Annotated in this window: 58 protein-coding genes and 1 pseudogene (1 of these 59 running past the window's edge); 33 read left to right on the top strand and 26 right to left on the bottom strand. The window is 60.2% G+C overall.

Annotation, left to right across the window (positions count from 1 at the left end):
* Window positions 1-132, bottom strand: partial view of an alkane 1-monooxygenase gene (locus ACR3EQ_RS15900; protein WP_170614224.1) — the 5' portion only. 1,005 nt of this gene lie to the left of the window's left edge; the window shows 132 of its 1,137 coding nt (coding positions 1-132); the start codon lies at window positions 130-132; its stop codon lies off the left edge, out of view.
* Window positions 133-191: 59 nt separating this feature from the next.
* Window positions 192-1,247: an A/G-specific adenine glycosylase gene (gene mutY / locus ACR3EQ_RS15905; RefSeq protein ID WP_170614225.1), complete on the bottom strand. Its 1,056-nt coding sequence runs from the start codon at window positions 1,245-1,247 to the stop codon at window positions 192-194.
* Between the two features lie 81 nt (window positions 1,248-1,328).
* Here mutY and ACR3EQ_RS15910 point away from each other — a divergent pair, with 81 nt between their 5' ends.
* The 3 genes from ACR3EQ_RS15910 to ACR3EQ_RS15920 are packed head-to-tail and all read left to right on the top strand — an operon-like array spanning window position 1,329 to window position 3,623.
* Window positions 1,329-1,835 (top strand): DciA family protein, encoded by a 507-nt coding sequence (locus ACR3EQ_RS15910; protein ID WP_170614226.1) that lies wholly within the window; start codon window positions 1,329-1,331, stop codon window positions 1,833-1,835.
* Between the two features lie 13 nt (window positions 1,836-1,848).
* Window positions 1,849-2,511, top strand: a complete 663-nt coding sequence (locus tag ACR3EQ_RS15915) for a DsbA family protein (RefSeq protein WP_170614227.1) — start codon at window positions 1,849-1,851, stop codon at window positions 2,509-2,511.
* Window positions 2,511-3,623: a CaiB/BaiF CoA transferase family protein gene (locus tag ACR3EQ_RS15920; RefSeq protein WP_170614228.1), complete on the top strand. Its 1,113-nt coding sequence runs from the start codon at window positions 2,511-2,513 to the stop codon at window positions 3,621-3,623. Before ACR3EQ_RS15915 ends, ACR3EQ_RS15920 begins: the two co-directional genes overlap by 1 nt.
* Here the strand turns inward: ACR3EQ_RS15920 and lpxK are convergent, their stop codons facing one another.
* The 5 genes from lpxK to ACR3EQ_RS15945 form a co-directional block, all read right to left on the bottom strand.
* Complete coding sequence (gene lpxK, locus ACR3EQ_RS15925) at window positions 3,624-4,622, bottom strand: tetraacyldisaccharide 4'-kinase (RefSeq protein ID WP_170614229.1); 999 nt, start codon at window positions 4,620-4,622, stop codon at window positions 3,624-3,626.
* Window positions 4,609-5,844 (bottom strand): glycosyltransferase N-terminal domain-containing protein, encoded by a 1,236-nt coding sequence (locus ACR3EQ_RS15930; RefSeq protein ID WP_170614230.1) that lies wholly within the window; start codon window positions 5,842-5,844, stop codon window positions 4,609-4,611. The genes lpxK and ACR3EQ_RS15930 overlap by 14 nt, the downstream gene beginning before the upstream one ends.
* Window positions 5,841-6,641 carry a 3'(2'),5'-bisphosphate nucleotidase CysQ gene (locus ACR3EQ_RS15935; RefSeq protein WP_170614231.1) on the bottom strand — a complete coding sequence of 267 codons (801 nt, stop codon included), beginning with the start codon at window positions 6,639-6,641 and terminating at the stop codon, window positions 5,841-5,843. The genes ACR3EQ_RS15930 and ACR3EQ_RS15935 overlap by 4 nt, the downstream gene beginning before the upstream one ends.
* Complete coding sequence (locus ACR3EQ_RS15940; RefSeq protein ID WP_480491197.1) at window positions 6,628-7,974, bottom strand: TldD/PmbA family protein; 1,347 nt, start codon at window positions 7,972-7,974, stop codon at window positions 6,628-6,630. Before ACR3EQ_RS15940 ends, ACR3EQ_RS15935 begins: the two co-directional genes overlap by 14 nt.
* A 250-nt stretch (window positions 7,975-8,224) precedes the next feature.
* On the bottom strand, window positions 8,225-9,742 hold the full coding sequence (locus ACR3EQ_RS15945; protein WP_170614233.1) for a DUF2125 domain-containing protein: 1,518 nt from the start codon (window positions 9,740-9,742) through the stop codon (window positions 8,225-8,227).
* A 134-nt stretch (window positions 9,743-9,876) separates the two neighbouring features.
* On the opposite strand from ACR3EQ_RS15945, the gene ACR3EQ_RS15950 reads away from it, so the two are divergent.
* From ACR3EQ_RS15950 to ACR3EQ_RS15960, 3 genes are read left to right on the top strand one after another with little or no spacing between them, the layout of a single operon-like run.
* A complete protein-coding gene (locus ACR3EQ_RS15950; RefSeq protein ID WP_170614448.1) occupies window positions 9,877-10,626 on the top strand; it encodes an SDR family oxidoreductase in 750 nt (249 codons plus the stop codon).
* Between the two features lie 5 nt (window positions 10,627-10,631).
* Window positions 10,632-11,231 (top strand): enoyl-CoA hydratase/isomerase family protein, encoded by a 600-nt coding sequence (locus ACR3EQ_RS15955; RefSeq protein WP_480440920.1) that lies wholly within the window; start codon window positions 10,632-10,634, stop codon window positions 11,229-11,231.
* The gene (locus ACR3EQ_RS15960; RefSeq protein WP_170614235.1) at window positions 11,228-11,965 is read left to right on the top strand and encodes a VOC family protein; all 738 of its coding nucleotides are present in this window, start codon (window positions 11,228-11,230) and stop codon (window positions 11,963-11,965) included. The genes ACR3EQ_RS15955 and ACR3EQ_RS15960 overlap by 4 nt, the downstream gene beginning before the upstream one ends.
* On the opposite strand, the gene ACR3EQ_RS15965 is transcribed toward ACR3EQ_RS15960, so the two are convergent.
* Window positions 11,966-12,262 (bottom strand): HNH endonuclease, encoded by a 297-nt coding sequence (locus ACR3EQ_RS15965; protein ID WP_170614236.1) that lies wholly within the window; start codon window positions 12,260-12,262, stop codon window positions 11,966-11,968.
* A gap of 47 nt (window positions 12,263-12,309) precedes the next feature.
* On the opposite strand from ACR3EQ_RS15965, the gene ACR3EQ_RS15970 reads away from it, so the two are divergent.
* A complete protein-coding gene (locus ACR3EQ_RS15970) occupies window positions 12,310-13,494 on the top strand; it encodes a TIGR03862 family flavoprotein (RefSeq protein ID WP_170614237.1) in 1,185 nt (394 codons plus the stop codon).
* Window position 13,495: 1 nt separating this feature from the next.
* Here ACR3EQ_RS15970 and holA read toward each other — a convergent pair whose 3' ends face one another.
* The 4 genes from holA to ACR3EQ_RS15990 form a co-directional block, all read right to left on the bottom strand.
* Entirely contained in the window at window positions 13,496-14,524 is a 1,029-nt protein-coding gene (gene holA / locus ACR3EQ_RS15975; RefSeq protein ID WP_480491199.1) for a DNA polymerase III subunit delta, read from the bottom strand.
* Window positions 14,521-15,024: an LPS assembly lipoprotein LptE gene (gene lptE, locus ACR3EQ_RS15980; RefSeq protein WP_170679423.1), complete on the bottom strand. Its 504-nt coding sequence runs from the start codon at window positions 15,022-15,024 to the stop codon at window positions 14,521-14,523. Before lptE ends, holA begins: the two co-directional genes overlap by 4 nt.
* Window positions 15,011-17,644, bottom strand: coding sequence for a leucine--tRNA ligase (gene leuS / locus ACR3EQ_RS15985; RefSeq protein ID WP_480491201.1), 2,634 nt, complete (start codon window positions 17,642-17,644; stop codon window positions 15,011-15,013). The genes lptE and leuS overlap by 14 nt, the downstream gene beginning before the upstream one ends.
* Before the next feature lie 72 nt (window positions 17,645-17,716).
* Entirely contained in the window at window positions 17,717-18,205 is a 489-nt protein-coding gene (locus ACR3EQ_RS15990; RefSeq protein WP_170614449.1) for a DUF3576 domain-containing protein, read from the bottom strand.
* Between the two features lie 282 nt (window positions 18,206-18,487).
* Here ACR3EQ_RS15990 and ACR3EQ_RS15995 point away from each other — a divergent pair, with 282 nt between their 5' ends.
* Both ACR3EQ_RS15995 and ACR3EQ_RS16000 read left to right on the top strand, forming a co-directional pair.
* Window positions 18,488-19,552 carry a porin gene (locus tag ACR3EQ_RS15995; RefSeq protein WP_170614241.1) on the top strand — a complete coding sequence of 355 codons (1,065 nt, stop codon included), beginning with the start codon at window positions 18,488-18,490 and terminating at the stop codon, window positions 19,550-19,552.
* Window positions 19,553-19,656: 104 nt separating this feature from the next.
* Window positions 19,657-20,316, top strand: a complete 660-nt coding sequence (locus tag ACR3EQ_RS16000; protein WP_170614242.1) for a YggS family pyridoxal phosphate-dependent enzyme — start codon at window positions 19,657-19,659, stop codon at window positions 20,314-20,316.
* On the opposite strand, the gene ACR3EQ_RS16005 is transcribed toward ACR3EQ_RS16000, so the two are convergent.
* Both ACR3EQ_RS16005 and ribA read right to left on the bottom strand, forming a co-directional pair.
* Window positions 20,300-20,800: a L,D-transpeptidase family protein gene (locus ACR3EQ_RS16005; RefSeq protein WP_170619279.1), complete on the bottom strand. Its 501-nt coding sequence runs from the start codon at window positions 20,798-20,800 to the stop codon at window positions 20,300-20,302. The genes ACR3EQ_RS16000 and ACR3EQ_RS16005 overlap by 17 nt on opposite strands.
* Window positions 20,797-21,891, bottom strand: a complete 1,095-nt coding sequence (gene ribA, locus ACR3EQ_RS16010; RefSeq protein ID WP_170614244.1) for a GTP cyclohydrolase II — start codon at window positions 21,889-21,891, stop codon at window positions 20,797-20,799. The genes ACR3EQ_RS16005 and ribA overlap by 4 nt, the downstream gene beginning before the upstream one ends.
* A gap of 162 nt (window positions 21,892-22,053) precedes the next feature.
* Between ribA and ACR3EQ_RS16015 the strand changes: the two genes are divergently transcribed.
* Window positions 22,054-22,740 carry a response regulator transcription factor gene (locus ACR3EQ_RS16015; protein WP_170614245.1) on the top strand — a complete coding sequence of 229 codons (687 nt, stop codon included), beginning with the start codon at window positions 22,054-22,056 and terminating at the stop codon, window positions 22,738-22,740.
* 202 nt (window positions 22,741-22,942) lie between these two features.
* Here ACR3EQ_RS16015 and ACR3EQ_RS16020 read toward each other — a convergent pair whose 3' ends face one another.
* Entirely contained in the window at window positions 22,943-23,185 is a 243-nt protein-coding gene (locus ACR3EQ_RS16020; protein ID WP_480491204.1) for a hypothetical protein, read from the bottom strand.
* Between the two features lie 210 nt (window positions 23,186-23,395).
* Here ACR3EQ_RS16020 and ACR3EQ_RS16025 point away from each other — a divergent pair, with 210 nt between their 5' ends.
* From ACR3EQ_RS16025 to ACR3EQ_RS16040, 4 genes are all read left to right on the top strand, one after another.
* Complete coding sequence (locus ACR3EQ_RS16025; protein WP_170614247.1) at window positions 23,396-24,184, top strand: exodeoxyribonuclease III; 789 nt, start codon at window positions 23,396-23,398, stop codon at window positions 24,182-24,184.
* Window positions 24,185-24,260: 76 nt separating this feature from the next.
* Window positions 24,261-25,178, top strand: coding sequence for a thioredoxin (gene trxA / locus ACR3EQ_RS16030; protein ID WP_170614248.1), 918 nt, complete (start codon window positions 24,261-24,263; stop codon window positions 25,176-25,178).
* 27 nt (window positions 25,179-25,205) lie between these two features.
* Window positions 25,206-25,847 (top strand): LON peptidase substrate-binding domain-containing protein, encoded by a 642-nt coding sequence (locus ACR3EQ_RS16035; protein WP_170619278.1) that lies wholly within the window; start codon window positions 25,206-25,208, stop codon window positions 25,845-25,847.
* Entirely contained in the window at window positions 25,844-26,029 is a 186-nt protein-coding gene (locus ACR3EQ_RS16040; protein WP_170614250.1) for a Trm112 family protein, read from the top strand. The genes ACR3EQ_RS16035 and ACR3EQ_RS16040 overlap by 4 nt, the downstream gene beginning before the upstream one ends.
* Window positions 26,030-26,054: 25 nt before the next feature.
* Here the strand turns inward: ACR3EQ_RS16040 and ACR3EQ_RS16045 are convergent, their stop codons facing one another.
* Window positions 26,055-27,317 carry an FAD-dependent monooxygenase gene (locus ACR3EQ_RS16045; protein WP_480491206.1) on the bottom strand — a complete coding sequence of 421 codons (1,263 nt, stop codon included), beginning with the start codon at window positions 27,315-27,317 and terminating at the stop codon, window positions 26,055-26,057.
* Between the two features lie 51 nt (window positions 27,318-27,368).
* Between ACR3EQ_RS16045 and ACR3EQ_RS16050 the strand changes: the two genes are divergently transcribed.
* The 4 genes from ACR3EQ_RS16050 (at window position 27,369) to ACR3EQ_RS16065 (ending at window position 33,540) form a co-directional block, all read left to right on the top strand.
* Complete coding sequence (locus ACR3EQ_RS16050; RefSeq protein ID WP_170614251.1) at window positions 27,369-28,697, top strand: amidase family protein; 1,329 nt, start codon at window positions 27,369-27,371, stop codon at window positions 28,695-28,697.
* Window positions 28,698-28,806: 109 nt separating this feature from the next.
* Window positions 28,807-29,988 (top strand): aminotransferase class I/II-fold pyridoxal phosphate-dependent enzyme, encoded by a 1,182-nt coding sequence (locus ACR3EQ_RS16055; protein WP_480491208.1) that lies wholly within the window; start codon window positions 28,807-28,809, stop codon window positions 29,986-29,988.
* A gap of 14 nt (window positions 29,989-30,002) precedes the next feature.
* Window positions 30,003-32,924, top strand: a complete 2,922-nt coding sequence (locus tag ACR3EQ_RS16060; RefSeq protein WP_170614253.1) for a DNA translocase FtsK 4TM domain-containing protein — start codon at window positions 30,003-30,005, stop codon at window positions 32,922-32,924.
* A gap of 40 nt (window positions 32,925-32,964) precedes the next feature.
* Window positions 32,965-33,540 (top strand): LolA family protein, encoded by a 576-nt coding sequence (locus ACR3EQ_RS16065; RefSeq protein ID WP_170614254.1) that lies wholly within the window; start codon window positions 32,965-32,967, stop codon window positions 33,538-33,540.
* A gap of 35 nt (window positions 33,541-33,575) precedes the next feature.
* Here ACR3EQ_RS16065 and ACR3EQ_RS16070 read toward each other — a convergent pair whose 3' ends face one another.
* Both ACR3EQ_RS16070 and ACR3EQ_RS16075 read right to left on the bottom strand, forming a co-directional pair.
* On the bottom strand, window positions 33,576-34,157 hold the full coding sequence (locus ACR3EQ_RS16070) for a transglycosylase SLT domain-containing protein (protein ID WP_170614255.1): 582 nt from the start codon (window positions 34,155-34,157) through the stop codon (window positions 33,576-33,578).
* 60 nt (window positions 34,158-34,217) lie between these two features.
* Window positions 34,218-35,099 (bottom strand): AEC family transporter, encoded by an 882-nt coding sequence (locus tag ACR3EQ_RS16075; protein WP_480491210.1) that lies wholly within the window; start codon window positions 35,097-35,099, stop codon window positions 34,218-34,220.
* A gap of 80 nt (window positions 35,100-35,179) precedes the next feature.
* Here ACR3EQ_RS16075 and hspQ point away from each other — a divergent pair, with 80 nt between their 5' ends.
* Window positions 35,180-35,506 carry a heat shock protein HspQ gene (gene hspQ, locus ACR3EQ_RS16080; protein WP_170614257.1) on the top strand — a complete coding sequence of 109 codons (327 nt, stop codon included), beginning with the start codon at window positions 35,180-35,182 and terminating at the stop codon, window positions 35,504-35,506.
* Window positions 35,507-35,541: 35 nt separating this feature from the next.
* Here hspQ and ACR3EQ_RS16085 read toward each other — a convergent pair whose 3' ends face one another.
* The 4 genes and pseudogenes from ACR3EQ_RS16085 to ACR3EQ_RS16100 form a co-directional block, all read right to left on the bottom strand.
* On the bottom strand, window positions 35,542-37,119 hold the full coding sequence (locus ACR3EQ_RS16085) for a gamma-glutamyltransferase family protein (RefSeq protein ID WP_170614258.1): 1,578 nt from the start codon (window positions 37,117-37,119) through the stop codon (window positions 35,542-35,544).
* A 208-nt stretch (window positions 37,120-37,327) separates the two neighbouring features.
* Complete coding sequence (locus tag ACR3EQ_RS16090; RefSeq protein WP_480491212.1) at window positions 37,328-37,510, bottom strand: hypothetical protein; 183 nt, start codon at window positions 37,508-37,510, stop codon at window positions 37,328-37,330.
* Window positions 37,511-37,626: 116 nt separating this feature from the next.
* A pseudogene (locus ACR3EQ_RS16095) lies at window positions 37,627-37,713 on the bottom strand (ATP-binding protein); the annotation flags it as partial.
* An 88-nt stretch (window positions 37,714-37,801) separates the two neighbouring features.
* On the bottom strand, window positions 37,802-38,140 hold the full coding sequence (locus ACR3EQ_RS16100) for an STAS domain-containing protein (RefSeq protein ID WP_170614259.1): 339 nt from the start codon (window positions 38,138-38,140) through the stop codon (window positions 37,802-37,804).
* A gap of 102 nt (window positions 38,141-38,242) precedes the next feature.
* Here ACR3EQ_RS16100 and ACR3EQ_RS16105 point away from each other — a divergent pair, with 102 nt between their 5' ends.
* The 3 genes from ACR3EQ_RS16105 (at window position 38,243) to ACR3EQ_RS16115 (ending at window position 40,587) form a co-directional block, all read left to right on the top strand.
* Window positions 38,243-39,415: an acetyl-CoA C-acyltransferase gene (locus ACR3EQ_RS16105; protein ID WP_170614260.1), complete on the top strand. Its 1,173-nt coding sequence runs from the start codon at window positions 38,243-38,245 to the stop codon at window positions 39,413-39,415.
* A gap of 96 nt (window positions 39,416-39,511) precedes the next feature.
* On the top strand, window positions 39,512-39,967 hold the full coding sequence (locus ACR3EQ_RS16110) for a GAF domain-containing protein (protein ID WP_170614261.1): 456 nt from the start codon (window positions 39,512-39,514) through the stop codon (window positions 39,965-39,967).
* 101 nt (window positions 39,968-40,068) lie between these two features.
* Entirely contained in the window at window positions 40,069-40,587 is a 519-nt protein-coding gene (locus tag ACR3EQ_RS16115) for a GNAT family N-acetyltransferase (protein WP_480491214.1), read from the top strand.
* 22 nt (window positions 40,588-40,609) lie between these two features.
* On the opposite strand, the gene ACR3EQ_RS16120 is transcribed toward ACR3EQ_RS16115, so the two are convergent.
* On the bottom strand, window positions 40,610-40,954 hold the full coding sequence (locus ACR3EQ_RS16120; protein ID WP_480440844.1) for a DUF1294 domain-containing protein: 345 nt from the start codon (window positions 40,952-40,954) through the stop codon (window positions 40,610-40,612).
* A gap of 58 nt (window positions 40,955-41,012) precedes the next feature.
* On the opposite strand from ACR3EQ_RS16120, the gene ACR3EQ_RS16125 reads away from it, so the two are divergent.
* The 9 genes from ACR3EQ_RS16125 to rarD all read left to right on the top strand — a co-directional run bounded on the left by ACR3EQ_RS16125 (window position 41,013) and on the right by rarD (window position 51,829).
* Window positions 41,013-41,582, top strand: coding sequence for an XRE family transcriptional regulator (locus tag ACR3EQ_RS16125; RefSeq protein ID WP_170614263.1), 570 nt, complete (start codon window positions 41,013-41,015; stop codon window positions 41,580-41,582).
* Window positions 41,582-42,205 (top strand): LysE family translocator, encoded by a 624-nt coding sequence (locus ACR3EQ_RS16130; protein ID WP_170614264.1) that lies wholly within the window; start codon window positions 41,582-41,584, stop codon window positions 42,203-42,205. Before ACR3EQ_RS16125 ends, ACR3EQ_RS16130 begins: the two co-directional genes overlap by 1 nt.
* A 4-nt stretch (window positions 42,206-42,209) precedes the next feature.
* Window positions 42,210-42,590 carry a GFA family protein gene (locus ACR3EQ_RS16135; RefSeq protein ID WP_170614265.1) on the top strand — a complete coding sequence of 127 codons (381 nt, stop codon included), beginning with the start codon at window positions 42,210-42,212 and terminating at the stop codon, window positions 42,588-42,590.
* A 15-nt stretch (window positions 42,591-42,605) separates the two neighbouring features.
* On the top strand, window positions 42,606-45,056 hold the full coding sequence (locus ACR3EQ_RS16140) for a GcvT family protein (protein ID WP_170614266.1): 2,451 nt from the start codon (window positions 42,606-42,608) through the stop codon (window positions 45,054-45,056).
* A 111-nt stretch (window positions 45,057-45,167) separates the two neighbouring features.
* The gene (locus ACR3EQ_RS16145; RefSeq protein ID WP_170614267.1) at window positions 45,168-46,220 is read left to right on the top strand and encodes a zinc-binding dehydrogenase; all 1,053 of its coding nucleotides are present in this window, start codon (window positions 45,168-45,170) and stop codon (window positions 46,218-46,220) included.
* Window positions 46,221-46,231: 11 nt separating this feature from the next.
* The gene (locus ACR3EQ_RS16150; protein ID WP_170614268.1) at window positions 46,232-47,125 is read left to right on the top strand and encodes a homocysteine S-methyltransferase family protein; all 894 of its coding nucleotides are present in this window, start codon (window positions 46,232-46,234) and stop codon (window positions 47,123-47,125) included.
* A 10-nt stretch (window positions 47,126-47,135) separates the two neighbouring features.
* Complete coding sequence (locus ACR3EQ_RS16155; RefSeq protein WP_170614269.1) at window positions 47,136-48,116, top strand: helix-turn-helix domain-containing protein; 981 nt, start codon at window positions 47,136-47,138, stop codon at window positions 48,114-48,116.
* Between the two features lie 89 nt (window positions 48,117-48,205).
* Complete coding sequence (locus ACR3EQ_RS16160; RefSeq protein WP_170614270.1) at window positions 48,206-50,659, top strand: FAD-dependent oxidoreductase; 2,454 nt, start codon at window positions 48,206-48,208, stop codon at window positions 50,657-50,659.
* Window positions 50,660-50,923: 264 nt separating this feature from the next.
* Window positions 50,924-51,829 (top strand): EamA family transporter RarD, encoded by a 906-nt coding sequence (gene rarD, locus ACR3EQ_RS16165; protein WP_170614271.1) that lies wholly within the window; start codon window positions 50,924-50,926, stop codon window positions 51,827-51,829.
* On the opposite strand, the gene ACR3EQ_RS16170 is transcribed toward rarD, so the two are convergent.
* Entirely contained in the window at window positions 51,820-52,530 is a 711-nt protein-coding gene (locus ACR3EQ_RS16170; RefSeq protein ID WP_170614272.1) for an SGNH/GDSL hydrolase family protein, read from the bottom strand. The genes rarD and ACR3EQ_RS16170 overlap by 10 nt on opposite strands.
* A gap of 2 nt (window positions 52,531-52,532) precedes the next feature.
* Window positions 52,533-52,943, bottom strand: a complete 411-nt coding sequence (locus ACR3EQ_RS16175; protein WP_170614273.1) for a nuclear transport factor 2 family protein — start codon at window positions 52,941-52,943, stop codon at window positions 52,533-52,535.
* Window positions 52,944-53,041: 98 nt separating this feature from the next.
* On the opposite strand from ACR3EQ_RS16175, the gene ACR3EQ_RS16180 reads away from it, so the two are divergent.
* Window positions 53,042-53,689: an RluA family pseudouridine synthase gene (locus tag ACR3EQ_RS16180; protein ID WP_170614274.1), complete on the top strand. Its 648-nt coding sequence runs from the start codon at window positions 53,042-53,044 to the stop codon at window positions 53,687-53,689.
* Between the two features lie 2 nt (window positions 53,690-53,691).
* Here ACR3EQ_RS16180 and ACR3EQ_RS16185 read toward each other — a convergent pair whose 3' ends face one another.
* On the bottom strand, window positions 53,692-53,883 hold the full coding sequence (locus ACR3EQ_RS16185; RefSeq protein WP_170614275.1) for a hypothetical protein: 192 nt from the start codon (window positions 53,881-53,883) through the stop codon (window positions 53,692-53,694).
* A 106-nt stretch (window positions 53,884-53,989) separates the two neighbouring features.
* Here ACR3EQ_RS16185 and ACR3EQ_RS16190 point away from each other — a divergent pair, with 106 nt between their 5' ends.
* Window positions 53,990-54,682, top strand: a complete 693-nt coding sequence (locus tag ACR3EQ_RS16190; RefSeq protein WP_480491218.1) for a helix-turn-helix transcriptional regulator — start codon at window positions 53,990-53,992, stop codon at window positions 54,680-54,682.
* Window positions 54,683-54,696: the final 14 nt, after the last annotated feature.

The following is a 54,696-nucleotide window of genomic DNA, read 5'->3' on the forward strand; positions in this document are numbered from 1 at the left end:
TGTCGACAACGGAACCAGCAGAACCCATGCGCCGCCCAGAACGGCCGTTACCCAGATCACGGGGATCAGAAGGATAGAAAGCCAAAAGGGCAGGGCCGATTGCCAGCGTGACAGGGTGTCTTGTGCGATCATGGTCGGGCTCCGCAAGTGTGGCCCGACACTAGCCGGGCATTGAGCTGTGATTCAACGGCTCAATGGTCGCGCCACAGATCGTAAGCCTTGCGCATGACGGTCGGCAGGTCACCGGGTCGGAACGCGTGTTTTTCAATGATGGTCAAGCCCGCCGGGGCCGAGTTTTCAGGCAGGGGCGCCGCCCAGATGCGCAGCACCAGATGGAAATGGGTGAACGTGTGGCGCACTTCCGCTGGCAGGACCTGCCAGTTTCCCGCAAAAGGTGGCGATTCGATCGGCGTGTCGGACCAGTCCGAACCTGGCCAGCCCAGCATCCCCCCCAGCAATCCCTTGTCCGGTCGGCGTTCCAGCAGCATCGCACCATCCCCGCGCTGGGCAATATAGACATGCCCGTATCGTGTGGGTTTCGGCATTTTGGCCGTCTTCCGGGGCAATTCCGCCTGCGTGCCCGCTAGGCGGGACTGGCAGGGCGCGCGCAGGGGGCAAATGCCACAGGCCGGAGATTTCGGGGTGCAGATAGTCGCGCCAAGATCCATGACCGCCTGAGCATGATCGCCGGGCCGTTCCACCGGGGTCAGGCCCGCCGCCTTGTCCTTCAACTGTGGCTTCGAACCGGGCAGGGGATCGTGAATGTCGTAAAGCCGGGACATGACCCGTTCGACGTTGCCGTCCAGAACCGTTTCAGGGCGGTCGAAGGCGATGGAAGAAATGGCGGCAGCGGTATAGGGACCGATACCCGGCAGTTTCAACAGGTCGTCATATGTGTTGGGGAACTGGCCTGCATGCACATCAGTCACGATGCGCGCGCATTTCAGCAGGTTGCGGGCGCGGGCATAGTAACCCAGACCGGCCCATTCCCCCATGACCTGATCGTCAGGCGCCGCTGCCAAGGCGTCAACGGTCGGCCAGCGCGCGGTGAAGCGCAGGAAATAGTCCCGCACGGCGGCAACGGTGGTCTGCTGCAACATCACCTCGGACAGCCAGACATGGTATGGGTCGGGGCGGACCCCGGCAGCCCGCTCCGCGGGGCCGACACGCCACGGCATTTTACGTGCATGACGGTCGTACCAGTCCAGCAACGCCGTGCTGACGTTAAATTCAGTGATGTCACGCAACTTTTATGCCTCTCCGCGTCGGGTTTCGCTGGCGCCCGTTGTTCTGCCCATTACAATAGCCGCGCAGGAGTTGGAAACCAGATGCGACCGAGACGTTCGACCACCCGCGGGTTCAAACGGACCGCAACATTGCTGAACAATCAGATCCGTCAGGCCGGTGAAAGCCGGGGGTTTGCCGTATCGCGTCTACTGACCCACTGGGCCGAGATCGTGGGGCAGGACATTGCGGCCATCGCGCGGCCAGTCAAGGTTGGGTATGGCAAAGGGGGGATAGGGGCGACGCTGACCCTGCTGACCACCGGCCCGCAGGCACCGATGCTGGAAATGCAGAAAGAACAGCTGCGCGGCAAGGTGAATGCGGTTTATGGCTATAACGCGATCAGTCGCGTGCACATCACGCAGACCGCTCCGACAGGATTTGCCGAGGGGCAGGCCAGTTTCGACCACAAGCCGAAGCCGGCGAAACCCGAAATCAAACCCGAAATCGCTGCCGAGGCAGACAAAGTGTCGCGTGACGTAAACGATGGTGATTTGCGCGCGGCTCTTGAACGCCTGGGCCGCAACGTTTTATCCAGACAAAAACGCTGAGAAAGGGCTGAGAATGAGCCGTATTGCAACCGTAATCTGCGCGGCGGTCGCCGTTGCCGCTGGCGGCTATTGGCTGTCGCTGTCAAATTCCACCCCCGCCAACCCGCTGATCAGCAGCGCCGAGGCGCAGGAAGCCGACCTGGACACCTCGACCATTAAAGAAATGGTGCAGGGGGCCGCAGATGCTCCGGTCGAGATCATCGAATATGCATCCTACACCTGTCCGCATTGCGCGAATTTTCACACCGGGCCGTACAAGCAGCTCAAAAAGGAATTCATCGACACAGGCAAGGTGAAGTTCATCTACCGCGAGGTTTATTTTGATCGCTACGGTCTGTGGGCGTCGCTGGTGTCCCGTTGCGGCGGACCGGAAAAGTTCTTTGGCATCACGGATCTGATCTATGAAGGCCAGTCCGAGTGGTCCCGCGCGGGTGGTCCCGCCGAAATCGTTGACGAGCTGCGCAAGATCGGTCGTCTGGCCGGTATCGGCAACGATGAGCTTGAGGCCTGCCTGCAGGACGGAACGCGCGCCCAGACGCTGGTGGCCTGGTATCAGGAAAACGCCGAGCGCGACGGCATCACCGCGACACCGTCATTTGTCGTTAACGGCAAAAAGGTCTCGAACCAGTCTTACGAAGAGTTCAAACAACTGATCGAAGACGAGTTGGGCAACTGATGGCGGCCCCGCTGGCCGGTCTGAAGGTTGTCGAACTGGCACGAGTTCTGGCTGGCCCCTGGGCCGGTCAGACCTTTGCGGACCTTGGGGCCGAGGTCATCAAGGTCGAATCTCCGGACGGGGATGATACCCGCGCCTGGGGACCACCCTTTGTAACGCGGGATGACGATGTATCGGCGGCGTATTTTCACGCGACCAATCGGGGCAAGGCGTCTGTCACGGCGGATTTCAGAACCCCCGAGGGTCAGGAAAAGGTGCGCGCGCTGATAGCGGATGCAGACGTCCTGATCGAAAACTTCAAAGTCGGCGGCCTGAAGAAATACGGGCTGGACTATGACAGCGTGAAACAGATCAATCCGCGTCTGGTCTATTGCTCGATCACCGGGTTCGGTCAAACCGGTCCCTACGCCAAGCGGGCCGGGTATGATTTCATCATTCAGGGCATGTCCGGACTGATGTCCATTACCGGTGAGGCGGACGGGCAGCCGCAAAAGGCGGGCGTTGCGACAACGGACGTGTTCACAGGGGTATATGCAGTCGCGGGCGTACTGGCCGCTCTGTATCAGCGCCAGACAACAGGCCGTGGGCAACATGTGGACATGGCGCTGCTGGATGTCGCCGTGGCTGTCACCGCCAATCAGGCGCTGAACTACCTGACAACCGGTGTTGCGCCTTTGCGGATGGGCAACGCGCACCCCAACCTGGTTCCGTACCAGGTGTTCGACTGTGCCGACGGCCATATTGTCATCGCCACCGGCAATGACCGTCAGTACCAAAGCCTGTGCCAAATCCTGGGGCTGGCAGAACTGGCCACCGCGCCGGATTTTCTGCACAACAAGGACAGGCTGGCCAACCGCCGGGTGCTGATCGCCCGTCTGAATGGCGAAACGGCGCAGCGCAACAAGGCTGAACTGCTGGCAGCCTGCGAGGCCGGGGGCGTTCCCGCCGGTCCAATCAATACGATGGACGAGGTGATGGCGGACCCACAGGTCATTGCGCGTGGAATGCAGATTGAACTGGACGGTGTGCCCGGTGTGCGCACGCCGTTTGTGTTTTCCGATGCCGAGCTTGCCCTGACCCGCCCTTCGCCGAAGTTGGGCGAGGATAACTGATCAGGGCGGCGGAACCGCTTTCAGCACCATGTCCCGGACCAGATCGGATTGGTCCACCTGGAGACGAACAGGCAGGGTGATCACCTTGCTGCGGAACGCGGGCGGCAGGCGCACGGCGTCTTTTTCGGTTGTGACCATCTGTGCGCCCAGCAGGCGGGCTTCGTTTTCCAGACGGGTCATCAGGGCGGGTGTCAGAGGCTGGTGATCATCCAGCGCCTCGGCCCGAAGCAGGCGCGCGCCCTGCTGGCGCAGGGTCCGAAAAAACTTCTCCGGATGCCCGATGCCTGCGAATGCCAGAACCGGGGCGTTGTCCCACTCCATGCCAGTTTGCAGCCGTTCCACCGCGCCGGTGGCATGCGGCACGTTCAGACGTTTGCCCCACTGCGCGGTAAATGTGTTCTGTGCGTCGGAATCGCCAAGTGACAGAACCAGGTTCGCACGCTGCAGACCGGCGTCGACGGGTTCGCGCAGGGGGCCGGCAGGCAGGCACAAACCGTTTCCGAACCCGCGTGCAGCATCCACCACGATGACCGAGAAATCCTTGGCAACGGACGGATTCTGAAAACCATCATCCAGAATGATCGCGGTGGCGCCTGCATCGGCCGCCGCTTGTGCACCTGCTGCCCGGTCCTTGGCCACCCAAACTTCGGCAAAGGCCGCCAGCAACAAAGGCTCGTCTCCGACCTGTGCGGCAGTGTGTTTGCCCGGATCAACGCGCACGGGCCCGTCCAGCGAGCCGCCATGGCCGCGCGAAACCACATGCGCTTCGTGCCAGGCGTTGCGCAGTTGTTCGATCATCCAGATCACGGTGGGTGTCTTGCCGGTGCCGCCCGCATTCAGGTTGCCGATACAGATGACCGGAACGCCCGGCCTGATCCCCGGTTCCGAGGCGACTCGCCGGGCAGTCGCCGCCGCATAGAGCCACCCCAGCGGCGCCAGCAACCGGGCACGCAATGCGGGACGGTCGGGCGGGGAATTCCAGAACTCAGGTGCCCGCATGCTGTGTCCTCCGGAGGTCCAGCAGGTCCTGAACCATGTCGATCAGCCGATCTGCCTGTGGGGCGCCCTCGGTCACGATCTGCCATCCGGCCAGGGCCATATCGGCCGCGCGGTCCGGTGCCAGCAATTCCTCGACCGCGTCGCCAAGTTCGGTTGCGGTTCTGACCGTGCGGGCGGCATCCACCATGTCCAGACGGTCATAGAGCTCCTGATGGCGGTGGACGAACGGTCCATGGATAACCGCCGATCCAAGTGCCACCGCTTCAAGCGGATCATGACCGCCCATGCCACTCTCCAGCGAACTGCCTGCGAATGTCACTGCGGAAACCCGTTGCCACAGGCCCAGATCCTCGCGCTCGGCGGACAGGATCACCTGTGTTGTGTCTTCGATCGGTTCGCCGTTGTCCCAGTTGACACAGCGCAGGTCCATGGCCGCAAGCCGCCGGTGCAGGGGGGCCGCTTCGGACGCGTCCGCCACATGCAAAACCAGCGCGAGCCTGGGCAGCATCCGCAACGCCTGCCGGTGCGCGCTGAGCACCGAGATGAACTCCTTGTCCTGCACGCATGAGGCAAGCCAGACAGGACGACCGGCCAGCACGTGATTGGTCTCGATCAACTCGTCTTCGGGCCATGGGCGCGGGTTGGGGCTGATATGCAGCGGCGGAGATTCCGTGACCTTGGCCGAATGTATGCCCAGCCGCCGGATCTGACGGGCGGCTTCAGGCGTGGTCGTGAGAATCGTGTGAAAACAGTCGAACGTGTATCGGGCAAGGTCGGGCAGCCATCTGGCCCCCCGCGGAATCACGACATCGACCTGAGCTTCGACCAGGATCAGCGGAATGCCGTTTTCTTCCGCCTCGGTGATCAGGTTGGGAACAAGCCCGCCGCCAACCCAAACACCAATGTCCGGTCGCCAGTGCTCCAGAAAACCGCGAACCGCGCCGGTTTGCTCGGCCGGAAGGGAAACAACCGGAAAGGTGCTATCCGCCCAAAGCGCTAGGTCGGCGCCGTAAGGGGCGGTAATCAGCACCGACAGGTCAGGACGGGACCGCGTCAGCCTGTGGCAAAACTCATCAACGACGCGCAAGCGCAGGTGGCTGTTGACGTGAACCCAAAGCAATTCGCCGTCCGGGCGCGCCTGCTGCTTTTGCCCTCCGGTTTTGGGCACGCCCCAGGATAGTACCCGATAGGCCGCAAGGCTGAAGGACCTGGGCTTGCTCATACCGGCAGCCCGTGCCCGTCCGGGTCAAGCTGTTCACACAGCAACCTATAGGTTTCGGCACCCGCCGCGATCACACCGTTAAGGCGCGGTTGGGGGTTGTTGAAGCGCAACGGCTGTCCTTGCCGGTTCGAGCAGATGCCACCGGCTTCGCGGATGATCAGATCACCGGCTGCAATATCCCATTCCCAACTGGGCCTTAAGGTCAGCATCCCGTCAAACCGCCCTTGCGCCACTGCGGCCATGCGATAGGCCAGGGATGGGCGGTAGTTGCGTTTGAAATCGGGCACCTGCCCATGCTTCCAGTGAACGGGCTTCAGGTTAGGTTTGGCAGCCAGAATTTCGGCGTCATGCAGGCGGTTTGTCTGCGTGGTACGAATCCGCTCACCGTTCAGTGTTGCGCCCTGTTCAGCCGCTGCCGCATACAGGAGGTTTCGCATCGGCAGATAGATCACCGCCGCCGTCACCTTGCCCTGATCCGCGACCGCCAGGGAATGTGCCCAGGTTCGCGACCCTTCGGCAAAGCTGCGGGTTCCGTCGATCGGATCGATGATGAATGTCCTGCGGCGTGACAGCCGGTCGGGTGAATCTTCGGTCTCTTCGCTCAGCCAGCCATAACCGGGGCGTGCCGAAGGCAACATCTGTTCGAGCATCGCGTTGACGGCCAGATCTGCCTCGGTCACGGGGCCGGTGCCATCGGGTTTGTCCCAGCGCTGCGCATCTGCCCCCGAGTATCGGGTGGCGATCTTGCCAGCCTCCCGGGCGGCCTCGATCAGCAGGGGCAGGTCAGTTGCCGGCAAGTGTCATTCCCTCAATCAGCAGCGATGGGACAACCCGTGACAGATAGAGGCGCGCGTCATTTGCCGGGACGATCCGTTTCAGCATGTCGCGCAGATTGCCCGCAATCGTGCATTCGTTGACCGGGTGGGTAATCTGCCCGTTCTCGACCCAGAACCCGGATGCGCCACGGGAATAGTCGCCGGTGTTGGGGTTGATGGTCGACCCGATCATTGATGTCACAAGCAGCCCGGTGCCCATGTCGCGCAACAGGTCCTCGCGGCTTTGGTCGCCCTGCGTCAGGCTCAGGTTCCAGTTGCTGGGCGAGGGTGGTCCGGACACGCCGCGTGCAGCGTTGCCGGTGGACAGCATTTCTAGTTTTCGGGCACTGGACAGATCGAGGGTCCAGCCGGTCAGAACACCGTTTTCGACTATCGCCCGGCGGCTGGTCGGCAGACCCTCGGCGTCAAACGGGCGGGAACTCGAAATGCGCGGGCGATGCGGGTCTTCAATCAGCGACAGATGATCGGGCAGGACCTGCTGGCCCAAACAATCGGTCAACCATGACGCCCCGCGCGCGATTGCAGACCCGTTGGCGGCCGCCAGAAGATGGCCGATCAGCGAAGATGAGATGCGCTCGTCAAACAGGACCGGGAAACTGCCGGTTGCCGGTTTGCGGGCTCCAACCTGCTGGACGGCGCGTTCACCCGCAGTGCACCCGATCTCTTCCGGGCTGCGAAGATCGCTTTGGAAGGTGCGGCTGTCGCCGTCGTAGTCACGTTCCATCCCGGTGCCTTCGCCCGATATTGCGACACAGGATGTCGATCGGCTGCTGCGCAGATACCCCCCGGAAAATCCGTTCGTGGCCGCAAGATGCACCCTGTGTGTGCCATACGCAGCAGCGGCGTCTGACACTTGTGAGACGCCGGTCACGGCCAGTGCAGCAGCTTCGGCCGCCAGTGCGTCCTGCAGCAGGTCTTCGGCCGCGGGCTCGGGGGTTGGGTCGAACATTTCAAGCGAAGGCATGTCCCGTTCGGTGGCCAGCTGGCCGGGATCGGCCAGACCGGTGAACGGGTCTTCGGGGGCTTCACGCGCCATCGCCACGGCGCGTTCGGCCATCGCGCTCAGCGTCTCAGGGCGGCTGTCAGAGCTTGAGACAATCGCCTGACGTTTGCCAAGAAATACGCGCAGACCCAGATCGGTTCCTTCCGAGCGTTCGGCATGTTCCAGAGCACCCTCACGCACTTCGACCGACACCGAGGAGCCGTCAATCACGATCGCATCTGCGGATTCTGCCCCGGCCTTGCGCGCAGCATCAAGCAGGTGATGGCTGATTCCTTCGGGTGTTCGGGTCATGACGCCTCCGCTCTGATTATTACTGGACCTAGCCTTGGACTGCGCGCCCCGCAAGTCCTGCGGCCGGATTGAGCGTGACGAAGCACCGGATCAGTCTGAGTTTGGGGTATTGGTGGGATGTGTGTCCGGTTCGGCAGGGTGGGACGGCACTGTTGTGTTCGCTTTACCCGAGCTGCCGGGGGTCACGGTATTTGCTGAAGTGCGAGGCTGGCACCACAGGCCGTTCAGACTCGTGGTGCCAGTGGCTGGCTTATTTGATGCGCTGGCCGTTCGCCAGAATCTGACCGTCTTCGGTGAACTTGATGGTCGAGTTCAGCGTGTCCGGCGCGTCACCCGGTACGGCCATCAGCCCCATCATCATCCGGGCACCCAGCGCGTCGTTGTCCGAAATCACTCCCATGCCGATCAGCTTGTCGATCAGGGCGTTCGCCCCGACAAGCTGCAGATTCGCTTCGCCGGCGGGAACCGGCATGCCGCCAGGTTGCTGGGTGTTGGTATTGTCGAACGTGAAGTCACCGTCACCGGTCAGGCGGGCACCCACCAGTGAAACCAGAAGCTCGGTGATTTTCAGCGAGTGCAACTCGCCCGGTGCTTCGCCGGTCAGATCTTCTGCCACTTCGGGATCGAAGATATTCATCAGCACCTTGGCCGTTCCGGTGCTATTCAGCGCGATGGTCGCCGGGTCGCGGGGCAGCGCGCCTGCAGGGTCGAAGATTCCCCACAAAACATCGGACATGGTGAAATCGGTCAGGTTCAACCCAAAGGCAAAGGGCTGGATCTCTTCCGATTGCTGAACTGGCAGCTCGAATTTCAGCCCGGCATTGGTCATCGCGATTTCGATCGGGAACGGCAAATCCGCAGTCGTGACGGCCAGCCTGGTACTGTTTTGGTTGATGTCGTAGGCAATGCGCTGTGCGTCGAGGCTGGCGCCGAACTGGCCGCCTTCGGACTGGCTGCTCATGGAAAAGGCTTCGCCCTTGCTCGTGCCGGCGATATTGGTCTGGCCAGATGCATAGGTGAACCTGCCCGAAAAGGCGAAACCGGCCTCGTACAGCGCCGCCGGGTCCGACATGTTGAAGTCGGCCGGTATCACGCTGTCGCTGTCCATGACAAGCTGGTCCAGCTTTCCGTCGATTTTGCCGGTTTCACCGCTTTCGGGATCGTCAAAGGCAAGCCCGTACGTCAGGGCGGTCACCGCAAAAGACTGTTTGATGTCGCGCCCGTCGCGGATTCGCATCTGCGAACTGCCGGTCAGGCCGGTCATCGTCATGCTGGCGTCCAGAATTTCCCGGGGCACGGGCTGGCCGTCAACCTGAATGTTGTCCAGCGAGACCGCCATCGAATTGGCCGTATAGGTATAGGTCATGTCGTCCGGCGTGCCGGAAACAACCATGTCCAACCCATCCAGGGCGTAGACAACATCGGCAGAGAATTCCTCGCCTTCGGCATTGCCGGTGACGCTCATGGGAAAGGAGTCGGGAAAGCCAATGCTGACGGTCCCATCGCCGTTGTCGCCCAGCGTCATTTCCGGGACCTTGATCACGAACTGCCCTTCTTCTTCGGGCAAGGCCATTGCAAGGGTCATGTCCGAGATGGTGGTTACGGCACCGGACACCGACTGTTCGCCGTTTACGGTATAACCCATTTGCGTGAAGTAAGCCTGCCAGTCGGCCCAGACGTCGCTGGCTGTTACGTCGGCCAGCGCCCCTTGGCTGACAACGGCATAAGCCAGAACAGCGCCGCAACTGCGGCGAAGGAAATGCGACATAGGATTACCCTTCTCGATGAATTTTTGCGCATATCGTCGTGCCTGCGGCGGCGGGCGTCAAGGGGGCAGGGCTGGACCAATTCCCCTTGCGCGCGTTACAGAGTCCCCAGACATGATTTCAATGGGGGCAGAGTATTCCGATGCAAGGGAAAACTGTACTGATAACCGGCGCCAGCCGGGGTATCGGCGCCGAAGCGGGGCGCGTATTTGCCGCAGCCGGCGCCAATGTTGCATTGGTGGCGCGCAGTCGCGACCAGATCGAGGCTTTGGCCTCGGCGCTGGGTGACAACGCCATCGCGCTTAGCTGCGATGTCAGCGACTTTGCGCAGGTGGAACAGGTCGTGGCCGATTGCGTGGACCGGTTTGGCGGCCTGGATGTTCTGATCGGCAATGCCGGTGTCATTGAGCCGATCTTTCATCTGTCCAATGCCGATCCCGAGGCCTGGAGCCAGGCGATCGATATCAACCTCAAGGGTGTGTTCTACGGGATGCGTGCGGCGCTGCCCGTCATGCGTGCGGCGGGCGGTGGTACGGTTCTGACAATATCCTCGGGCGCGGCCTCCAACCCGGTCGAAGCCTGGAGCCATTACTGCGCGTCCAAGGCCGGAGCCAAGATGATGACCGAGTGCCTGCATCTGGAAGAGGCCCATCACGGTATTCGCGCGATGGGGCTGTCGCCGGGAACGGTTGCGACGGACATGCAGCGGGTGATCAAGGCCAGTGGTATCAACGCCGTCAGTCAGCTGGACTGGAGCGACCATATTCCGGCCGACTGGCCTGCACGGGCCCTGTTGTGGATGTGCACGCCGGACGCGGATGAGTTTCTTGGGACGGAAATCTCGCTCAGGCAGGAAGACATCCGCAAAAGGGTCGGGCTGACGTGATTGAAATGGATAAGGCCGACGGGTTGTGGACCGTCACCATCAACAACCCCGGAAAGGCCAACGCGCTGACCGGGGACATGCTGGCGCGTATGGCCGAGATCGCCGAAAGTGCAACACAGGCCCGCGCGTTGATCCTGACCGGTGCCGGCAAGGTGTTCAGCGCGGGCGCGGATCTGGACGAGGCCCGGGCCGGCCTGGCAATTTCGGACGTGTGGGAACGCCTTTCGGGCGCCATTGCCGCATTGCCCTGCCTGACCATCGCCGCGCTGAACGGAACTCTGGCAGGGGGCGCGAACGGCATGGCCCTGGCTTGCGATATCCGCATTGCAGTGCCGACGGCGAAGGTCTTTTATCCGGTCATGAAGCTGGGCTTTCTGCCACAGCCATCCGATGCCAAACGCATGACGGCGTTGATCGGACCTGCGCGGACAAGGCTGATCCTGATGTGTGGTCAGAAAATTTCCGCGCAAGAGGCTTATGCTTTTGGTCTGGTCGACAGGATCGTCGAGCCGGATCATCTGATGACCACTGCCCGTGATCTGGCAGCCGACAGCCTTGCGGCCAATCCCGAAATCGCGGCCGGGATCGCAAGGATGTGCCGATGAGATTGTCCGCCCTGCGCCTGCGTGTTGACGACCCGCATGCTCTTGCGGGGTTCTACCGCGATGCGTTTGGAATGTCCGTGCGGCGGGAAGGTCCGAACCAGCGGGTCGGTTATGCAGGTCAGGATGCGGATCTGTTGCTTATGCCTGGCGGTGGTGGCTATCGGCACGACCGGGGTCAGCGATACTGGAAGATCGGGATCACCCTGCCCGACGTTGATCTGGCCGCCGCCCATCTGCTTCGAATGGGTGTCGATGTCAGTGTGGCAAGGCAGTTCCTGGATATCGGATATATGGCACATCTGAGCGATTCGGACGGCTTTGTCATCGAATTGCTGCAGCATGATTTTGACGGCAACCGCCCGGACGGGGCCGCAGATCCAGAGGACCCCTTTGCGCGGGCCCGTATCGGACAGGTAACGCTGCGAACGGGTGATATTGCGTCCGAAGACCAGTTCTGCCGGGGTCAGGGCATGCGGTTGTTGTCGATGCAGGATGTCGCGCTTTATGGATTTGATCTGCACTTTTACGCCTTTACGAAAGACGTGCCGCCAAGTGGTGATCTTTGGGCCGTCCAGAACCGCGAATGGCTTTGGAAACGCCCCTATACCACGTTGGAGTTTCAGCATGTCCCGGATGCGCAATTCTCGCCGGTTCCGGATTATCGGGGGCTGGAAATAGAAGGGCTGAGTGCTGCGGTCAGCGATGCCGCCGGGGATCGATGGTTGCCTGCATAGTCAGCGCCCGCGCCGCTTGCTCGGAACCCTGGAACGGAAGCCGGGCGGTCGCTTTCGCACCCAGATCAGAAACTTCTCAAGCCGGGGATGTGCGCGCAGGGCTTCGACCGTACTGTAACTGCGCGCGAGTTCGGCTTCGGTCAGCGTGGCGTGAACTTCTTTGTGGCAGATCTGGTGCAGCAAAACGGTGGGTCCGCCCTTGCCACCTTTGAGTTTTGGGATCAGATGGTGCACGCTGCCGCTCCCTTCCGGGATCGGGCGGTCGCAAAGCGGGCAGATCGGATCGGTTGTCAACATGGTATGGCAGAGTCGCGCCGTCTGATGCACATGACAAGAGGGCAATGATGGCGCAGGCTGTGGTGATCGGAGCAGGTCCGGCGGGTCTGATGGCGGCAGAGCAACTGGCCCGTGCCGGCCATGACGTGCTGGTGCTTGAGGCCAAACCATCCGTTGCGCGCAAATTCCTGATGGCAGGCAAGTCCGGATTGAACCTGACCAAGGATGAGCCCTTTGATACACTGATCCGGTCTTATGGCAGCGCGGCAGACTGGTTGCGCCCGATGATCGCGGAGTTCGATGCGCACGCCGCGCAGGAATGGGCGCGCGATCTTGGGCAAGAAGTGTTTACCGGCTCGACTGGTCGCGTGTTTCCGAAGGCGATGAAAGCATCGCCCTTGTTGCGGTCCTGGCTAAGGCGACTGGATAAATCCGGGGTGCAGATCAGAACGCGCTGGCGCTGGCTAGGCTGGGAAGGACAGAAACTGCTGTTTGAGACACCCGATGGTCGTCAAAGCCTGTCCAGTGACGCCACGGTGCTGGCACTGGGCGGGGCCAGTTGGGCGCGACTGGGATCGGACGGTGCCTGGGCGACGCATCTTGCGCAGAAAGGTGTGCCTCTGGCCCCGTTCGCCCCATCGAACTCGGCCCTTTTTGTTTCCTGGAGCCCGCATATGCAGGCCCATTTCGGCGCGCCGCTCAAATCAGTTGAATGGCGCGCCGGTAAGCTGCGCTCTCGTGGGGAGGCGACCCTTTCGGCGACGGGGCTGGAAGGGGGCGGGTTGTATGCCTTGACCCCGGCGTTGCGCGACGGCGCGGAATTGCAGGTCGATCTCTTGCCCGATCTGGCAGAGGATGTGCTGCACCGCCGGTTCTCGGACAAAAAAACCAAGACGACGCTGTCTCAGTGGTTGAAAAAGAGTTTGCGATTGCCGCCGCAGAAAGTCGCATTGTTTCACGAAATGACGGCGGGGCAGTCACTTACGCCAAAACAGACGATCAAAATGCTCAAGGCTTTGCCCGTGCGTAGCGCGGAATTGCGCCCGATGGACGAGGCGATCTCGACCGCAGGTGGTGTTGTCCGCGCGGCTTTGGACGACGGGTTGATGCTCAGTGTCATGCCCGGCGTGTTCTGTGCGGGCGAGATGCTGGACTGGGAGGCTCCGACCGGCGGGTATCTGTTGACTGCATGTCTGGCGACCGGGCGATGGGCAGGCAGATCGGCGGCGGAATGGCTGGAACGGGCAAGGTGAACTAGCGCGACCGTGCCAGCATTGCCAGACGGATCATTGCCCGTTCGACCAGTGCCAGCGCGGGTGCGGTCTGACCGGCTGATCGCAGGGAAAGGTCCGTATCGGTCAGCACCGTCAGCGCGGTTTGCAGTTTTTGCGCACCCCAACCCTGTGCCTGCCGCAAAATCCGGTCGCGGCGCTTGCCGTAAACAGGCGGACGCAGCTTGCCGATACCCTGCGCTGCACCGCCCGGATCTGAAGCGCAGGCATAAAGCGTGCGAAAATGCCGGGTTGCCCCGATGCACAAGGTGACTGCGTTTGTGCCCTGCGCCTGCAAACGGCGAAGCAATGGCCCGATTTCGGCCGTTCGTCCTTCGGCAACCACATTCAGGACATCGTCCAACGCCGCTTCGGTCGAGCGCGGCGCGCAAGATTCGACATCTTCGATGGTCAGCTCAGAAGGGTCGCCGCGCTTGTATAATGAAATCTTTTCAACGGTCTGGGTGAAATCCCCAGGGCTGAGCGCAACCGCCAGTTCGGCCAGCGCCGACATGGTGTCGCGGGAAATGTTCTGAAGACCTGCTTCGGACAGAATCCGTTCGACCTCGGCCCGGGAAGGCGGATCGTCGTAGATACCCACGGCATAAGCCGCCGGATGGGTTTCGAACGCCTTGCGGATTTTCGAACTTGGTTTGAGCTGGCCGGCGGTCACAACGATTTGCGCGTCGCCAAGCGCCCAGTCTTCCAGCGCTGCCAGAATCGCAGGCGCTGCGGTCTCCGTCGCATCCTCGACAAAGGCGGCCCGGGGGCCGGGAAAAAACCCAACCGCCTTGATGGCATCCAGCAGCAACGCCGGATCGCCGCGCAATTCCGATCCCGGGATCCGGGTCAGCCGCATCTCTTCCTCGGCGGCGGGGCCCAGAAGGGCCGCCAGAACCTGCTGCCGTTTCAGCGCAACACGCATCGCATCCGCGCCATAGATCAGCAGCCCGGCCTTGTCCGCGTCGGGCCTGGTAAAATACCCCTCGGCCTCGCGCGGGCTGAGCTTCATGTGGCCGGACCTGTGGTGGCGTACAGGCGATTGACGATCTGATCCGAAAGCATCACCATCAGACGTTCCTTTGCCGCGCGTTCCCCGGCCAGGGTCGAGACGGTTGAACCGGCAGCCGAATAGGCCACGAAATTGGTCTCTGAACCTGATGCAACCACCTGCCCTGTGGCTTTCGACACAAGCGTAAAGTTGGCCCGGCCATTGATGGTCAGGCGGTTGATTTCGTTGGTCGTTGTGATGGCCGCAGCCAGAGTCGTGGTCGCGACCTGAACATTCAGGTCGTAATCCTCAACCTGTTCCGCGCTGCGCCCCAGACGCTGTTCTAGGTTCTGAACCAACAGATAGCTGTCGACGTCATTCGGGGCAGACACGACAACCTTCCCGTACAGCGCTTCGCCTGTACCGCCGGGGGCATAAACCGGCTGGAAGCCGCAAGCGGCAACAATCAGAGAAGCTGCAAGCGGCAGCATCCGCCACGATTTGCGATCAAACAACGACATTCACGATCCGGCCCGGCACTACGATCACTTTCTTCGGCGCTGCACCGTTCAGCGCCTTTTGCACAGCTTCGGTGCTGAGCGCGACTTTTTCAACCTCGTCCTTCGCCAAATCCTTGGACACGCTGATTTCCGCGCGGCGCTTGCCGTTGATCTGAATCGGCAACGTGACCGTGTCGTCGATCAGCATCGTCTCATCTGCGACGGGCCATGGGGCGACCGCCACCAGACCTTCTCCGCCCAGAAGCTGCCACAGCTCTTCGGACAGGTGCGGTGTCATCGGTGACATCAGTTGCGCCAGCGTCTTGGCTGCTTCGCGTTTCGCGGCGGTGCCCGCCTTGGATTTCGCCAGAGTGTTGGTGAACGCATAAAGCTTGGCGATGGACGCGTTGAAGCCAAAGGATTCGACACCACCCGACACATCGTGGATCGCTTTGTGCATCTCGCGCAGCAGGGTTTCGTCTTCGGCATTGGCCGGAACGTCCGCCTCGGCGATCTCGGAGGCGATGCGATGTACGCGGCTGAGGTGCTTGAACGCGGCCTCGGCGCCGGATGCAGTCCATTCGACGTCACGCTCGGGCGGCGAATCGGACAGCACGAACCAGCGGGCCGTGTCAGCGCCAAAGGCCGAGATTATATAGAGCGGGTCCACTACATTGTTCTTGGACTTTGACATTTTTGCAGAGGGCACAACGTCAATTGGCGTAAAGTCATTGGCACCTAAGAATGCGTCAGTCAACGCCATCGGGTCATGTTGAAGTGGCCCTACCTCTTCTCGAAGGAACGCTTGGGGTTTTCCGTTGACTTGAAACTCAACAACGTCGCTCGGGTAGAAGTAAACGTCCCTGAGCATGTTGTTCTTGTCTAATTTCTTTGACTTGTAGATCGCGTGCGTGACCATGCCTTGGGTGAACAGCGCATCAAACGGCTCGATGGCCTTTTTCGGCAGATGACCGGTGATCTGCATCGCTCGCGCGAAGAATCGGGAATAGAGCAGGTGCAGAATCGCATGCTCGATCCCGCCGATATACTGGTCCACATTCATCCAGTACTCGGCCTCAGTCAGATCGGTTGGCGTTTCAGCACGCGGGGCAGTGAAACGGGCGAAATACCACGACGAATCGACGAAGGTGTCCATCGTGTCGGTCTCGCGCTTTGCCGGGGCTCCGCATTTCGGGCAGGCGCAGTCACGCCAGGTCGGGTGACGATCCAGCGGGTTGCCGGGTTTGTCGAACGTGACATCGTCGGGCAGGCGGACCGGCAGGTTTTCCTTTTTCTCGGGCACCACGCCGCAGCTGTCACAATGAACAACGGGAATCGGGCAGCCCCAATAGCGCTGGCGGCTCAAACCCCAGTCGCGCAGGCGGTATTTGGTGACGCCTTCGCCCCAGCCGGCCTTTTCGGCAAAGTCGACGGTGGCGTCGATCGCCTCGTCACCCGTCGCCTCGGTCAGGCCAGCGAAGTGATTCACCCAGCGAACCTTTTCGGATTTGGGCGGGACAAAAGCGATCTTGTCGACCGGCGTGTCGTCATCCAGCGCAAAGAAGGTGTCCACCACGGGCAGGCCATATTTGCGGCAGAAATCGAGGTCGCGCTGGTCATGCGCCGGGCAGGCAAAGATCGCGCCAGTGCCGTAATCCATCAGGATGAAGTTGGCGATCCAGACAGGGAGTTCCCAATTCGGGTCCAGCGGGTGTTTTACGCGGATACCGGTATCATAGCCCAGTTTCTCAGCGGTCTCGATCGCCTCTTCCGTGGTGCCACCCTTGCGGCATTCGGCAACAAATTCAGCAACTTCGGGACTTTCTGCCTCAAGCTCCTTGGCAATCGGGTGGTCTGGTGAGATGCCGACAAAGGACGCGCCCAGCAGCGTATCGGGGCGAGTCGTATATACGGTGATCGGCTCTTCGCCATCGGTACGTTCGAACCCAAACTGAAGGCCGCGTGACTTGCCGATCCAGTTTTCTTGCATCAGGCGTACCTTGGCGGGCCAGTTATCCAGAGTGTCCAGCGCGTCGAGCAGTTCCTCGGAATAGTCCGATATCTTGAAGAACCACTGGGTCAGTTCGCGACGTTCCACCAGCGCTCCGGATCGCCAACCGCGCCCGTTTTCCACCTGTTCGTTGGCCAGCACGGTCATGTCGACCGGATCCCAGTTCACCACGGCGTTTTTGCGATACACCAGCCCGGCTTCGAGCATGTCCAGGAACAAGGCCTGCTGCTGGCCGTAATATTCGGGGTCACAGGTTGCGAACTCACGAGACCAGTCGATCGACAGGCCCAAAGGCTTCATCTGCCCGCGCATGTCTGCAATGTTGCCGTAGGTCCAGTCCTTCGGGTGGCCACCAATCGCCATCGCGGCGTTTTCCGCCGGCATCCCGAACGCATCCCAGCCCATCGGGTGCAGCACGTTGTGGCCGGTCGCCAGTTTATGCCGCGCGATCACGTCGCCCATCGTGTAGTTGCGCACATGCCCCATATGGATTCGGCCGGACGGGTAGGGGAACATCTCAAGCACGTAATATTTCGGCTTGTCCGCCTTGTGGTCGGCGGTGAAGATCCCGGCCCTGTCCCAGGCCTCCTGCCATTTTGCTTCGATTTCGTTGGCCGAGTAGCGCGACATGGTGCGGTCCTTCGTGAATGAAAACGCCGGGCATGAACCCGGCGTGGTAATATTGCGATTTGCGGCGGGTGGCTAGAACTTGTTGTCCGCAATGCGTAGCTGGCGTGCGCGGGACAGGATCGCATCCTCGACCGCGCGGGTGGTTGCGGCACTGACCGGAGCACCGCCACTGGTTTGCAGCGAGACAGTCAACGAGCGCGCCGCCAGCGCCGGGTCACTGATATGGACCGTCGCCCGGTACGAGCGCCCGCCACCCGGCGGCTTGCCATAGCCGGTCACAATCACACCGGTAAACGGGTCAACTTCCTGTACTGGAAGGAAATTCAGCACATCCAGCGAAGCGCGCCACAAGTAGCGGTTCACATTTGTGACCTGCTCGGAGTTGTTCGGTCCGAAGACATCCCAGATCGTTGTACGGCCCGGATCGCTGAGTTCGCGTTCGTCTGTCGAAGAGCCATCGACAGTCAACGAGCGTGCATCCCCCGGCAATGGCTGGCTGCGCCCGCAGGCGGCGACAGCGGCGGTCAGTATTATCAAACCCAGAATCGTTTTCAGGCGCATCGTCGACAGGTCCTGCTTCATTGGTTTTGCGTTGTTGGTTGATACTCCTAGACAAGGCGCAGTGCAGCAACAAGCCTATTCTTTTCTTATATTGGCGCAGAATGCGGGTTCCGGGGGTGGAAATCGACTGTGGCATCCTTGCACCAATCCGGGGCCAATGCAGGCGACGCAATTAAGGTAAGCTTGCGCGAAGGGGGCAAAAAGAGCGAAACGGTGTCCGTGCTGAGACATGTGCTGAGGCATATGTCGAGTAGAAAAACTTTTGAAACCGAGGGAAACAAGATGAAAAAAGTTCTCTTCGCATCGACCGCTCTGATTGCAACCGCAAGCGTTGCAGCGGCTGATGTTCGCTTCAGCGGTTACGGCCGTTTTGGTATCGGCTACCAGGAAGACCGTAGCTTCTCGACCTCCGCCGTTGTCCGCTCCGTGACAGCCGGTGGTGCTGTCACCACCACAACCCTGACTGCATCGGTTCAGGGCTCGGACACCATCCTGGTATCGCGCTTCCGTCTGAACATCGACGCAAACGTTGAAACCGACGGTGGCGTAGAGTTCTCGGGTCGTGTTCGTCTGCAGGCTGACGAAAACGCGGCAACCGGCGAAGCCAACTCGGCTGGCCTGAACGGCGCACGTTTCTCGGTCATCTACGGTGGTCTGCGTGTTGACGCCGGCAACGTATCGGGTTCGTTCGACAACTTGGCAAACTACTACGGTAACGAGCCTGGCCTGGAATCGTTCATCGGTCAGTACTCGGGCGTTGACTACAGCTTCCTGTCGTACTCCTCGACCGGTTCGGGCGCAAACGCTGTGTTCTTCCAGTACGCAGTTGGTGATTTCGCCTTCGGTGCGTCGTACGACCAGGTTGACACTGTGACCACCACAATCGGTACCGTCGCAGGTGGCCCGGCTCTGACAACTGTCACCGGTTCCGGCGACCGTTGGGACGTCAGCGCGACCTACAGCTTCGGCAACATCACTGCCGCTGTTGCTTACGGTCAGACCGACGTTTCGGGCGGTGGCAGCAAGCCTAGCCTGGCTGTTCTGACCCTGGGTGGCGAATGGGGCGACTTCTCGGGCACCCTGTTTGTTGCTGACGATAAAACCCGCGTAAGCGGCACCGACGGCACCGCATACGGTCTGTCGCTGGCCTATAACGTTGGCGCAGCAACCACCATCACCGCAGCATACGGTGACGGTTCGGCAAGCAACGACACCCGTCAGTATGGTATCGGCGCTATCTACGACCTGGGCGGCGGTGCATCGCTGCGCGGTGGTGTAGGCAGCTCGAAGCCGGGCGGCGGAAGCAGCACCATCCGTGCTGACTTCGGTGCTCAGTTCAACTTCTAAGTTGATCTGAAACCGCAAGGTTTGAGGGCAGGTCGAAAGACCTGCCCTTTTCTTTTGTGCCGACTTGGTGTTTGTCTGCGCAGGTAGGCAGATTGAGGAACCCCATGTCGCTGCAGGAAATCACCGACCGTATCGCCAAGGCGGAAATTGCCAATGGACGGCCCGCCGGCGCGGTAAAGCTGATCGCCGTTTCCAAGGTTCAGCCCGATGAACGGGTTCAGGCGGTGCTGGATCAGGGCCATCGGTGTTTCGGTGAAAACCGGGTGCAGGAAGCAGCAGGAAAATGGCCCGCCTTCAAAGAGCGGTACGATGGCATTGACCTGCATCTGATCGGCCCGCTGCAAACCAACAAAGCACGTCAGGCGATGGAACTGTGCAACGCGATCCACTCGGTTGACCGCCCCAAACTTGCCAAGACACTGGCGCGTCTGGCGCAGGAACTGGGCCACTGCCCTGACCTTTTCATTCAGGTGAATACCGGGGAAGAGGAGCAGAAGGCCGGAATCATGCCGTCAGATGCGGATGCGTTTGTTGCCGAATGCCGTGACCTCGACCTGCCAATTCAGGGATTGATGTGCATTCCTCCGATAGAGGAGGAGCCTTCGCTGCACTTCGCCCTGCTGGCAAAGATCGCAGCACAAAACGGCTTGTCCGGACTTTCCATGGGCATGAGCGGGGATTTCGAGAAAGCCATCGCGCTGGGTGCAACGCATGTTCGCGTCGGTTCGGCAATTTTTGGCGAGCGCGTCAGGCCGCAGGGATAATCAATCGCGTGCCTTGGGCGACACGCCTGGCAATCCATTTCAGATGGTCCCGGCGAAAGGCCACGCAGCCTTCGGTGGGAAACCCCTGTCGCCGCCATTGATGAATAAAGATGGCCGAGCCGCGCCCTGGAATCGCGTCGGGCCAGTTCCAGTCAACGACGAGCACAAGATCGTACAAAGGGTCTGATCTGCGCAGTTTCTCGTGGCTGTGGGCGTAGGGCGCCCGTACCAGATGGTTATAACCCGCATCCTGCATGTCGTCAGACCAAAGATCCCCCGGACCGATCGGACGCGCCCATGGCACGGGCCGACAGATGCGGTCCGGCCGGTACAGCATGGCCACAATCCGGTGCGTTCCAACCGGTGTTGCGCCGTCGCCTTCGCGCTTGTCCGCGCTGATCCCGCCTTTCCCGATGGTGCAGGGGAAGACCCGGCCCAGAAACCGGACACCGCGCGGCGTCAGCACAAGATCAATTGGTGTCACAGCAGATGGCCTGACTTTGCCGCCTTGGTCGCCAGATATCCCCGATTATGCGCCGTTTCACCAACCTGCAGCGGTACCCGTTCGGTTACGGCGATTCCTGTTTTCTCCATCATCGCAATCTTTGCCGGGTTGTTGGTCAGCAGGCGGACTGCATTGAAACCAAGGGATTTCAGGATATCCGACCCCAGGCGAAAATCCCTCTCGTCATCTTCAAACCCGAGGCGGTGATTGGCCTCGACCGTGTCAAACCCTTGATCCTGCAGGAAATATGCGCGCATCTTGTTGGCCAGCCCGATGCCGCGACCCTCCTGATTGAGATACAGCAGGACGCCGGCACCTTCCGTGCCCATCTGGGCCAGGGCCCCGCGAAGCTGCGGGCCGCAGTCGCATTTCAGGCTGCCCAACAGATCGCCTGTAAAACAGGCCGAGTGCAATCTGGCCAGAACCGGCTTGCTCCGATCCGGGCGTCCGATCTCGATGGCATAATGCTCTTCTCCGCCGTCTTCGGGGCGAAAAATGTGCAACCGGCCTGCCTCGGACACTTCCATTGGCAGGCGCGCTGCAACGACTTCGTGCAAGGCGCTGCGGTCGGCCAGATGAGGTGCCGCGCGCGTATGATCAATGCAGGTCAGTCCATGCGCTGCCGCAAAGGCGCGGCCGTCTTCGATTGCGGTGACAACAGCGGAAGGCAACAGGCGGGCGGATTTCGTCAGCGCAATCGCGATCCGATGCAGATTGGCATGTCCCTGACGCTCGGACATCAGGGGGCCTTTCATCGGTGCGTTCAGATCGTCTGACGGATCGGCGACGGCCTGCACCCATCCAATATCCGCATCCGCCGGAAGGATCACGCGCGCCAGATCGCCGTCATAGGCCCGGGCCTTGAGCGTTTCCGCCCGCCGTCCGGTGATCGTGACAACCGGGTCGCTGCCAAGACCCCTGAGATCGGCAAGCCTTTGCGCGCTGAGTGTTTCCGACGCCACGGCCAACACGCCAAGTCCGCCGTCATCTGTCAGGACCACAGGCAGGCCCATGCGCAGATCTGCCCGCGCCCGTGCCAGCAATTCCGAGATGTCTGGAATGAGACTCATCCGTGTTATCCTATAACGTTTCGTCCATGAGGTAGCCTGATCTGCGGAAAATGTGAAACATTTCCTATACGTCAGACACGAGGTCGTGAGACAGTTGCAGCAAATCTTGTTGATTGCATATTCCACACGCAAGTGATGCAAAAGGCATAGGAGGACGGGAACATGGCTCAGCTCAAGAAAATTCTGCTTGTGGATGATGACGAGGATCTGCGCGAAGCTCTGAGTGAGCAGCTTGTGATGACCGAGGATTTTGATGTCTTCGAAGCATCCGACGGGTCGTCAGCCATGGAGCGCGCCCGCGAGGCGATCTACGATCTGGTGATTCTTGATGTTGGCCTTCCTGACACCGACGGGCGCGAACTATGCCGCCTGATGCGTAAACAAGGTGTAAAAAGCCCGATTCTGATGCTGACTGGCCATGACAGCGACGCCGACACCATCCTGGGTCTGGACGCCGGCGCAAATGATTACGTCTCGAAACCGTTCAAATTTCCGGTTCTTCTGGCTCGCATCCGTGCCCAGCTGCGCCAGCACGAGCAATCTGAAGATGCGGTGTTCGTCCTGGGCCCTTACACTTTCAAACCGGCGATGAAGGTGCTGATCACCGAAGAGGATCGCAAAATTCGCCTGACCGAGAAAGAAACCAATATTCTCAAGTTCCTGTACCGGTCCACCGACGGCGTTGTTGCCCGCGATGTCCTGCTGCACGAGGTCTGGGGCTACAATGCAGGTGTCACAACCCACACGCTGGAAACTCATATCTATCGCCTGCGCCAGAAGATCGAGCCCGACCCGTCCAATGCGCGCCTTTTGGTCACAGAATCGGGTGGCTATAGACTCGTTTCGTAACTGGGTGTGGATTGAGGTGGATCAAAGTGATACTCTGTAAACATATTTAAGGTGATCGTATCCCGCGCATGTCCGGGTCATGACATGTACCTCCCTGTTGGACTGCCGGGCCTCCGGGCCCGGCTTTTTTTATTGCAACCGAAGGTTTACGTGTGAATTTCGGCGCTCCGGCCGTGTGGTTGCGCGCTGGCGTTATGTTAAGTCAGTTGTCTTTCCAGCGGTCTTCATACTCTCCGAGCAATCTGGACATTGTCAGCAGTGATGCGAAAAGCCGGGCGTAAACGTCCCGTGACAACATCGGTTTGTTGTCGTCCAGCAACTGCACGAGATCGCTCACACCTTCGGCAAAAGTATCGCACACCTGGTGGTCCGCGATCGTGGGGTCCAGCGTCCAGATGCCGTTCTTATCGTAGTACGCTGCAGGCTGCGGTTCGTGTTCAATCATGGTGTGGCCTCATTCATCCGATGCACACCTGTGACCGCGACATACAGCGGGCAAGCCTGTTGGCAGGAAGTCACAAGAAATTGGCAAACTCGATAAAGCGATGAAGAAAACGAGCGCCTCACATCAAATTACATGCGGGTTTTTTTTCTCATGGCACCCTGACCACCGGGGCGTTAGGTTGCACCAACCGCGATACAGGAGACCTTCCACATGCCCTTCACAATTGCCACATGGAACATCAACTCGGTCCGGCTGCGCGAACCTATCGTGTTGAAATTGCTGCGGGAAGAGGCCCCCGACGTTCTGTGTCTGCAAGAGTGCAAGTCACCGGTTGAAAAAATCCCGACCGAAGGGTTTGCCGAGTTGGGCTATACCCATCTGATCGCGCGGGGTCAGAAAGGGTATAACGGCGTAGCCATCCTGTCGCGTCTTCCGCTGGAGGAGGTGGGCGACAAGGATTTCGCCGGGCTGGGTCATGCCCGCCATATCGCCGGGCGGCTGGAAAACGGCGTGGTGATTCATAACTTCTATGTCCCGGCAGGCGGCGATGTGCCGGACCGTGAGGTGAACGAGAAATTCGGTCAGAAACTGGATTACCTGACGGATATGCGGGACTGGTTCCATTCGGAGAAACCCGAAAAATCCATCCTGGTCGGTGATCTGAACATCGCCCCGCGCGAAGATGATGTCTGGTCGCACAAACAACTGCTCAAGGTGGTGTCGCACACACCCATCGAGGTCGAGCAACTGGCCGAAACGCAGGATGCGGGCGGTTGGGTCGATGTCACACGCAATGACATCCCCGAAGGCCAGCTTTTCAGTTGGTGGTCCTATCGGGCACGGGATTGGGATGCTGCGGACAAGGGGCGGCGGCTGGATCATGTCTGGGCGACGCCTGATATTTCGAACGCGGGTCATTCCAGCCGCGTTCTGCGCGAAGCGCGCGGTTGGGAGAAACCCAGCGACCATGCGCCCGTCTTTGCGACTTTCGACCTTTGAGCCCGCAACTCTACTATTGGTTTCTGCCCTTTGTGGTTGCATATAGAGGCCAAGTTCGAACGAGAGAGTGTAAGCCATGGAACTTCTGAACGCCGCAGCCGGCGCTGATGTCACCGATCTGATCAAGGACGGAACCGAGGCCACGTTCATGGCCGATGTTGTTGAAGCGTCGCAGGAAACTCCGGTCATCGTCGATTTCTGGGCACCGTGGTGCGGGCCGTGCAAGACGCTAGGACCCCAGTTGGAAGAGGCCGTGACCGCCGCCAAGGGCGCGGTGAAGATGGTTAAGATCAATGTGGATGAGGCCCAGATGATCGCCTCGCAGATGCGCGTTCAGTCGATTCCGACCGTCTATGCGTTTTTCCAGGGCCAGCCCGTTGACGGGTTTCAGGGCGCGGTGCCGGGTTCCGAGGTCAAGGCGTTTGTGGACCGCGTGATCGAAGCGGCCGGCGGCCAAAGCCCGGGCGGACAGTTGGATGATGCCGTTCAGGCCGCCGAAGAAATGCTGGCCGAAGGGGCTGCCGTCGATGCGGCGCAGACCTTTGCCGCCATTCTGGGCGAAGATCCGAACCATGCCGGAGCCTATGGTGGTTTGGTGCGTGCGCATATCGCGTCTGGCGATCTGGAACAGGCCGAAGCCATCCTGAACGGGGCACCGGTCGAAATCTCCGGCACAGCCGAGCTTGAGGCCGCGCATGCCCAGCTGGAACTGGCCAAACAGGCAGCCGATGCAGGCCCGGTGGCCGAGCTGAGCGCCGCCGTCGAAGCCGAACCCGGCAACCATCAGGCCCGGTTCGATCTGGCGCAGGCGCTGCATGCCAATGGTGATGTCGAGGACGCGGTGGCGCAATTGCTGGAACTGTTCCGCCGGGACCGCGAATGGAACGACGGAGCCGCCAAAACCCAGCTGTTCACGATTTTCGACGCGCTCAAGCCAAACGACCCTGTGGTTCTGAACGGGCGGCGCAAGCTCAGCTCGATGATATTTGCCTAATTCCGGATCAGGGCTACACTCGGATACATGATGCATCCCGCCGATCTTCCGGAAACGGTATCCGTTTTTCCATTGCCCGGGGCGCTGCTGTTGCCCCGTTCTCGCCTGCCGCTGCACATTTTTGAGCCGCGTTATCTTCAGATGCTGGACGACGCGCTCAAGACTCAGGAACGGCTGATAGCCATGGTTCAGCCGAATCCGTGCCAAAGCGACGAAAGCAAGCTGCACCAGATCGGATGTGCCGGGCGGGTGACACAGTTTTCCGAAACGGAAGATGGCCGATATCTGATCACACTGACCGGGATTTCGCGGTTTCGGGTCAAATCCGAACTGGATGCATTTACGCCCTATCGACGGTGCTCGGTCTCGTGGGATGGGTTTGACCGCGATCTGGGCAAGGCGGAACAGGATGACGGGTTCAATCGCACAAGGTTTCTGAATCTTCTGGAGCGATTCTTTTCCTCACGCCATCTGTCGACGGATTGGGACACGTTGAAGGACGCAGATGATGAGTTGCTGGTCAACTCTCTGTCGATGCTGCTGGATTTCGACCCCGAGGACAAACAGGCTCTGCTCGAGGCGCCCTGTCTGCGCACCCGGCGTGAAACGCTTGTGACGCTGATCGAATTCGCCCTGCGCGGCGGCTCTAACGAGGAAAAACTGCAATGAGCGAACCCGACACCACTTTTGATCGCCGCATGCTCGAGGCGCTGATCTGCCCGCAAACCCATACGACGCTGCATTTTGATGCCGAAAAGCAGGAGCTTGTGTCGAAAGCCGCAAATCTCGCCTTTCCGATCCGCAACGGCATCCCGGTGATGCTCGTGGATGAAGCACGAGAACTCGACTGATCGTCTCAGGGTGCCCGGCGGCGTTTTAGATCGCGCGCCCCTGCAGCAGTTTTGGCAGGTCTCCGGTCAGCCCGGCGGCCTCGCGCACAAAGCCCCGGCGCAACCCGGGCATAGAGCCGACGATGCCCATGCCGATGTCGCGACCGATCCGCAGCAGCGGGTTGTCGTTGGAAAACAGCTTGTTGAACACATCCGTCGCCATGGCCAATGCGGCTGTATCGAACCGCCGCCACTCCTGATAGCGTTCCAGCACCAGAACCGAGCTGAAATCCTCGCCCCGCCGTCCGGCCAGCGTCAGCACCTCGGCCAGCGCGCCGACATCACGCAATCCGGCGTTTAATCCTTGCCCCGCAATCGGGTGCATGCCGTGCGCGGCATCCCCAACGAGTGCCAACCGCTCGCCGATGAAGGAATTGGCGATGGTCAGGTTCAGCGGGTAGGTGAACCGGTCGCCCTGCAAACGGATGTCGCCCAGGAAATCCCCGAACCGGGGGCGCAGGACCTGCAGATAGTCGGCTTCTGACAGGGCGTTGATGCGCCGGGCCGTGTCGGTCCGTTCACTCCAGACAATGGAGCTGCGATTGCCGGTCAGCGGCAGAATAGCCAGTGGACCTGGCGGCATGAAGAACTGGTGGGCAATGCCGTGATGGGGCAGGTCATGTTCGATTGCGCAGACCAGCGCCGTCTGCCCATAGTCCCAGCCGGTGCGCCTGATGCCTGCCCGCGCGGCAGTGCCGCTTCGGCGCCCGTCGCATCCGACAAGCAGGCCGCCGGTCAGAACAGAGCCGTCGTCAAGCGTCAGAGACACGCCCGTTGTATCGCATTCCTGCGCAACGACTGTTTTCCCGCTCAGCTGCGTGATGCCCTTTTCCTCGGCCATTGCCTCAAGAAAGGCGCGACGCAGATGGCGGTCTTCGACCATGTAGCCCATCGGGCCTTCTTCGATCTCGGCATGGTCGAAATGCATGAAGAAGGGCGACGGGCCGGCCCCGGCATGCCCGTCGGTGACCTTGATCTCGAGCATCGGTTGCGCGTGCCCGGCAACCCTGCTCCAGACGCCGGTCGCCGCCAGCAATCTTTGCGAAGCAAGAGCAAGTGCGTAGGCCCGGCCGTCAAATGCGGCGTCCTTGCGCACGGTCTCGGCCAGCGCGTCGATTACCGTTACAGAATGCCCGGTCTGCGCCAGTGCCAGTGCCAGTGCGGGGCCGTTCAGGCCGCCGCCAACGATCAGGATATCCGAAGCCTTAGTCATGCCCCGCAATATGCGCGCCCTTTCGGGATTGTCCATGTGCGGTCGTGTCGCTACCGTCCCCTCATCGTAGATAAATGGAGGTGAGGGATGCAGGAGTGGCTGACCATGACCGCGTGCGATCTGGGGCGCGGCATCGGAATGGGGCAGATCGACCCTGTGGATCTGACCGAAACCTATCTGGCGGCCATCGACGCGCATCCGCATCGTGATCGTATTTATGCCCGCGTTACCCATGACCGCGCCCGGGCCGAAGCGAAGGCCGCAAAGGAACGAGCTGGCTTGGGGCTGCGCCGATCCCTGCTGGACGGTGTGCCAATCAGCTGGAAAGACCTGTTTGACACGGCAGGCATCGCAACCGAGGCAGGCACGGCCCTGCTGAAAGGTCGCGTTCCGGATGCCGATGCCGTGGTCGTGCGCAACGCCACCGCCATGGGAACGGTGTGTCTGGGCAAGACACATATGAGCGAGCTGGCCTTTTCCGGCCTAGGACTGAATCCCATCACCGGTACGCCGCCCTGTATTGACGATGAAGAGGCGGTGCCCGGCGGCTCATCCTCGGGCGCGGCGGCTTCGGTAGCATGGGGGCTGGCGGCTTGCGGGATCGGATCGGATACCGGCGGGTCGGTACGCATCCCGTCGGCCTGGAACAATCTGGTGGGCCTGAAAACAACAGCCGGACGCGTCAGTCTTGAGGGCACTGTGCCATTGTGCCTGCGGTTTGACACGGTTGGGCCGCTGGCCCGTTCGGTCGAGGATGCTGCGCACGTGCTGGCGTTGTTGGAAGGTGGCACTCCCGCCGACTTGCGGGGGGCCAGCCTGAAAGGGCGGCGGTTTGCCGATCTGCAGAATGTTGCCAGGGATGATTTGCGGGACGGCCCGCGCAAGGCGCTTGAGGAAGCCCTGAACCGACTGCGAGAGGCCGGCGCGCAAATCGTACCGCTGGATGTTCCTGAACTGAACGACGCCATGGGTCTGACTAGTGTAGTCTATACGACAGAAGCGTATGGGCTGTGGCGTGACGTGATCGAAGCGAACCCCGATGCCATGTATCCGGAAATTCTGGAACGATTCCGCATCGGCAAGGCGCATTCCGGCCCGGACTACGTAGCGGCCTGGTCCAGGCTCAAGGCCTGCCGCAGCGCATGGGACGCCGCAACCGCCGGGTTTGACGCGGTTCTGGCCCCGACGGCACCCATTCTGCCGCCGAATCTGGACCGTCTGATGACCGACCATGACTACTACGTCACCGAAAATCTGCTGGCCCTGCGCAACACGCGCATCGGCAATCTGATGGGTTTGGCTTCTCTGACTTTGCCCACCGGAACACCCGGTTGCGGATTGATGATGCTAGGCTATCCCGGTTCGGAAGAAGCGCTGTTACGGCTGGGATCTGCGGCCGAATCCGCGTTGGCCTGAATGCCACAATCCCCTGATTCGGCACCTCTTTGTCTGGACGAGGCGGGGTGCGCCCTGTAATCTGCCAAAAAATCGGGACAAAAACGATCCCGGCATTGAGGCAGTTGTTATGAATTTCCCCGAGCGGTTTTCGGACCTACCGGCATATGCATTCCCGCGTCTGCGCGCCCTGTTGGATCACCATCAGCCGGGCGGTGAGGTCATTCATATGACTATCGGCACGCCCATGCATAATTTCCCGGCGTGGGTGACGGATATCATCGCCGAAAACGCTGCTGATTTTCAGGGATATCCGCCGAACGAAGGTTCGCCCGCGCTGCGGGGCGCGATCACCGATTGGATCGAACGTCGTTATGGTGTTTCGCTTGATCCCGATACCAACGTGATGGCCCTGAATGGCACGCGCGAAGGTCTGTATAACGCAGCTATGGCGCTGTGCCCGGAGCAGAAGAACGGCCAGCAGCCGATCGTGCTGTGCCCGAACCCGTTTTATCAGGTCTACATGGTCGCCGCGATCTCGGTCGGGGCGCAGCCGGTTTTTGTCCCGGCCACGGCCGCCACTGGTCACTTGCCGGACTATGCCGGTCTGCCCGAGGACGTGCTGAACCGAACTGCGGTGGCCTATATCTGCTCACCCGCCAACCCGCAGGGCGCGGTTGCGTCGCGGGACTATTGGGCTGAACTGATCCGTCTGGCCGAGAGATACGATTTCCGCATCTTCGCCGACGAATGTTATTCCGAGATTTACCGCGACGAAGCTCCGACAGGTATTCTGACCGTGGCGCAGGAACTGGGAGCGGACCCTGAGCGGATCGTCCTGTTCAATTCGCTGTCCAAGCGATCCAATCTGGCCGGACTGCGTTCGGGTCTGATTGCTGGTGGACCCGAGACGATCAAAAGGGTCAAACAGCTGCGGGCCTATTCCGGCGCGCCTCTGCCAGCGCCTTTGCAGGCCGCTGCCGCCAAGGTCTGGGCGGATGAGGCGCATGTAAGGGAAAACCGCGCGCTTTATCAGGATAAATACGCCATTGCGGATGAGGTGTTCGCTGGCGTGCAGGGCTATATGCCGCCTGAGGCCGGGTTCTTCCTGTGGCTACCGGTCGAAAACGGCGAGGAAACAGCGTTGAAGCTGTGGCAGGAGACCGGGGTGCGTGTCCTGCCAGGCGCATATCTTTCTCAAGGCGATCCGGGACATAACCCGGGCGAGCAATTTATCCGGGTCGCCATGGTGGCCCCAAAAACAGAGTTGCAGCGCGGGCTGATCACGCTTCGCGACTGCATCTATTCGTGAGGTACGAGGGCAAAATGGCATCATTGAACGCGCGCAACCGCGATCCTTTACTGGACAGCACAACGCAGGCCGCGATTGAGCGGCGCAGCAAGGAATTGATCGGGATCGCCCTGATCCTGCTTGGTTTTGCGGCAGCGGCAATGATCTGGTCCTACACGCCGGATGATCCGAACTGGATGGTATCGACAGACGCGCCGGTGCAGAACTGGATGGGCCGTATCGGGGCCTCGATCGCTGCGCCTCTGTTCATGATCGTGGGCTGGGGAAGCTGGAGCATCGCTTTGGTGTTGATTGGCTGGGGCATCCGCTTTGCCGGTCACTTCGGCGAAGATCGCGCCGTTGCGCGCCTGATCTTTGCGCCGATCTGGATCGCGGTTGTATCGGTTTATGCAGCGACTTTGGTGCCGGGCGACGCATGGCGCGCCACCCACAGCTATGGTCTGGGCGGTTTGTTTGGCGATACCGTGATGGGTGCGTTGCTGACATTGTTGCCGATTTCCTCGCATTTCATGGTCAAGCTGATGTCGCTGGCGATGGCGGTGGGGATGCTGGCGCTGGGCGTTTTTGTGCTTGGGTTTACCAAAGACGACGTCCGGCGCGGGTTCCGGGCTTTCCTGCTTGGTCTTGTTCTGTCCTACGACATGCTGATGAAGGGTCTTGGCCGCAGCGCATCTGCCACGGCCCAGGCCGCGCGTGACCGCCGCGCGCGGTGGGAAGATCGCAAGGCCGCCCGGATCGAGGCTGATGACCTCGTGTTCCAGGACGATATGGATTTTGCCGATCCTGTATTCGAAGAGCCTGAATTCGGGCCCGGGCCGCAGAAAACCGGGCTGCTGGCGCGGATGCCCGCGTTGATCCGGCGACCGGAACCGATGCCGGAACCCGAGCTTGTCGACCCTGAACCGGTTGCAGGTTTCGACGAAATGCCGGGAGAGGATCGTATCCGTTCGAAAATTTCGGCAGCCGTCCGCAGCCGCCGGGTCGCCACCGGTGAGATGACGCCCGAACCCGATCCGAACCTTCCGCTGACCAAGGGCCGCGGCAGAGGGCCCGACCCACTGATCCTGAACACAGCGCGGGCCGGAGAATTGCCGCCCGAGCCACCCATTACTGCGGCCGGGTTGCCACCCGAACCGCCGTTGACTTCAGGGGCGGCGCCCGAATGGCAGGCGCCTGAGCCGAACGCGTACGTGCCTGAACCCGATCACATGCAGGGCTTTCAGCCGGAACCCGATTTTGACGACGACGACGTTTTTGAGGACGCGCCCGAACCCGCGCCAGAGCCGCGCACTGCAATGAAAATCCCGGTGGCCGAGCCTCGCAAACCGGTCGTGGCACAGCCTGTGCGCCGCAGCCCGCCTCCGTCGCGTCGTGCTCAGGCCGAAGCGCAGCCGACCTTGTCGTTCGAGGAACGGCATTCGGATTTCGAATTGCCGCCGCTGGGTCTGCTGTCCAATCCGGCCAGCATTCAGCGCCATCATCTGAGCGATGAGGCGCTGGAGGAAAACGCGCGGATGTTGGAAAACGTTCTGGACGATTATGGCGTCAAGGGTGAGATCGTCAGCGTCCGCCCTGGCCCTGTAGTGACCATGTACGAACTTGAACCGGCTCCGGGCCTGAAAGCCAGCCGTGTGATCGGTCTGGCGGACGATATCGCGCGGTCCATGTCCGCCTTGTCGGCGCGGGTTTCGACATTGCCGGGGCGTTCCGTGATCGGTATCGAACTGCCCAACGAAAATCGCGAGATGGTGGTGCTGCGCGAAATCCTCGCCAGCCGGGACTTTGGCGATGGCAACCACGCGCTGCCTCTGGCATTGGGCAAGGATATTGGCGGGGAATCCGTCGTGGCGAACCTGGCCAAGATGCCTCACCTGCTGATCGCGGGTACCACGGGCTCCGGTAAGTCGGTGGCGATCAACACCATGATCCTGTCGCTGCTGTATAAGCTGACGCCGGATGAATGCCGCCTTATTATGATCGACCCAAAGATGCTGGAGCTGTCCGTTTATGACGGCATCCCGCATCTGCTGTCCCCGGTTGTGACCGACCCGAAAAAGGCGGTTGTGGCTCTGAAATGGGTCGTGGGCGAGATGGAGGACCGCTATCGCAAGATGTCCAAAATGGGCGTGCGCAATATCGCGGGCTACAACGGCCGCGTGAAGGACGCGCTGGCCAAGGGCGAACTGTTCAGCCGCACGGTCCAGACCGGGTTTGACGATGACACCGGCGAACCCACATTCGAGACCGAAGAATTCGCGCCCGAGGCGATGCCCTACATCGTCGTCATCGTCGACGAGATGGCCGACCTGATGATGGTCGCGGGCAAGGAAATCGAAGCCTGCATTCAGCGACTTGCACAGATGGCGCGGGCTTCGGGTATTCACCTGATCATGGCCACGCAACGTCCGTCGGTCGACGTGATCACCGGTACGATCAAGGCGAACTTCCCGACGCGGATTTCGTTCCAGGTGACCTCGAAAGTCGACAGCCGTACCATCCTTGGTGAAATGGGGGCTGAGCAACTGTTGGGGCAGGGCGACATGCTCTACATGGCGGGTGGGGCCAAGATCACCCGCTGCCATGGGCCATTCGTTTCGGACGAAGAAGTCGAGGAAATCGTCAACCACCTGAAACAGTTCGGCCCACCGGACTACATGAGTGGGGTGGTCGATGGCCCGGCAGAGGAAACGGCTGACAATATCGACGCTGTTCTGGGCCTGAATACCGGTGGAAACACCAACGGTGAGGATGCCCTGTACGATCAGGCAGTCGGGATTGTAATCAAGGATCGCAAATGCTCGACCTCGTACATTCAGCGGAAACTTGCCATTGGCTACAACAAGGCCGCGCGGCTTGTTGAGCAGATGGAAGACGAAGGCGTTGTTTCGTCAGCAAATCACGTCGGCAAACGCGAAATCCTCGTCCCCGAGCAGTAGGATATTTAATAACAAGGGCAAAGCGCTTATCTGGTGTCTCATGAAACAGATAGCCTTTGCCCTTGCTTTGACACTGGCCGCGCCTGCGGCCTGGGCGGCAGACAAACTGCCATTGTCGCAGATTTCAAAATACCTGAACGATATGAAAACCGTTCAGACGTCGTTCACTCAGGTCAACGATGACGGATCGCTAAGTACCGGAAAGCTTTGGATTCAACGCCCCGGCAAGATGCGGTTCGAATATGACCCCCCCAATGATGCCGTCGTTCTGGCGCGCTCCGGATCCGTGATGATCTTTGATCCGAAATCAAACCAGCCGCCCGAGCAATACCCGCTGAACCGGACACCGTTGTCACTGGTGCTGAAGCGAAATGTAAATCTGGGTGAGGCGAATATGGTGGTTGGGCACGAGTTTGACGGGACCGCCACAATCGTTACGGCGCAGGACCCCAAAAACCCCGACGCAGGCCGGATCGAGCTGATGTTTACAGGCGATCCCATTGAGCTGCGTAAATGGGTGATTCACGACAATGCCGGGGGGCAGACCACGGTCCTGCTGGGCGCATTGGAAACAGACGGACGCTTGAACCAGAGCCTGTTCTCACGCCCGAATTAGGACAGGCCGGGTAACTGCCGGCCTGCGCAATGGTGTCAGACTCGGCAGGACGCCAGCTGGGCCTGATAAAGACGCGCACGCGCATCGACATCATCCGCCACGTTCAGCAACCAGGATTTACCGTTGTAGGTGCCACGCGCAAAGCCGGCGTGACCTTCGTGATAGGCCAGGTACTGGTTGCGGGTGTCGCTGGGGTGGATGCCGTTGCGTTCGTAGCTTTTGTTCATGTACCAGCCGATGAAGTCCGACGCGTCGCGAATGCGATCCCGCTTGGCGCGCCGTTTTCCGGTTTCGCGCTGATATTGCTCCCACGTGCCATCAAGGGCCTGGCTGAAGCCGTAGGCGCTGCTCTGACGGCCTAGCGGGATCACTCCCAGTGCGTATTTGTGCGGGGTTCGTGCATCGTGGCGATAGCGGCTTTCCTGATAGATTGTCGCCATCTGAACGTGAATGGGCACCCCCCATTTCCGTTCGGTGGATTTGAACGCCTTGATATAGTCCGGCCTTTCGCGCGCAATACTGCACGCGTCATTCAATCTGCTGGGCGGTTGCTTGGAACCACCCCCACAGGATGCCAAAAGCAGCACCCCAAGGAGTACAACTAGAATTCTGCTCATGTGCCTCGTGCCTTTTTTGTTCATTCTAGCGCAGATTGTAGTTTGAGGAAATCACTTTCGTTACAGAACAATAGCCAGAATGACAGGTAATGCCCCCACGGAAAGAAGAGTCGAGACCATGACCATTCCGGCAACCGCGTCTGAATCGGCCTTGAACCGCTCGGCCAGAAGGTACGATGTGACTGCCACCGGGGTGCACATCTGTAAGACCAGCACACCGAATGCCACGGCCCCAAGATCGAACGTCACTGCAACGGTCCAGCCCAAAACAATGCAAACGCCAAGCTTCAAAACTGACAGCCAGATTGCCTGCCCCAGCCTGTCGGTGGTCAGCCGTGCAATCGCGACGCCGAGCGTGATCAGCATCATGGGCACCGCCATCTGCCCCAGCAGCTCAAGCGTATTGGTCAGAAACAAGGGCGTTTCCCAGCCTTGCCACAAAAACAGGGCGCCAAACAGCGTTGCCCAGACCATCGGCTCGCGTATGACTTTGCCAAACGCGCCTTTTCCGGCCACCAGATAGATTCCGTAAGTGAATGAAAACAGGGCCGTGACCGCAAGAAAGATCACCGCATAGCCCAGTCCGGCCTGCCCGAATGCAAAAATACACAGAGGCAGCCCAAGATTTCCGGTATTCCCGAAAATGAGCGGCGACAGATACGTGCGCTGCTCCAGTTTCAAAAGATGAACGGTCACTTTGAAGACCACGGCAAGTGCCAGATTCCCGGCAATGGTGGCCAGCGTGAACCGTGACAGATCCCCGCCCGGAATTTCGGTCTGCATCAGGGCGACGAAGATCAGACTTGGCACGGCCAGTGTCATCGCAAACCGTGTCACGAACTGCAAACGGTACTCGAATCCCAGCCTGACCCAGGTAAACCCAATCCCTGAAAGCAAAAATACCGGAGCGACAATTTCGAACACTGTCAGTAGTAGGTTCACAGACTGTTTCCCTGAATTTCAGATCAATGATTGGCATTTTGGCCCGGAAAGAGGTAGTAAGACCTCCGGGGGCTGAAACAATGCTGAAGACAAATGCCAAATACGGCTTGGGCCAGGTGGTCCGCCATAAGAAACATCCCTTTCGAGGGGTGATTTTTGACGTGGATCCGGAGTTCTCGAATACGGAAGAATGGTATCAGGCGATTCCTGAAGACAGTCGGCCGATAAAGGATCAGCCGTTTTATCACCTGCTGGCTGAAAACGACCAATCCTTCTATGTTGCTTATGTTTCAGAACAAAATCTGGTTGCCGACCAGTCCGGAGAGCCGGTTGAGCACCCCGACATTCCCAACATGTTCGGCCCGTTCGAGGATGGCGCGTATCCGCTGCACTTTCATCTGAACTGATAACCGCATAGCTGCCGCCTTCCGGTCGCCGAAACTCAATACCCAAGCGCACATCCGTCTTTTCTGGGGTCACTAGCCCCCTCAAGAACACCGCTTTCACAGATTCGGATCGCCTGTGCACCGCCGAGGGGTGTGTCAGGAATTGAAACAGTGTGGCCAATGTCAGACAATTGTTGCGCTACTGCTTGCGGATATCCGCGTTCCAGTTTCAGTACCCCACCATCGGCAAAGGCGCGCGGCGCATCGATGCAGCCCTGAAGACTCAAATCAAAATCGACAAGATTGGACAGGAATCTGGCGTGTCCGGTCGGCTGGTAGGCCCCGCCCATGACACCGAATGGCATCACTACCCGGCCGTCCTGTTTCAGCATCCCGGGAATGATCGTGTGCATCGGGCGTTTTCCACCGCCCAGCTCATTGGGGTGCCCGCCTTGCAGCGTAAAGCCCGCCCCGCGGTTCTGCAGCAGAATGCCATATTTTTCAGACGCGATCCCTGATCCGAAGCTGTGGAAGATCGAGTAGATGAGAGATACGGACATCCGGTCCCGGTCGACCACCGTGATATAGACGGTATCCTTGTGAACGGACTCGGTCAGCCGTGCGGCGGCCGCCATTGCGCTTTTGGGATCGATAAGCGCTGCCAGCCTGTCTGCAATATCCTGATCGGTGAAACGTTCGGCCCTGGCCGTATGATCGGGGTCCGCAATGAATCGGTTGCGGGCATCGTAGGCCAATTTGGTGGCCTCGGCCTCGATATGAACCCTTTGCGCACCAAAAGGGTCCATCCCGGCCAGATCAAAGTTCTTCAGAATATTGAGCAACAGGATCGCAGTCGCCCCTTGCCCATTGGGCGGGTGTTCGACAAGGTCCGTGCCTTTGTAGTGCCCGCTCATTGGGTTGGTTTGCGTCCATCTGGTGGCTTGAAAGTCGTCTGATGTGTGGACCCCACCCAGTGTGTTCAAGGCGGAAATCATGTCTTGCGCGATGTCACCGGTGTAGAATGCTTCGCGCCCGTGACGAGCAATTTGGCGCAGAATCTCCGCCTGACCCGGAGCGCGAAAGACCTGACCTGTTTCCGGGGCCTTGCCATCGATCAGATAGTGGTCGCGGGCCGCACCCTGCAATACAGCCGCGCCGGATTTCCAGTCGAAGGCCACTCGTGCGGCCACCGGAACACCGGTCTCCGCGTAGTCGATGGACGGTTGCAAAATCGCCTCAAGCCCCAGCCGTCCTTCCGTTTCCGCCAGGTGGCAAAACGCATCAACAGCACCCGGAACTGTCACCGCATCCGGAGTGTTCAGGGGCACGGTCTTCAGGTCCTTTGCGCGCAACGCCTCTGCATCTGCTGCTTGGGGCGCGCGGCCTGAACCGTTCAGCGCGCGAATTTCGTTCTCGCCTGCGCGATTGAACAGGACAAAACAATCGCCACCCAGACCGGTCATTTGTGGTTCGCAAATACCCAGCAAAACCGCACCGGCGATGGCGGCGTCCATCGCGTTTCCGCCCTGCGCCAGTATGTCCAGCGCCACCTTGGCCGCCAAAGGGTGTGACGTCGCACACATGCCTTCGGTCGCCAGTACTTCGGAACGTCCGGGTTTGTGCAAATCGCGCATGACGGGGCTCTCCTCATTGAACGCGCAGACCGTATCGCGCGGCAGAGGAATGTCCAGTCAACTTGAGGGGAGGTTCCTCGGCGCCGGTCACTGGGTGGGGGCTGTGATGCTAGGCGCCGAGGGAAGCTATCTGAGCTACAAGACCCTTTTGCCAATTATTTGCGGCGCGACAATGTTTCGATCTGGGCCTTATTGTGGCCATTTTGGGTCAATTCGCCTCATCCGGGAAATCGAAGCGCAAAGACAACCTATTGCACCCTTCGCGCCGTTCATAATGGATGGCGCTGGTCAATTGGTGAATCAGGAGCCATCCGAATCCCCCTTCGGGCAGACTCTGTCTGGTTGCGTTGACGTCCGCCGGAATAACATCGGGCACTCGACGCCCCGGCAAAGGGTTGCCGGTATCCGTAATGATAATAACAAGCCGATCCCTGTGCCGGCGGCACCTGACAAGAACACGGGCTGGGCGATGCCTGCATAGGCATGTTCAACCAGGTTGTTTATCGCCTCGGCCAGCGCGATTTTGACGTCGCTTTCCTTTGGCGCGGGCAATCCGCGCTCGGCGAGGCCGGCGCTAAGACGGGCGATACCCATGCTCGCCTCAGCTTCGGTTGCGGCAAAGCTCAGTTCCAGAAAGTCATGATCATGAACAGAAGCCACGCGAATGGTTTCCTTTGCAACTTTAATCCGCAGTCGGCGTCAGGGCGTCTTCCAGCGTCGCAAATAATCGAAAAACTGTATCCATGCGGGTCAGCCGAAATACTTTCTCGACAAACGGATGCAGACCCGCCAGATCCAGGCTGCGGTCATCGCCAAGCTGTTTCATGGATGCGACGATGGCACCCAGTCCGCTGGAATCGATGAATTCGACATCCGACAGGTCCAGCACCACCCGGCCCGCGCAGCCGTCGGTCTGATTGCGCATATCTTCCTTGAACTGTATCGCAATGGCGGCGTCGATCCGGTCTGCCTGAACCTTGATCACCTGCGTCTCACCGGTTGCCGTACTGATCAGACCCATGTCCAATTGCCCTCCAGAATGAAAAATCCTCGTAGAAATACGCTAGACGGCAATTCTTACCATTCGGTATTCAGAACCCGGAAAACGAGAAGGAGAATCCGGATGAAGCAGGTCGTGATCGCGGGTGCAGCCCGCACACCAATGGGCGGGTTTCAGGGCATGTTCGATGGGGTTGCGGCGGCCGATCTGGGTGGCACGGCCATTCGAGCGGCCATGAAGGGGGCCGGAGTACAGACCGTGGACGAGGTTCTGATGGGCTGCGTTCTGCCCGCCGGTCAGGGACAGGCTCCGGCGCGGCAGGCCGGTTTCGCCGCCGGTTTGGGCGAAGACGTGCCCGCAACGACCCTGAACAAGATGTGCGGGTCCGGGATGAAGGCGGCGATGATGGCGTTTGACCAGATTGCGCTGGGTCATGCCGACACCATGGTCGCGGGCGGTATGGAAAGCATGACAAACGCCCCCTACTTGCTGCCCAAAATGCGCCGCGGGGCGCGAATCGGTCACGGTCAGGTGGTGGACCACATGTTTCTGGACGGGCTTGAGGACGCGTATGACAAGGGCCGCCTGATGGGCACCTTCGCCGAAGACTGCGCCGAGGCCTATCAATTCACGCGTGAGGCACAGGACGAATACGCGCTGCAGTCTCTGTCCAACGCGCTGGCCGCTCAGGAAAACGGGGCGTTTGACGGCGAAATTGCGCCGCACGTCGTGCGGACCCGCAAAGGTGAATTCACACAAGATATTGACGAACAGCCAAAATCGGCGCGGCCGGAAAAGATTCCGACCCTGAAACCCGCGTTTCGCAAGGACGGGACCGTAACAGCCGCCAACTCCTCATCGATCTCCGATGGTGCGGCGGCGCTGGTTCTTGCCTCCGCCGAAGTGGCCGAGGCGCAGAGCCTGAACGTTCGGGCGCGCATCCTCGGGCATGCCAGCCACGCGCAGGCTCCGGGCCTCTTTACGACCGCTCCGGTTCCGGCGGCGCAAAAGCTGCTGTCCCGCATCGGATGGAGCAAGGATGACGTCGATCTGTGGGAGGTGAACGAAGCCTTCGCCGTCGTTCCCATGGCGTTCATGCGCGAAATGGGTTTGCCGCGTGAAAAAGTGAATGTGAATGGTGGCGCCTGCGCCCTGGGTCATCCGATCGGCGCATCAGGTGCCCGAATCATGGTGACGCTGCTCAATGCTCTGGAAAAACGAAACCTCAAGCGGGGTGTGGCAGCCATCTGCATCGGCGGCGGCGAAGGCACCGCAATAGCAATCGAACGGGTTTGACCCTTCATCTTTTTCCAAATACTCCGGGGGTGAATTGAGCCAACGGCTCAAGAGGGGGCAGCGCCCCCTTTACCCACCACAGACGGGACTTCCACCATGACGGCAGACTACACCATGCTGGCCAGAACCATTGCCGCTCTGACCGAAGGCGAAAGTGACGAGGTTGCACTGATGGCCACCGTCGCCTGCGAGGTGCATCATTCCGACGACCGGTTCAACTGGACCGGGTTTTATCGGGTGACCGAACCGGGGTTGCTGAAAATCGGCCCTTACCAGGGGGGGCATGGATGTCTGGTCATTCCCTTCGACCGGGGTGTTTGTGGTGCGGCTGCGCGCACAGGGCAGGTGCAGCTTGTTCCGGATGTCGACGCGTTCCCGGGGCATATCGCCTGCGCGTCCTCAACCCGATCCGAACTGGTCCTGCCTGTTCACAATGCCGCAGGTGAGGTAATCGCGGTTTTCGACATCGACAGCGATCTGCCCGATGCGTTTTCGGAGGATGACGCCGAATACCTGACGGAGATATTGTCCAAAACTTTCGCGCGAGCCTGATGGAAACGCAGGGGGCGAAAGGCCCACTCTCGGACTTCGACATTTTGCTTCACGCAAAGACCCGCTAAACTCCGAAGGCCTCGAAACCTGGCGGGTCCGGCATGATTCCACACCAATTCTCTACTCAACGGCTTTCGGTCAGCCACTGGAAAGACCATCTTGCCGAACCGCACTTGCGGCGCAAGCTAGCTGACGATCTTGCCGCGCTACTGACCCCTGCGGTCTTGAAAAACCTGCCGCCGCCCATGCAGTTGCGGGACCGGGACATCTCAGCCTGGATCGAGGCTCGTCACGCCGAAAGCGACATTCTGCTGGTGCGTCAAAGCAGCGACAATAAGCTGATCGGACTGATGGTGCTGGCCGTGGATTTGGACGGTGATGCGCCTCCGAGTGTCCATATCGGCTATCTGATTGCAGAAATTGCCTGGGGAAACGGCTATGCCTCCGAACTGTTAAAGGGGCTTCAGACCGCAGTGCTGTCAGGCCCTGCCATGCGACTCGTTGCCGGTGTCGGTCGCGAAAATCCAGCCTCTGCCCGCGTGCTTCGGAAAGCAGGCTTTGAACTTTTGACGGAACGCTGTTCCGCCACCACCGAGATTTATGTCCGCAACATCGGCTGACTGACGGTGCAGTCAGGTCTTGTCACTGCATAAGGGTCGGCAGGCCGTTGGCCATGGCAAGATACAGGGCCAAGACCTGCAACGTGGCAACTCCGAACAGCCAGGCCGAGAATCCGCGTTTTCGGGATTTGTGCCGAAACAGCCATCGTCCAAGCAACGCGCCGGGGCTGCCGCCGAGGGCTGCAAGCCACAACAACCTGCGTTCTGGGATTCTGCGCTTGCGCCGCTGCGCCCGGACCTTGTCCCAGCCGAAACACAGCAGGGTCAGACCGTTAACCGCCCAAAGATAGATCACTGCAATCCACATGAGTGGGACATAGCCAATCGGACAGGTCGACCCAAGTGAAAAAATGCTTGGAATTTTCACGGAATCGCGCCATCGTGAAAAACGAGGAAAAAATTTCACGAGAATCGGAGTGGCCCCCGTGAACAGCCAGGCCCCGCAAAGCGCGACACTCGGAGCGGACATCCGCGCCCTGCGCAAGGCGCGCGGGCTGACGCTGACCGATATCGCGACTCGTCTGGACCGGTCCGTCGGCTGGCTCAGCCAGGTTGAGCGCGACAAGTCCGAACCATCGATCTCGGATCTGCGCCAGATTGCCCAGTGTCTTGGTGTTCCGATGTCGATGCTGTTTGCGCATTCCGCGGCGCCTGCCGCCGAACAGGGCTATGTCGTCCGGGCCGGATCCCGGCGTCCGATGGGGTCCGGCGAAGAAGGGCTGATCGAAGAACTGCTGTCTCCTGATCTGACCGACGATTTCGAGATGGTGCATTCTACCTTTCAACCCCAGTCCCGCATGCAAACCCCTGCAAATCGCCCGACGCAAGAGGTCGGTTACATGGTCTCCGGGCGGCTTGATCTCAAAATCGGCGATCGTGAATACACGGTCGGTCCGGGTGACAGTTTTCGGATCAAGCACGAGCCCTATCAATGGTCCAACCCCTATGACGAGCCCGCGGTTGCGGTCTGGGTCATCGCCCCGCCGGTATACTGATGAGCTTTGAGGCCTGGACCATATTCGCGCTGTTCTGGGTGGTATTCGTTACCACACCGGGGCCGAACGCGGTCAATTGCATCTCGAACGGGATGAACCTGCCATTTGCCAAGGCGATGCTGGGTGTTCTGGCCATTGTGACTCAGGCCAGCGCGTTTTTGATCCTGTCGGCACTGGGCGTGACCGCATTGATCGCGGCGTCCCCAACCGGGTTTTTCATCGCCAAACTGATCGGGGCAGGGTTCCTGATCTGGATGGGCGTGCGCGGCTGGATGAACGCGGCAAAGCCGGTACCTGCCACGGAACGTCCAGCGCGGCACGTCTATCTGCATGCACTGGCCATCGCCACGATCAATCCCAAAAGTGTCGCAGGATACCTGGCCGCGTTTTCGCAATTCGTGCAGCCCGATGTGCCGATCTGGCAGCAAATGTCGGTCATCATGCCAACAGCGCTGGTCATTACGACACTCAGCTATACCGGCTTCACACTTCTGGGCGCGCTCATGGGCAAGGCGGCGCTGGGCGCGGTGTTCAACATCTGGGTGCGCCGGATCATGGCTGCATGTTTCATCATTTACGGTGTGCTGCTGGGAACCAGCACCACGCCTACAGCAAGGGGGTAATAGAATGCAGACAGGATCATGTTTGTGCGGCTCGGTTGCCTTCGCGGTCGACGGTGAGCTTTCACCGCCCTCGGCCTGCCATTGCGGTCAATGCCGCAGGCAGTCGGGTCATATCTGGGCGTCCGCCTCGACGCATCAGGACAATCTCAGTTTTTCCGCCAGTGACACGCTCAGCTGGTTTCGTGCCTCGAATATCGCCCGACGCGGTTTCTGCAGCGCCTGCGGCTCGTTCCTTTTCTGGCAACACAATGACGAGGACACGATTTCGATTTCCATGGGGGCGCTTGACGAACCCACGGGCCTCACGCTCGCCCGCCACATCTTCGTGGCCGACAAGGGCGATTACTACGACATCACGGACGATCTGCCTCAAGAGGCACAGTAACAGGGATCAAACAACATGAATGATTTTCCGACAAAAGCCCGAGTGGTTGTTATCGGTGGCGGTGTGGTGGGGGCTTCCTCGCTGTACCATCTGGCCAAGAAGGGCTGGACCGACTGCGTTCTTCTGGAAAAGAACGAGCTGACCGCAGGTTCGACCTGGCACGCGGCGGGTAACGTGCCGACGTTTTCGACCTCGTGGGCGATCATGAACATGCAGCGCTACTCGACCGAGCTGTATGCGCGGCTGGGCGAAGAAGTCGACTATCCGATGAACTACCACCAGTCCGGCTCGATCCGTCTGGCGCACAGCAAGGAGCGGATGCAGGAATTTGAGCGGGCGATGTCGATGGGCCGTTACCAGGGCATCCCGATGGAGATGTGGACCCCGGAAGAGGCCAAGGAACGCTATCCCTTCCTTGAAACGCATGATCTTGAGGGGGTTCTGTATGATCCGACCGATGGCGACATCGACCCCGCGCAGCTGACGCAAGCGCTGGCCAAGGGGGCCCGCGACATGGGCCAGAAGATCATCCGTTTCTGCCCGGCAACCGGCGTGACCCAGCATGACGACGGCACCTGGACCGTACACACGGACAAGGGCGATATCGCCTGTGATTATGTGGTCAACGCCGCCGGTTACTACGCGCAGCGTGTGGGAGAGTGGTTCAAACCTTATGGCGGCCGAACCGTTCCCGCGATGGTCATGAGCCACCAGTATCTGCTGACCGACGAAATCCCCGAAGTCCAAGCGTGGTCCAAGGAAAACGGGGGCAAGAAGCTGCCGCTGCTGCGCGACGTGGATGTCTCGTACTACCTGCGTCAGGAGAAGAACGGCTTCAACCTTGGCCCGTATGAGCCCAATTGTAAGGGCCACTGGATGACAGAAGATGACCCGATGCCCGAGGACTTCAGCTTCCAGCTGTGGAATGATGATCTGGACCGGATTGAGGACATCGTGACCGACGCGATGGAACGGGTGCCGCTGATGGCAACCTCGGGCGTGGGCCGCGTGATCAATGGCCCGATCCCTTATGCACCGGACGGTCTGCCGCTGATCGGTCCAATGCCGGGTGTGAAAAACGCGTTCGAGGCGCACACATTCACCTTTGGCATCGCGCAAGGCGGTGGCGCGGGCAAGGTGCTGGCCGAATGGATCGTCGATGGCGCGACCGAGTGGGATATGTGGGCTGTCGATCCGCGCCGTTACACCGATTACACCGATCAGGACTATTGCAACCAGAAGGGTCTGGAAGTTTATGGCAACGAGTACGCCATGCACTTCCCCCAGCACGAATGGCCCGCCGCGCGCGACAAGAAACTGTCGCCGGTTCATGCCAAGGTGAAAGAGCTGGGCGGTGTCATGGGCGCCTATAACGGCTGGGAACGGGCCAACTGGTTTGCGCAGCCCGGCGACGACACGTCGCTTGAAGCCACCCACACATGGGGCCGCTCGGGCCCGTGGGAGCAGCGCGTAAAGGAGGAATGCGAGGCCGTGCGCGACCATTGTGGTGTACTGGATCTGCCGGGGTTCTCGCGCTTCATGGTCAAGGGCGAAGGTGCTGCCGAGGCGCTGCGTGGTCTGGTCACGGGTGGCCTGCCCAAGACGGGTCGCATGAACCTTGTCTATATCTCTGATGATCGTGGTCGCATCCTGACCGAGATGTCCTGTATCCGGATGGGCGAGGACGAGTTCGTCATGATCACGGCCGCAACTGCCCAGTGGCATGACCGCGACATTCTGCTGAACGCTATGCCCGAAGGCGTTTCGGTCGAGGATGTGACCACCACCCGCGATACACTGATCGTCACGGGGCCGAAGTCGCGAGAGATCCTGTCGGGCATGACCGATGCGGACCTGTCGACCGGATGGCTGACCCACCAGTCGGCAACCGTCGCCGGGCAACCCGCTTACCTGATCCGTGTTTCCTTCGCAGGTGAGCTGGGTTGGGAGGTTCATGCCCTGAACGAACACATGCCAGCGATCTATGGCGCCATCATTGACGCGGGTGCCAAGCCCTTCGGGATGTATGCGCTCAATTCCCTGCGTGTCGAAAAGGGTTATCGTGCGTGGAAAGGCGACCTGTCGACCGACTACTCGCTTCTGGAAGGCGGTTTGGAGCGGTTCGTGAAACTGGACAAACCACAGGACTTCCCCGGCAAGGCTGCGATCCAGAATGAAAAGCAGCAGGGCGTGAAAAAGCAGTTCGTCACCATGCTGGTCGAGGCCGGAGATTGCGACGCACCGTACATGTCATGCCTCTGGCATGAAGGTCAGATCGTGGGTGAAACCACATCCGGTGCATGGGGGTATCGCATAAATGCGTCGGTCGCACTGGGCATGGTGCGTCCTGATCTGGCTGCTCCGGGCACCGAACTGGAGGTCGAAATCTACGGTCGGAAATGCCGAGCCGTCGTGCAGCAGGACCAGCCGCTCTGGGATCCGGAAAACGCGCGGTTGCGTGCCTGATCCATCAGGGAAAACTGCGGGTCGGCCAAAAGTCAGGCGGACCCGCAATTTGATGCAACACCGCTGTCGGGCATAATGCATCCGCAAAACCTGTAACGGGGAGAGATGGCAATGACCCATCCGGAGACAATGTCCGGTGTTTACCTGACACGCCATGGCGGGCCGGAGGCACTGGAATGGCGTCAGGATATTCCCCTACCCACCCCCGGACACGGGCAGGTTCTGGTCCGGGTGGCTGCGGCAGGCGTCAACAATACCGACATCAACACGCGTGTTGGCTGGTATTCACCGGATGTCACGGGTGCAACGGACGCGGTCGATCAGGATGTCGATGCCGGCGGTTGGGGCGGCGCTCTGCAGTTTCCCAGAATACAGGGCGGTGATTTGTGCGGCATCGTTGAGCGGACAGGGTCCGGCACCGGATTCCAGCCAGGTCAACGTGTCACCTGTCCGATCAACTTGCCGCGCCCGCGCCCCGGTCAACCCAGCGGTTTCATTGCATTGGGTTCTGAGATTGACGGCGCCTTCGCGCAATACTGCCTGGTCGAGGCAAGCGACCTCTACGACGTGTCAGTGTCACCCCTGTCGGACACCGAGATTGCGGCAATACCCTGCGCTTTCGGCACGGCCGAAAACCTGCTGACCCGCGCAGGTGTAACGGCCGGACAAAAGGTTCTGATAACCGGGGCATCCGGTGGGGTCGGGCTGGCTGCCGTCCAACTTGCAACATTGCGGGGGGCTTCGGTCTGGGGTGTAACCAGCGCCTCCAAAGCAGACGTGGTCAAGGGACAGGGTGCGATAGATACCTTTGATCGCGACGCGGCCTTGCCGCCAGACATGTTCGATGTGGTGGTCGACGTCGTCGGCGGACCGGCATTTCCGGGGTTGATTCTGGCGCTGAAGCCGGGCGGGCAATACGCCGTTTCCGGCGCCATAGCAGGCCCGATTGTACAAGCGGATCTGCGCGATATCTATTTGAGGGACATCACCATTCATGGCTGTACACACCAGGCATTCGACGTTTTCGGACGGCTTGTCGAACTTATCAATGCAGGGCGGATCAGGCCGCTTGTTTCGAAGACGTATCCTCTGAAAGACATTGCCCGGGCGCAGGAAGATTTCCAATCCAAAGCGTTTCCGGGGAAACTGGTCCTGATTCCGTAACGAGGTAAGACATGGCAGACATCACCCTTCTGGACGGCTCCATCGGGCAGGAACTGGTCAAACGCAGTGGCGACCGGGCAACGCCGCTTTGGTCAACGCGGGTGATGATGGATCACCCGGAACTGGTGGGCGACGTTCACGCAGATTATTTTCGCCGCGGCGCTACGATCGCGACCACCAATACCTATGCCGTTCACCGTTCGCGCCTGGAACGTGTGGGGTTGGAAGACCAGATCGGAGCGCTGACGGACACCGCCCTGTCTCAGGCAGAACGCGCACGCGCGGGAACCAAAGGGCGCATTGCAGGGTCGCTGGGTCCGCTGCTGGCCACCTACAGGCCCGACCTGCGGCCCGATCCTGAGGACGCCGCTTCGAAATACGCCGAACTTGTCGAACTGATGGCTGACAGGGTCGACCTGTTCCTGATTGAAACCGTTTCGTCGGTACAGGAAGCAGAAGGTGCGTTGCGCGGCACAGTCGATGGCGGGCGTCCCGTCTGGCTGGCCCTGACCGTCGATGACACAGACGGCACACGTTTGCGGTCGGGTGAACACCTGTCGGAAATCTCACCTCTGGTCGACCGCTTTGCTCCAGAGGCCGTGCTCGTCAATTGCTCGCCACCCGAGGCCATGCCTGCGGCTTTGCAAATCATCGCGAACATGGGAAGACCGTTTGGCGCCTATGCGAATGGATTCACCGAAATTTCCGAGGGATTTCTGAAGGACGCCCCGACCGTCGACGCGCTTGAACAGCGCAGCGATCTGGGGCCTCAGGTCTACGCCGAACACGCCATGCGCTGGGTGGAACAGGGGGCCACGATCGTAGGCGGTTGTTGCGAGGTCGGTCCGGACCATATCGAGGCACTGGCCGAACAGTTGCGCGCAGCCGGGCACAGGATTGTCTGAGGGCACAAGAATGCAAAAGCGGACAGGACCCGAACCGCAGGGATCCGGCAAACAGCATCAGTTCGATATCATGGTTGCGCCGGGATACGTTTTGCTGGAGCTCGCGTCATTGGTCGATGTCCTGCGGATTGCCAACCGCGTTTGCCCGAATCCTCCGTTCCGGTACACCTATCGGTCGTTGAAAGGCGGCCCTGTCGAAAGCAGCAGCGGCGCAACCGTTTCAACCGAACCGGTTTCTGCACAACCTGATGCCGACTATCTGTTCGTGATCGGCAATTCCGACCCGGACCTGCCGGACCTGTCACTTGGGCGGGTGGTGTCGGACTATACCTACCGCGGCGCGCAGGTGTTTTTGCTGGCCGAGGCCGCCAGCCGCTATATTGACGAGCAGGGCACGGATGACATGGCCACCCACTGGGAAAACGCATCTTTCCTGCGCGAAAGGGGCGCCCGGTTCGAAGCCAAGATGTCCATCGCAACCCAGCAGGGTTCGGTCGTCACCTGCGCCGGAATGGAGGCGACCACCGATGTCGCCCTGGCCGTTATCGGGCGCCATGTTTCGGGCCCTGCCAGGATGACGGTTGCTGACATCATGCTGCACGAAAACATCCGGGACTTTTCCTCGCAGCAGCCGTTTTCCGGGGTTCGGACCACGGCGACCGGGGATGCAAAACTGGACCAGTGCATCAAGCTGATGCAGGCCAATATCGAAGACCCTTTGCCGATCCAGGACATCGTCAATCTGCTGGGGCTGTCGAATCGGTCGCTCGAACGCAAGTTCCGGTCGATCTTCGGAACCACACCAAACGGATTTTACCGCGAAATGCGGCTGGCGCGCGCGAACAATCTGCTTCTGAACACCACCATGAGCGTGCGCGAGATCGGCCTGGCATGCGGATTTCCCAACGGATTCTCGTCGATTTACAAGAGCTTTTATGGAATCACGCCGTTTGTTCTGCGGCGGGAAAAGCGGGCATCTTCGCAAAGGTGATTTTTGCAGAGGACCTGACGATTTTGATGCATTTGTTGTCGCACATCCGTGGCATTTTATCCCAAACCTGACACAGCGGAGACATCAGGATGGTTGATCTTCCCACCAAGGCCCGAGTGGTCATCATCGGCGGCGGCGTTATCGGATGCTCGGTCGCGTATCATCTGACCAAGAAGGGTTGGACAGATGTCGTGCTGCTGGAACGCAAGCAACTGACCAGCGGCACCACCTGGCACGCCGCGGGTCTGATCGCGCAGCTGCGCGCGACCGCCAACATGACCAAACTGGCGAAGTACAGTCAGGAACTCTATGGCTCGCTTGAGGAGGAAACCGGCGTCGCGACCGGGTTCAAGCGCTGCGGATCGATCACCGTGGCCCTGACCGAAGAGCGCAAGGAAGAAATTTATCGCCAGGCCGCCATGGCGCGGGCATTCGGGGTCGAGGTCGAAGAAATCACGAACGAGCGCGTGGCGGAGCTTTATCCGCATCTGAACCTCGAAGACGTCAAGGGTGCGGTTTACCTGCCGCTGGACGGACAGGGCGATCCTGCCAATATCGCGCTGGCGCTTGCCAAGGGCGCACGGCAGCGCGGCGGCATTGTCAAAGAACGCGTGAAAGTCACCGAGATCGTCAAACAGGGCCGCAAGGTGACAGGTGTGGACTGGGTTGCCGATGACGGCAGCGCCTCGGGCCACATCGAATGCGACATGGTGGTGAACTGTGCAGGCATGTGGGGGCACGAGGTTGGCCGGATGGCGGGCGTCAACGTCCCGCTGCACGCCTGCGAGCATTTCTACATCGTTACCGAGAACATCGATGGTCTGACGCAGCTGCCCGTGCTGCGGGTGCCGGATGAATGCGCCTATTACAAGGAAGACGCGCGCAAAATCCTGCTGGGCGCGTTCGAACCGAACGCCAAGCCATGGGCCATGGACGGTATCCCGGATACCTTCGAATTCGACCAGTTGCCCGAGGATTTCGACCATTTCGAACCGATCCTCGAAGATGCCTGCAACCGGATGCCCATGCTGGCCGAGGCCGGAATCCATACCTTCTTCAACGGCCCTGAGAGCTTTACCCCCGACGATGCCTACCACCTTGGCCTTGCGCCCGAGATGGACAATTTCTGGGTCGCGGCAGGGTTCAACTCGATCGGCATTCAGTCCGCCGGTGGCGCGGGGATGGCACTGGCCGAATGGATGGATACGGGTGAGAAACCGTTTGACCTTGGCGATGTGGATATCAGCCGGATGCAGCCGTTCCAGGGCAACAAACAGTACCTGTTCGAACGCTCGAAAGAGACGCTGGGCCTGCTCTATGCCGATCACTACCCCTATCGTCAGAAGGCGACTGCGCGCGGTGTGCGGCGGACACCGTTCCACCACCACCTGAAGGAACAGGGCGCGGTATTTGGTGAACTAGCCGGATGGGAACGTGCCAACTGGTACGCCAGTGAAGGGCAGGAGCGTGAGTATCAGTACAGTTGGAAGCGCCAGAACTGGTTCGAGAATTCGGCCGCCGAGCACCGCGCCGTGCGCGAGAATGTCGGCATGTACGACATGTCTTCGTTCGGCAAGATCCGGGTGGAAGGTCCGGATGCCGAGGCGTTCATGAACTATATCGGCGGCGGCGACTACTCGGTGCCCAATGGCAAAATCGTCTATACCCAGTTCCTGAACCGCAGCGGCGGGATTGAAGCGGATGTGACGGTCACCCGCCTGACTGAAACGTCCTATCTGGTGGTCACTCCGGCGGCGACCCGTCTGGCGGATCAGACCTGGATGCAACGCCATGCCGGCAATTTCAACGTGGTCATCACTGACGTCACCGCGGGCGAAGGGGTGCTGGCCGTGATGGGTCCGAACGCCCGCGCGCTGCTTGAAAAGGTCTCGCCCAACGACTTCACCAACGCAACCAATCCATTTGGTACCGCACAGCAGATCGAGATCGGCATGGGGCTCGCCCGCGCGCATCGCGTGACCTATGTGGGTGAACTTGGTTGGGAAATCTATGTCTCGTCTGACATGGCGGGTCATGTGTTCGAAACACTGCACGAGGCTGGTCAGGACATGGGGCTGAAGTTGTGTGGGATGCACATGATGGACAGCTGCCGGATCGAAAAGGGCTTCCGCCATTTCGGCCACGATATCACTTGCGAAGACCATGTTGTCGACGCCGGACTCGGGTTCGCTGTCAAGGTCGACAAGGGCAGTGATTTCATCGGCCGCGAGGCGGTAATCGCGCGCAAGGAAAGCGGGCCAAAGAGTCGCCTGGTGCAGTTCAAGCTGACCGATGCAGAGCCGCTGCTGTTCCACAATGAACCGATCATTCGCGATGGTGAGTATGTCGGCTATCTCAGCTCAGGCAACTATGGCCACACGCTGGGCGGCGCCGTTGGTATGGGATACGTGCCATGTGAGGGCGAGAAGGCGGCTGATGTATTGGCATCGAGCTATGAGATCGACGTGTGCGGTGTGAAGGTTAGGGCAGAGGCATCGCTGAAGCCGATGTATGACCCTAAATCCGAGCGCGTCAAAGTCTGAACCGGTGCGTTGGGGGCGCTGCCCCCGCCGCAGCAAGCTGCGCCTCCCCCGGGATATTTGCAGCCAGATGAATGAAGGATCCCTTGTTCATCTGGCCAAAAATATCCCGGAGCGCGAGGCAGAGCCTCGCAAGCGGTGAAAAGCCAGCTGAAAGCCCAAGGCGCGATCCTATCAAGGTTCTTGATACGTGCGTTCACAGAAATCACAGTTCCCAACCCGGCCTGAACTGCCGTAAAGACGAACGGTATCAGCCGGAGACCTGACATGGCGGACATCGCTGCTCCAACTCAGAACGTCGATACGCCGCGCGGTCTGGCGCTGGCTGTAACCGCCTATGTACTGTGGGGGTTTCTGCCGCTGTACATGAAGGCGATGGCGCATATCGGTCCGGTCGAGGTTGTGGCCCATCGGGTGATCTGGTCCGTGCCGGTCGCCGGTCTGTTGCTGGTCGCGCTTGGACGTACAGGTGATCTGAAGGCGGCCCTGCGAAACCCAAAAATGCTGGGCATGGCCTGCCTGACGGCCGCTTTGATTTCAGTGAACTGGGCGATCTATGTCTGGGCTATTGCCACCGGGCGGGCGCTGGACGCGGCCTTGGGGTACTATATCAACCCCTTGTTCAGCATTGCGCTGGGCGCGGTTTTGCTGCGCGAACCTTTGAACCGAACGCAGATAGTAGCGGTTGGGCTGGCAGCGCTGGGCGTCATCATACTTGTGCTAGAAGCCGGAGCACTGCCCTGGGCCGCACTGGGTATGATGTTTACTTGGGGCTTTTACGCGTTCTTCAAACGCTCCCTTCCTATCGGACCAAACCAGGGATTCCTTCTCGAGGTTCTGGTTCTTCTGATCCCGGCTTTGGCCTATGTGACCTGGCTGGGCGCGCAAGGCAGAGGGCATTTTGGGATGGCTGGGGCGGATACGATGCTGCTGGCGGGTGCCGGTGTGGTGACGGCGGTGCCTTTGCTGGTTTATGCCAACGGCGCCAAGTTGGTGCGGTTGTCCACCATGGGCATTCTGCAATACATCGCCCCGACCATGATCTTCATCACCGCGATTACCTTGTTTGGAGAACAAATCGATCGTGGTCGCATGATCGCCTTTCCGCTGATCTGGGCGGCTTTGATTGTCTATTCGGTTCCGATGATCCGGCAGATTCGGGCTCAGTCCTGACGCAGCGCGCGGGCAACTTCATCCGCCCAGATCGCGTAGGTTTTCGGACTGGGGTGATACCCGTCTGGCGCGGCAAGCGCCGGGTCATCCGGCAAATCCAGCACGAGGTGCCGGCACTGAGGGCGCTCTGCGACCACCTTCTGCAGCGCCTGATCCAGCCGTCGCGCCTGACGGTCCAGAACCCAGGCCAAAGGTTGGGGTAGCGCCGGGAAACGGCCCATTTGCGGGACTGCAGTAACAATCACGCGCCGCGCGCCCATGGTGCCTGTCAGCAGAGACATCAGGCGGGTTTGTCGTTCGGCAAACCGGCGTTGCGTCACGGCGCGGGTGACGTCATTCACACCCAGCGCCGTCACCACGGCATCGAACTGAGTATTCAGTGCCCCAAGACGGTCTATAGTATCCTGCGTTGTATGGCCGGTCGTAGCCTCCAGCCGCCATTCAACACAATAGTGCCGCGCCAGCCGCTGGACGAGTTGCCCGGACAAGGCTTGTTTCTGCGTGCCTGCGCCTACGCCGGCAGCCGAACTGTCACCCGTGATCAGCAACCGCAGCCGGGGCCCGCGGCCATCTCGGCCTTCGCGCGGCCCTGATGGCTCGGGCAGCATCTGGGCATTGCGCCGGACAGACAGGCCCTGCATCGCCAGAACCGGCAGCAGCGGAAGGCGCAGAAGCTGATCAGGGGCGACAGGAGCACGCATGGTCAGCTCAGCGCCTTGCGAAATTCCAGAAAGCGGGCGTCGCTCATCACCCGCGCCATCATCGCCTCACGCAGGGCGCCGACGGTTTTGTGCGGGCGCATGACCACTTCGAATTTCTGGATCAGGCCATCGTCATTCAGCGTGATCAAATCCACACCCACGGCATCCAGTTCACCGACCTTGCATTGGAACTCCAAAGCCCAGTCGCAACCTTCGCCCATAACACGGCGATAGCGAAACTCGGAAAACACCTGGCTGACATGCCCAAGCACTGCCGCAACCGGTGCACGCCCGGTCCATGTGCTGTAATAAGTCGGCGGCAGGAACTGCACATTCTCGGCCAGCAGATCCGGTATCTGGGCCTCGTCACCTTTTGCAACCGCGTCCTGCATGCGCTCGATTGTCGGATGCATCTCTGTTCCTCCTCAACTGGGTCCGAGAGTTGCCGAACGATGGGTCGCAGGCAAGGACGACGTTGCGGGAGGTCGCGCGCTGCGATAGGCAAGCCCGCATGAGCGAGACCTACACCCCCCCAAACATGCCACTGGATGTGCTGCATGAAGACGCGCAGCTGATCGTGGTGAACAAGCCGCCGGGCCTGCTTTCGGTACCCGGCCGGGGGGAGCATCTGTCGGATTGCCTTCTGACCCGGGTTCAGGCGGCTTTTCCTCAGGCCCTGCTTGTTCACCGGTTGGACCGGGACACGTCAGGTGTGATGGTGTTTGCACAAACACCGCATGCGCAACGCCATCTGGGTCAGCAGTTCGAACAGCGCCAGACGCGCAAAACCTATGTTGCGCGTGTGTGGGGCCAGGTTGAACCCAAATCCGGAACGGTTGATCTGCCTCTGATCGTCGACTGGCTAAACCGGCCGCGCCAGATGGTATGCCACGAGACCGGCAAACCTGCGGTGACGGACTGGCGGGTCGTTCGACATGAGGACCGCAGCACGCGCATTCGGTTGTTTCCCAAAACGGGCCGGTCGCATCAGCTGCGGGTTCACATGCAGGCATTGGGGCACCCGATCCTGGGTGATCCGTTCTATGCGACGGGTGCGGCGCGGGATTACCCGCGCCTGATGCTGCATTCCGAAGAGCTTCGCCTGAAGAACCCCGAAGGCGGAGTTGCGATGAAATTCAGGGCCAAGCCCGATTTCTGAAGCTAAAGCACCCAGCCCCATATCATCTTGAGGTTGCCCAGAGAAATTCGTCTGACACGCCTTCGCTGTTGCATGGACCGACAGTGGCGTTCGGCCATGATCTGGCGTTCAATCTCAAACCCGCGCAAGGTGTGATCTTGCGACCATCTTCCGAGTTTCAGCGTCATCATGACGTGGTTGTCGCGGCTTGGCATGATTGCTCTCCATTTTTTCGTGATGTGCCAAACATTGCAGCCCTCTCCTGACACTACCCTGTCAGTGGGGTGTGCTATTGTGTCAGCAGACCGTCAGGAGGATGCGATGGGCCGATCTACCCGTCTGTTTGAAATTATCCAGATCCTGCGCATGTCCGATGCGCCGGTGACAGCGGATGCGCTGGCTGAGCAACTGGAAGTATCTGTTCGCACCGTGTACCGCGATATCGCGGCTCTGCAGGCGCAGCGGACGCCGATCGAAGGAGAGGCGGGCGTGGGCTACGTGATGCGCCGGGGGTATGATCTGCCGCCGCTGAACTTTGATGCGGAAGAGATTGAGGCGCTGTGGGTTGGACTGTCAATGCTGGCCCGCACGGGTGACAGCACCCTGCAACAGGCCGCAGACCGCGTTTGCCGGAAAATCGAAGCGCTGCAGGTGCCAGCAGACTGGTTGCAGGTGGCACCCTGGGGGGCGCCTCGGGACGATCCTGACAAAGGGTGTGTCCCGGTTGCTAGCTACCGCGAGGCAATCCGGGCGGAACAGAAACTCAGGCTGGTTTACGTCAATTCCGAAGACGAACGTACGGAACGTGTCGTACGCCCGGTTGCGCTGATCTATCACATCGAATGCACGATGCTGGCGGCATGGTGCGAGTTGCGAAACGGCTTTCGACACTTTCGCACGGACCGCATCTGGGCGTGTGACGTTCTGGACGCGCATTTCTTCGGTCAGGGCCAGCCGCTGTGCGCCATCTGGCAAGAGAAGAACAATTGGGATGCATCATCAGCCCCTGTTTGACCGGCAGGTAATTG

The organism is Ruegeria sp. AN11 (genome assembly GCF_056536005.1).

Bases quoted from the DNA above. Each gene is read 5' to 3' on its own strand.
- ACR3EQ_RS16020 (WP_480491204.1), bottom strand. From the start codon at position 23,185: ATGATTGAACACGAACCGCAGCCTGCAGCGTACTACGATAAGAACGGC.
- ACR3EQ_RS16055 (WP_480491208.1), top strand. From the start codon at position 28,807: ATGAATTTCCCCGAGCGGTTTTCGGACCTACCGGCATATGCATTCCCG.
- ACR3EQ_RS15920 (WP_170614228.1), top strand. From the start codon at position 2,511: ATGGCGGCCCCGCTGGCCGGTCTGAAGGTTGTCGAACTGGCACGAGTT.
- ACR3EQ_RS15955 (WP_480440920.1), top strand. From the start codon at position 10,632: ATGGATAAGGCCGACGGGTTGTGGACCGTCACCATCAACAACCCCGGA.
- ACR3EQ_RS15965 (WP_170614236.1), bottom strand. From the start codon at position 12,262: ATGTTGACAACCGATCCGATCTGCCCGCTTTGCGACCGCCCGATCCCG.
- rarD (WP_170614271.1), top strand. From the start codon at position 50,924: ATGGCGGACATCGCTGCTCCAACTCAGAACGTCGATACGCCGCGCGGT.
- ACR3EQ_RS15945 (WP_170614233.1), bottom strand. From the start codon at position 9,742: ATGTCGCATTTCCTTCGCCGCAGTTGCGGCGCTGTTCTGGCTTATGCC.
- ACR3EQ_RS16085 (WP_170614258.1), bottom strand. From the start codon at position 37,119: ATGCGCGATTTGCACAAACCCGGACGTTCCGAAGTACTGGCGACCGAA.
- ACR3EQ_RS16150 (WP_170614268.1), top strand. From the start codon at position 46,232: ATGGCAGACATCACCCTTCTGGACGGCTCCATCGGGCAGGAACTGGTC.
- ACR3EQ_RS16175 (WP_170614273.1), bottom strand. From the start codon at position 52,943: ATGCATCCGACAATCGAGCGCATGCAGGACGCGGTTGCAAAAGGTGAC.
- ribA (WP_170614244.1), bottom strand. From the start codon at position 21,891: ATGAGTCTCATTCCAGACATCTCGGAATTGCTGGCACGGGCGCGGGCA.
- ACR3EQ_RS16115 (WP_480491214.1), top strand. From the start codon at position 40,069: ATGATTCCACACCAATTCTCTACTCAACGGCTTTCGGTCAGCCACTGG.
- ACR3EQ_RS16045 (WP_480491206.1), bottom strand. From the start codon at position 27,317: ATGGACAATCCCGAAAGGGCGCGCATATTGCGGGGCATGACTAAGGCT.
- lpxK (WP_170614229.1), bottom strand. From the start codon at position 4,622: ATGCGGGCACCTGAGTTCTGGAATTCCCCGCCCGACCGTCCCGCATTG.
- ACR3EQ_RS16000 (WP_170614242.1), top strand. From the start codon at position 19,657: ATGTCGCTGCAGGAAATCACCGACCGTATCGCCAAGGCGGAAATTGCC.
- trxA (WP_170614248.1), top strand. From the start codon at position 24,261: ATGGAACTTCTGAACGCCGCAGCCGGCGCTGATGTCACCGATCTGATC.
- ACR3EQ_RS15960 (WP_170614235.1), top strand. From the start codon at position 11,228: ATGAGATTGTCCGCCCTGCGCCTGCGTGTTGACGACCCGCATGCTCTT.
- ACR3EQ_RS16015 (WP_170614245.1), top strand. From the start codon at position 22,054: ATGGCTCAGCTCAAGAAAATTCTGCTTGTGGATGATGACGAGGATCTG.
- leuS (WP_480491201.1), bottom strand. From the start codon at position 17,644: ATGTCGCGCTACTCGGCCAACGAAATCGAAGCAAAATGGCAGGAGGCC.
- ACR3EQ_RS15930 (WP_170614230.1), bottom strand. From the start codon at position 5,844: ATGAGCAAGCCCAGGTCCTTCAGCCTTGCGGCCTATCGGGTACTATCC.
- ACR3EQ_RS16065 (WP_170614254.1), top strand. From the start codon at position 32,965: ATGAAACAGATAGCCTTTGCCCTTGCTTTGACACTGGCCGCGCCTGCG.
- ACR3EQ_RS16025 (WP_170614247.1), top strand. From the start codon at position 23,396: ATGCCCTTCACAATTGCCACATGGAACATCAACTCGGTCCGGCTGCGC.
- ACR3EQ_RS16190 (WP_480491218.1), top strand. From the start codon at position 53,990: ATGGGCCGATCTACCCGTCTGTTTGAAATTATCCAGATCCTGCGCATG.
- ACR3EQ_RS16050 (WP_170614251.1), top strand. From the start codon at position 27,369: ATGCAGGAGTGGCTGACCATGACCGCGTGCGATCTGGGGCGCGGCATC.
- ACR3EQ_RS16160 (WP_170614270.1), top strand. From the start codon at position 48,206: ATGGTTGATCTTCCCACCAAGGCCCGAGTGGTCATCATCGGCGGCGGC.
- ACR3EQ_RS16140 (WP_170614266.1), top strand. From the start codon at position 42,606: ATGAATGATTTTCCGACAAAAGCCCGAGTGGTTGTTATCGGTGGCGGT.
- ACR3EQ_RS16155 (WP_170614269.1), top strand. From the start codon at position 47,136: ATGCAAAAGCGGACAGGACCCGAACCGCAGGGATCCGGCAAACAGCAT.
- ACR3EQ_RS15940 (WP_480491197.1), bottom strand. From the start codon at position 7,974: ATGACCCGAACACCCGAAGGAATCAGCCATCACCTGCTTGATGCTGCG.
- ACR3EQ_RS15995 (WP_170614241.1), top strand. From the start codon at position 18,488: ATGAAAAAAGTTCTCTTCGCATCGACCGCTCTGATTGCAACCGCAAGC.
- ACR3EQ_RS16060 (WP_170614253.1), top strand. From the start codon at position 30,003: ATGGCATCATTGAACGCGCGCAACCGCGATCCTTTACTGGACAGCACA.
- ACR3EQ_RS16170 (WP_170614272.1), bottom strand. From the start codon at position 52,530: ATGCGTGCTCCTGTCGCCCCTGATCAGCTTCTGCGCCTTCCGCTGCTG.
- ACR3EQ_RS15910 (WP_170614226.1), top strand. From the start codon at position 1,329: ATGCGACCGAGACGTTCGACCACCCGCGGGTTCAAACGGACCGCAACA.
- ACR3EQ_RS16185 (WP_170614275.1), bottom strand. From the start codon at position 53,883: ATGCCAAGCCGCGACAACCACGTCATGATGACGCTGAAACTCGGAAGA.
- hspQ (WP_170614257.1), top strand. From the start codon at position 35,180: ATGCTGAAGACAAATGCCAAATACGGCTTGGGCCAGGTGGTCCGCCAT.
- ACR3EQ_RS16130 (WP_170614264.1), top strand. From the start codon at position 41,582: ATGAGCTTTGAGGCCTGGACCATATTCGCGCTGTTCTGGGTGGTATTC.
- ACR3EQ_RS16040 (WP_170614250.1), top strand. From the start codon at position 25,844: ATGAGCGAACCCGACACCACTTTTGATCGCCGCATGCTCGAGGCGCTG.
- ACR3EQ_RS16035 (WP_170619278.1), top strand. From the start codon at position 25,206: ATGATGCATCCCGCCGATCTTCCGGAAACGGTATCCGTTTTTCCATTG.
- ACR3EQ_RS16070 (WP_170614255.1), bottom strand. From the start codon at position 34,157: ATGAGCAGAATTCTAGTTGTACTCCTTGGGGTGCTGCTTTTGGCATCC.
- ACR3EQ_RS16180 (WP_170614274.1), top strand. From the start codon at position 53,042: ATGAGCGAGACCTACACCCCCCCAAACATGCCACTGGATGTGCTGCAT.
- ACR3EQ_RS16145 (WP_170614267.1), top strand. From the start codon at position 45,168: ATGACCCATCCGGAGACAATGTCCGGTGTTTACCTGACACGCCATGGC.
- ACR3EQ_RS16135 (WP_170614265.1), top strand. From the start codon at position 42,210: ATGCAGACAGGATCATGTTTGTGCGGCTCGGTTGCCTTCGCGGTCGAC.
- ACR3EQ_RS15970 (WP_170614237.1), top strand. From the start codon at position 12,310: ATGGCGCAGGCTGTGGTGATCGGAGCAGGTCCGGCGGGTCTGATGGCG.
- ACR3EQ_RS15915 (WP_170614227.1), top strand. From the start codon at position 1,849: ATGAGCCGTATTGCAACCGTAATCTGCGCGGCGGTCGCCGTTGCCGCT.
- ACR3EQ_RS16110 (WP_170614261.1), top strand. From the start codon at position 39,512: ATGACGGCAGACTACACCATGCTGGCCAGAACCATTGCCGCTCTGACC.
- ACR3EQ_RS16100 (WP_170614259.1), bottom strand. From the start codon at position 38,140: ATGGGTCTGATCAGTACGGCAACCGGTGAGACGCAGGTGATCAAGGTT.
- holA (WP_480491199.1), bottom strand. From the start codon at position 14,524: ATGAAGCTCAGCCCGCGCGAGGCCGAGGGGTATTTTACCAGGCCCGAC.
- ACR3EQ_RS15990 (WP_170614449.1), bottom strand. From the start codon at position 18,205: ATGCGCCTGAAAACGATTCTGGGTTTGATAATACTGACCGCCGCTGTC.
- ACR3EQ_RS16105 (WP_170614260.1), top strand. From the start codon at position 38,243: ATGAAGCAGGTCGTGATCGCGGGTGCAGCCCGCACACCAATGGGCGGG.
- lptE (WP_170679423.1), bottom strand. From the start codon at position 15,024: ATGTCGTTGTTTGATCGCAAATCGTGGCGGATGCTGCCGCTTGCAGCT.